Below are 56,102 nucleotides of genomic sequence, written 5' to 3'. Positions count from 1 at the left end.
GCGTCAGCGCCACCCGCCCATGCTGCCAGGCCTCTCCCAGTTCATCCGGGGTAAGGGCCACCGGCGCAAAAGCCGAGGCGGGTTTGGCGTGAATAAAACCAAACCCGGTCTGCATCTCGCGCGGCGCCAGCGCCCGCAGACTGATATCGTTGAGCAAGACGATCAGGCGGATATAGCTCAGTGCCTGCTGCGGCGAGCAGCCCTGCGGCACCTCGTCGATCACCACCGCGAATTCGCCCTCAAAGTCGAGGCCATCCTCGACCCGGCGGCAGCTTATCCCGGCGTGAGGGGGAAGAAAGTCGTCCCCGCTGCCCTGATACATCAGCGGCGTCTGGTCGGCGCCGGCAATCGGCGGCAGATGAAAGGCCCGCTGCATGCGCTCGCCATGGCTGAGGAAGGCCGAACCGTCCAGCCACTGCCAGGCGCGGGGCAGCGGCGCCAGCAGACGCCAGGGATCATAGGGTTGTGCCGCCGGGTAGCGGCGCGCATTGAGCGCCTGATAGCGCGCCTGCAGCGCAGGCCAGACGCGCGGGGCCAGCTCCAGCGCCTGCTGGAGCGTCGGAGCGATATCCGCCGCATCGGCCATCAGCGTCAAATCACGCGAGACCACCACCAGGCAGCCGTCGCGTTCACCGTTATCTCGTGTTGCCAGTTTCATGATCTGCCTCCTCCTGCAGACAGAGCCAGCCGTCGGCGTCAACGTCGCCAGCCAGCGGACTCAGACGTTGGCCGGCGCAGGCGCCCTGCACGCAAAGGCCGCTGTCCGGCATAAAAATCGCCCCGTGGGCGAAGCAGACCAGCCGGTCGCCCCGGGCGTTGAGAAAAGCGTCCTGCCGCCAGTTCATCGGGGTATCCAGATGCGGACAGCGGTTGCGCCACAGATAGAGTGTCCCCTGATAGCGGCAGGCAATCACCGTCGCCTGCCCGCTGCCCGTAGGGTCAAATCCCCGCGCCTGGCCCTCGGCCAGGCTGTCGGCACGGCACAGACGAACCATCAGCGGGCGTTATCCGGACCGGGGGCCCACTTCTCACGATACCCCAGCAGGAAATATTGCGAGTTATCGGCCCCCGGCAGTGCTTCGCGCGGCTGCCAGTGGTCGTCGTGCTGATCCATATCGGCGTCATATTCGATATGACACCCGAGCGGGCTGTTGAAGTACCAGAACCAGTTCGATCCCAGCTGATGGCGCCCCGGCCCCCAGAAGGTCTGATACCCCTTCTGCTGAAAGCGGCTACCGGCCATCATCAGCTCGGTTGGGCCGCCGAGATGGAAGGTAAAGTGTTCAATACCGGTCATAAACGGCGGAGCCTGGATCAGAAACAGGGTATGGTGATCCTGGGTGCCGGCGGGCCGCAGGAAGGGGCCGACGTGGGTGAAGCGATCGGTACAGACAAAGCCCAGCCGTTGATAGAAGGCTTCAGCGCGCGCGGCGTCCGGCACAAAATAGACCACATGGGAAAGCGAACGCGGCTCTGCCGCCATGTCAGCGCTGGCCCCGGTCTGGTTGACCGGCCGCCCGGCGTGATCCCCCGGGGCATTGATTTTCTCCCCTTCCCGCTGCAGCGGCTGGCGCTGGCTGACGCGAAAACCAAGGGCAAAGCCGGCATCATCGACGCAGCGCAGTACGCCGTCGGCGCCAAGCTTCACCTCACGATCGCGGCGCAGCGTCTCGGCAATCGCCTCCAGCGTGGCGCTATCCGCCACGCCATAGACGGTTTCCCGCAACTGACTGCCGCTGGGCAGCGCCGCGGGCAGCGACGGATCGTCACGCTCCCGCAGCAGCACGCCGGTACCATCCAGCGCGCTAAAAAAACCGTTCTCCTGCTCGCGTAAACCGTAGTCGAGAAGAAATTGCCGGCAACCCGCCAGGTCATCGACGCCAAATACCAGATAATCCGGACCAAGAATATTCATCGCGGTTGTTCCTTATGCGTGTTCAGGCCACCCGGCCGCCGAGGGTTTCCGCCACCCAGTCAGCGATGTAGTGCCCGGCGTTAATCGAGTTGTCGAAGCTGGAGTGCTGCACACCGCCCTCGCGGTCAGTGAAAATTTTCAGCTCGCGGCGCGGGCTGTTCACCAGTTGGTCGTAGGTGCGCTGCGCCCATTTCACCGGGATCTGCGAGTCCTTTTCACCATGGGTGACGAGGAAAGGCACCCGTATGCGGTCGAGGACGCCGTCGAGATGGACGTTCTCCGCAAGGCGCATAAAAGCGTCGATATCCTCGCCGCCCCAGACCCAGCGCACGTGCTGCCAGTAGTGCGGTACCGGAAAATCCCCTTCGCGTTCGCGGCGGCGCTGCTGCACCTCACGCCAGTCGTGATTCGCCCCCCACACCACGCCGCAGGCGAAGCGCGGCTCAAACGCCACCGCCCGCGGGCAGTAATAGCCGCCCAGCGAGACGCCTTCCATGCCGATGCGCCCGGCATCCACCTCCGGGTGCTGCTCCAGCCAGTCAACGATCCGGCTGGCCCAGTGCTCGCTGTCATAGCGGGCCTTCATGTCGTGAAGACGCAGCGCTTCGCCGGTTCCCGGCTGGTCGACCACCAGCGAGGAGACCCCGCGCTGCGCCAGCCACTGCGGTAATCCCACCAGATATTTCATCTCTTTGGTGGAGTCGAGACCGTTGACCTGCACCAGCAGCGGCGCGCGGCCGGTCACCCCTTCGGCGCGGACGTAGAGTGCCGACAGGGTTTTGCCCTCGTAGGGGATGGTTACCCGCTGACAGTTGGCATGGGTATGGTGCAGCCCGGCGGCAAAGACATCGAGAAAGCGGCGGTACAGCGCATCGCGGTCCGGTGCGCCATGCGCCTGCAGGCGTTCGCAGGTCAGGTAATAGTTGGCCGCCCGGAGATACTTCTCTCCCGCCGACAGCCGCCGTCCCCGCGCTTCATCTTCGCCCGCCAGCGCGCATAATTTATCGGCCATTCGGGACCAGGTTTCCCGGAACGCGCGGGTGCCTTCGGCGTCGGGATGCTCGGACGCAGCCAGCAGCGGCGCGCACATCTCTTCGATCTCACCGATGCGGGCGCCCATCTCGATGGAGAGATCCACCGACAGGTTCCAGACATAGTTTTTAGGGAAATAGCGAAACATAGGGTCATCCTTCAACATTCAGTCGCAGTCGCTTTAGCGCAGGCACTGTCACATAAAGCACCTGCGGGCGACCAATCATGTCTCAGGATGTCAGGTATCGACGGGAGCAATACCCGTGGGTTAGCGTGCGCTGGCGACGATTTTTGCCTTCAGCCAGCCGAAGATAGGATCGTTATCCAGCGAGCGGTGCCAGCCGATAAATTCGCGCATCATCGGCAGGGTCACCGGGACCGGGAAAAGACGCAGCGGCAGCATCGCCGCGTACTGCTCCGCCAACCGCCGGTGCAGCGTGGCGATCCGCGAAGTGCCGAGCAGCAGCTGCGGAACGCAATGGTAGCTGTGAGTCACCACCTCGATACGACGACTTAGCCCCGACTCGGCAAACAGATTGCCCTCCAGCCCCGGCTGCCGCTCACGGCCAAAGACCACCGACACATGCCCCAGCTGTTGCCAGGCGTCAAGGGTCAGCATCTCGCCGGTGTGGGGATTGTCCGCCCAGGCCAGGCAGACAAACTCTTCGTCAAACAGCGCTTCGGCAGGATGGTCGGCGGCCATAAAACGTTCCGGCGCCACGATGATATCCAGCTCGCCGCGGTTGAGCATGCCGGTGGACTGGGCGTCAGGCGAGAAAAACTCAAAGGTCATACTCGGCGCTTCCTGATGTACCGCCTGCAGCGCATCCTTCAACATCACGTTGATCACGTAATCCGAGGCCATAATGCGAAAATGGCGCTTGCTGGTTGCCGGCTCATCCACCGGCCGGCGGGCAATAGAGGTCTGAATTTTCATCAGCACGTCGCGAACCGGCTCCCGCAGCTCTTCCGCCAGCGGCGTGGGCCGCATCTTTCTGCCCACCTGGGTGAGCAGGTCGTCCTCAAAGTAGGTGCGCAGCCGGTTGAGTACCCCGCTGGTGGCAGACTGGGTCATATGCAACCGGCCCGCCGCGCGCGTAATGTTCTGTTCATCCAGTAACACATCCAGTGCCACCAGTAAGTTCAGGTCAAGATGTTGATAACGCATGGGTCCCCCGGCGAGAAATGGCGTGCTTATCCTGTGGCTTAATTTAACTTTTCTGCAACTTTTTGTTTTCAATTTCCACGGCGATATTGTTTTTTGCGATAGCGATCATTCTTTATCGCGATTAGTCAGCGTGCCGCTCCGTTGGTTAACGTCCTGCTCTCTGTCCCCTTGAGAAAACAGCTACGATGAATATCCATAACGCATTAATCGTTGGCGGCGGCATCGGCGGATTATGCACCGCCATCGCTCTCCGCCAGGCCGGTGTCGCCGTCGATGTGGTGGAGATCCAGCCGCAGTGGCGGGTCTACGGCGTCGGTATCATTCAGCAGAACAATGTTGTGCGCGAAATGCAGCGGCTTGGCGTGCTGGAACGCTATCTGGACGCCGCCTGGCCGTTTGACAGCGTCTCGGTGCATACCCTGAGCGGCCAGCAGTTAGCCAGCTTTCCCGGCGAGCGGCTGGCGGGCGAACAGTTCCCGGCCAACGTCGGTATCTCCCGCCAGGCCCTGCACCACGTACTCTGCTCCACCGCGCAGGAGCTGGGGGCCAGGCTGACCACTGGCGAGAGCATTGACGCCTTCCGTCAGCATGATGATGCCGTGGAGGTGAGCTTCAGCCGCGGCGGCGAGGGGCGCTACGATCTGCTGGTCGGCGCCGACGGGATCTACTCCCGGGTGCGCGGCATGCTCTACGGCGAGCGCTATCAACCTCGCTTTACCGGCCAGGGCGTGTGGCGCTACAACTTTCCGCGGTCGCCGGAGGTGGATCATCTGATGTGCTTTATGGGCGAGGGCTGCAATTGTGGGCTGGTGCCGCTGGGGGAAGATCTGATGTATCTGTTTATCACCTCCCATGAAGCGGATAACCCCCGCTACACCCGCGACCAGCTGGCGGCGGAGATGCGCCGCCGTCTGCCGCCCGGCGCGGGGTTACCGGGCAGCCTGCGCGAGCATATCGTTAACAACGACGAGGTCGTCTATAAGCCGCTGGAGGAGCTGTTCGTCGACGATCCCTGGTATCAGGGACGCGTCGTGCTGGTGGGCGACGCGGTTCACGCTACCACTCCGCATCTCGGTCAGGGGGCGGGCATGGCGATCGAGGATGCCATCGTGCTGCGCGAAGCGCTGCAGCAGACCGACAGCGTAGCAGCCGCGCTGGCGCACTTTGACGCCCGCCGCCGGCCGCGCTGTCAGCAGATCTGGGCCGCCTCGCTGCAGGTGGGCGAGAGTGAGATCCACCGCGATCGCCATTTTAACCGCCAGCAGGCGATCAGCGATATGATGGCCCTGACGGCGAGGCCGATATAAGCCCTGCCCGGCCCCCTCCGCCGGCCACGCTGGCGGATTTTTCCCCCTTTCCCCAGACGCTAATCTCTTATCACCGAAGATATTCTTCCCGCGCAGCGTGATATTTGACACCTCTCCGCTCACATGGCTAAGGTATATTTCAGTTTTCCCCTTCATCATGGAAAGGAATATACGGATATGAATATTCTCTCGGCAGAGTTTTTCAAATATGCGATAGCGATTATCACGTTGATTATTCAGATTGTCGCCGTGCGTTCAGGTTGGGTATTTCCCAAAGATAAAATATTCACCTCGCGCAAAAATATCAGTGAATTCGCCGCCGCACTGCACAAAAATAGTGACGACCCCGATCTGCAACGGATCGCATACGAATATGGTATCGCCGCGCTGACCAAAGATAAAAACCTGACCATGGCGCAAAGAAAGATATTGTTGAAATGCAAAAATCCGGTCAGCGATATTGATAACTACAGTAAATGCCAGCATCTGATTTCGGTCAATGATGAGAAACGCATATTCAAATGGAAAAAATGGGGTTACCGCTTCTGGTTATACCGTAAGGCTGTCGAAGTCATCAGTCTGGTGCTCTATTTTATTGGCGGCTTCTTAACGGCGCTGCCTTTCCTGTATGAAGGCCTCGCCAGCCCGGCGGTGATTGACAGAATTAATCATTTATCGCGTCTGCAAAAATTGAGTATGGCGAGTTATCTGTTTGCCTGCGGGATTTGTCTGGCGCTGATCTGCCTGCACAAACTCTCCACCATCGCGATTGCGGAAAAAACCATTAAAGCGAATCGCTAACGACTGCGCTGCCCGGCGACCTGTCCACACCAGCGGCGCCTAACCCTGTGGATAACCTGGAGGCAGTTGCCTGGCAGCCGCAGCCCGGGCGGGCTACCGGCTGCTGTTCGTTTTTTAAACAGGAGAAATGCCACCGCCAGGCTGCGCGCTGAGCGCCAGAGCCACCACCGCGGCGGAGGGAAGCCCCTACCCCACTCAGTAATTCCACTTCGGCCGCGCCACCGTGTTTTTCTTCAACAGGTCGCGGAACGCTTTCAGGTAGGGCTCATTGCTGCGCCCGCGCTTACAGATAGCCGAGAACGGCGACTGAAAGCCAAACTCGTTGGGCAGCAGCACCCGCAGGCGGTTCTCTTTGATCCACGGCCAGGCGTAATGCTCCGGCAGATAGCCAATATATTTCCCCGAGAGGATCAGCAACAGCTGGGCGTCGACGGTCTCGACGGTGGCGCTGCCTTTGCTGAAGCCCCGGCGGCGCAAATCGCTGGTGTTCCAGTAGCTGCGGGTCACCAGCGGGCACTGGCTGATCTGCTCTTTATCCAGCTGGCGGCTGAAGAACATCGGGTGCAGATCGCTGCAGTAGAGCCAGTGCTGTTCGCGGTACAGCGGCTCGCTGATGATGTTATGCACCTGCGAGTTGTAGCTGCCGATGGCCAGGTCGATATGGTTGTTCAGCACGCCGTTCAGTTGCTCCGCCGGGGTGCGAATAATCAGTTTGATATGCACATGGGGAAATTTGTCGCTGAAGCTGCGCAGAACCACCGGCAGCGAGAGCGCCGTTTCGGTCTCGATGGAGTCGAGCGTCGAGATGCACAAGGTGCCGCTGTGCTCCCCTTTGAGCAGCGCCGACTGCCGCTCCAGCTCATTGAGTTCACTCAGCACGCGGATCGCCTGCTGTAAAAACTGCTGACCTTTCTCAGTCAGGGAAAAACCGCCGCGCCCGCGCTGGCAGAGGGTGAAGCCAAGCTGTCCCTCCAGCTGCGACATGGCATTGCTGATGGCGGAGACCGAAATGCCCAGCTCCTGCTGGGCCCGGCTATAGCTCTCCAGGCGGGCCACCGCCTCGAAAACCTGCAGCTGTCGAATATTAAGGCTGGCGTCGTGATGCATCGTATTTAGTTCACCAATAAATGAACTGAGTATTTACGTCAGACGATGTAAAGTCCAGCGCGGGTTGCGCACTATCTCTCCTGTTACGTTTCATCCGTCAGATTCAGGAGCAGACATGGATAACCTCTTTCACCAACCGCAGGGTGGCAATGAGATGCCACGCTTCGCCGGTCGCGCCACAATGATGCGCCTGCCGTTTATCGAAGATTTACAGGGACTTGATGCGGCATTTGTCGGCATTCCGCTGGATATCGGCACCTCGCAGCGCTCGGGAACGCGCTACGGACCACGCTATATTCGCGCCGAATCGGTGATGATCCGTCCGTACAATATGGCAACCGGCGCCGCGCCGTTCGACTCGCTGTCGGTGGCCGACATCGGCGATGTGCCGATCAATACCTACAGCCTGCTCAAATCGGTGCAAATTATCGAAGATTACTACACCGGTTTGAATAGTTATCCGCTGATCCCGCTAACCCTCGGCGGGGACCACACCATTACCCTGCCGATCCTGCGGGCGCTGACCAAAAAACATGGTCCGGTGGGGCTCATCCACGTCGACGCCCATACCGATACCAATGATGAGATGTTCGGAGAGAAAATCGCCCACGGCACCACCTTCCGCCGCGCCGTTGAGGAGGGACTGCTCGACCTCAAACGGGTGGTGCAGATTGGCCAGCGCGCCCAGGGCTATGCCGCCGGCGACTTCCAGTGGGGCGTTGACCAGGGCTTTCGCCTGGTGCAAGCGGAGCAGTGCTGGCATACCTCGCTGGCGCCACTGATGGCCGAAGTCCGCCAGCAGATGGGCGACGGGCCGGTGTATCTCAGCTTTGATATCGACAGCCTCGATCCCATCTGGGCCCCGGGAACCGGGACGCCGGAAGTCGGCGGCCTGACCTCCATTCAGGCGCTGGAGATCGTCCGCGGCTGCCGCGGCCTGAACCTGATTGGCGCCGATCTGGTCGAGGTCTCGCCCCCCTACGACGTGAGCGGTAATACCTCCCAGTTGGCGGCCAACCTGCTGTACGAGATGCTCTGCGTCCTGCCCGGCGTGAAGTACGCCTGAGGAAGCCGCCATGGAGCTGAAATGCTTTCGCACACTCTGGGGAGTCACCACCCCCTGGTCGCAAACGCTGGATGAACTGCAGCGCGTCGGCTGCTGCGGTATCGAAGCCCGCGTGCCGTTAACGGTGGCCGAACGGCGGGAGCTCGCCGACCGCCTGCAGGCGTCGGGGCTGGAGTATATCGCCATTCTTTTCAGCGGCGGCGGAGTGCTCCCCGCCCAGCATGAAACGCCGGAGCAGCATCTGGCGCGCCTGCAGACCCGCTTCGCCGAGGCCAGCAGCCTCAACCCGCGCTTTGTCAATCTGCTGGCGGGCAACGATCGCTGGCCGCTGGCGCAGCAGGTCGATTTTCTCGGCAAGGCGCACGAGCTGGCCGCCGGGTTTGGTTTGACCTGCAGTTTTGAAACCCATCGCGCCACCTCGCTGTACAGCCCGTGGCTCACGCTGGAGATTATTCAGCAGCTCCCCCAGTTGCGCTTTACCGCCGACATCAGCCACTGGGTGGTGGTCAGCGAGCGCCTGCTGGATGACCCCAGCGATGACTTCAGCGCCTTTATCGACCGCGTGCATCACGTGCAGGCCCGGGTGGGCTACGACCAGGGGCCGCAGGTGCCGCACCCGGCGGCGCCGGAGTATCAGCCGGCGCTGGCTTTTGCCGAGCGCTTCTGGCAGCAGGTCTGGCATTCACAGCGCCAGCGCGGCTACCCGCAGACCACGCTGACCCCGGAGTTTGGCGCCGACGGCTATCTGCACCATCTGCCGTTCACCAACGTTCCGGTGGCCGACCTCTGGTCGCTCAACGCCTGGATGGCCGTGCGCCAGCAGGCCCACTTTCAGCAGTTTTTAACGCTCACTGAACAGGAACCGCAGCCATGACTGCCGTGAAGCACGCTTTTACTGAACTCCCGACCATCGATATCCGCGATCTGGCCGGCGACGATCTCGCCAGGCGCCAGGCGGTGGCCGACGCCATCGGCCGCGCGGCGCGCGAGGTGGGCTTTTTCTACATCACTGGCCACGGCATCGACCCGGCGCTGATCGCCGGCGTCCGCGAGGCGGCGAAGCAGATCTTCGCCCTGCCGATGGAGGAGAAGATGAACTATTACATCGGCCACTCCAAAAGCCATAAGGGCTACGTTCCGGAAGGAGAAGAGATCTACGGCTCCGGCAAGCCGGACCATAAAGAGGCTTTCGATATCGGCTTCCAGGCAGCGGATGACCATCCGCTGGTGCTCGCCGGCACGCCGCTGATCGGCGCCAATGAGTGGCCCGATCTGCCGGATTTCCGCGCGCGGGTGCAGGCCTACTACGACGCAGTCTTCGCCCTCGGCCACCGTCTGTTCGACGCTTTCGCCCTCGCGCTCGGCCTGCCGGAAGGGTATTTCAAACCGATGGTGACCTGCCCGCCGGCCAAGCTGCGGCTGATCCATTACCCGTTCGACGCCAGCGTCGAAGATGTTCCCGGAATTGGTGCACACACCGACTATGAGTGCTTCACCCTGCTGCTCGCCGACCAGCCCGGCCTTGAAGTCCTCAATGAAGAAAGCGTGTGGATCGATGCACCTCCCGTCAAGAACGCCGCCGGAGAAGAGGCGTTCGTGATCAATATCGGCGACATGCTGGAAGTGCTCAGCGCTGGCACATTTGTTGCTACAGCCCACCGGGTGCGCAAAGTGCCGCAGGAGCGGTACTCCTTCCCGCTGTTTTTCGCCTGCGATTACCACACGCTGATCCGCCCGCTGCCGACCTTCCTCGCCGCCGGCGAAGCCGGTGAATATCAGGAGCTCAGCATCGGGGAGCATATGTGGAGCCAGGCGCTGCAAACCTATCGCTACCTGCGCGAGAAGGTCAATCGCGGTGAACTTCAGCTACCGGAGCGCGCGCGCGGCACCAATACCTTTGGCCATTTGAAAAAACAGGCACAGCAAAAAAACCCTAACCACCCGTGAGGAACCATGATGACTAGCACCCTGAAAAAAATCTCGCGCCGTGTCGCGCTTACCCTCGCCGTCAGCGCCTGTTTTTCCCCTGTCACCCAGGCGGCGGAACTGCTGACCGAGGGCGTCTTTAAGGTGGGGATGGAGGTCACCTACCCGCCGTTTGAGTCCTATGACAGCAATAACAACATCGTCGGTCTCGACCCGGATTTTGCCGCGCTGATCGCCCAACATCTGCAGGCCAAACCGCAGCTGATCGACACCAAGTTCACCAGCCTGATCCTCGGCATCGGCAAGAAATATGATGCGGTGATCTCCGGGATGTACGTGACGCCGGAACGCCAGAAACAGGCCGACGCCATCCCTTACGCCCTCTCCGGCGCGTCGATCATCGCCCTGAAGGGCGGCGCGGTGCAGCCGAAAACCGAAGATGAGCTGTGCGGTGTGAAGGTCGGCCTGCAGGCAGGCACCACCTGGGTGACCAGCCTGAAAAAACACTCCGATGAGTGGTGCCTGAAAAACGGCAAACCGGCTATCACCATTCAGGAGTTCCCGACGGCGCCGGAAGCCTCGCAGGCGCTGCTGTCGAAGAACATCGGCGCCCAGCTTGAGATTGCCCCGGCGGCGCAGATCATCGTCGACAAGAGCCGCGGCCGCCTGGGGATAAGCTCTACGCGCCTGGTCTACCCGCTGCCGCTGGGGATCTACGTCGCCAAAGGCAACACCGAGCTGGCGGAGGCGATTAAGGCCACCCTGGCCACGCTGAAAGCCAACGGCCAATATGCCGCGCTGATCAAAAAATACAACTTAGAAAGCATCGATTAAGACAATAAGCACTGCGCAACAGGAGTCGGTATGGCGTTCGATTGGGGATACTTTTTTTCACTGTTTAGCATTGGAGCATTCTGGCAGGCGTGCGTGACCGTGATCGTGGTCAGCACCTTGTCCTGGGGGATCGGCCTGGTGGTCGGTTTTCTGTTAGCCTGCGCGAAGCTCTCCGCGCCGCGCTGGGTCAAGATCCCCGTCGAACTCTATATCTGGTTTTTTCGCAGCGTGCCGCTGATGGTGCTGCTGGTGTTTGTCTACAACCTGCCGCAGCTGTTTCCGGTGACCCAGCCGCTACTCGGGGTGCCGTTTATCGCCGGGCTGGTGTCGATGACCGTCACCGAAGCGGCCTATATGGCGGAGATCCACCGCGGCGGCCTGCTGTCGGTGGCCAAGGGGCAGAGCGAGGCGGGCCATGCGCTGAGCTTCAGCTTTATCGGCATCCAGCGGCTGATTGTTATTCCTCAGGCGTTTCGCATCTCGCTGCCGACGCTGATCAATGAATACATCACCATCATTAAGCTGAGCTCGATTCTGTCGGTGGTCTCCTTACCCGAGCTGCTGCTCACCGGCCAGCGCTTGTATGCGCAAAATTTCCTCGTGATGGAGACCCTGCTGGCGGTGGCGGTGTACTACGTGATGGTGGTTACCGTCTTCACCTGGCTGTTCCGGGCGCTGGAAAATCGTCTCGATATTCAGCGCAAGCGTCCGCAAACCCTCAGCGAGGCGGAATGCCAGGCGCTGCGCCAGAGCCTGCCGGCGCTGACGGAGGAGATCAAAACGCCGGCCGTCAACGGCGCGCCGCCAGCGCTCGATCTGCGGGGCATCCGCAAATCCTGGGGTCAGCATGAGGTGCTGAAAGGCATCGATCTGCAGGTGGAGAACGGGGAGGTGATCAGCATCATCGGCCCGTCCGGCTCCGGCAAAACCACCCTGATCCGCACCATCAACGCCCTCGAAAGCCTTGATGGCGGGGAGATCATTCTCTACGGCGAGGACTATCTGAAGGGCGGAGCCATCGTCGACAAACGCCAGATGCGCGCCGGGGTGCGGCGCATCGGCATGGTCTTCCAGAGCTTCAACCTGTTCCCCCACCGCACGGTGCTCGACAACGTGATGCTGGCCCCGCGCTATCACCAGCTGCTTGACCAGCCGGTCGCCCGCGAGCAGGCCCTGGCGCTGCTCGACCGCGTCGGCCTGCTGGCCCATGCCCGCAAATACCCCTGGCAGCTCTCAGGCGGCCAGCAGCAGCGCGTGGCGATCGCCCGGGCGCTGGCGCTGAAGCCGGACATTATGCTGTTTGACGAGCCAACCTCGGCGCTGGATCCGGAGCTGGTAGGCGAAGTGTTGAAGGTCATTCAGTCGCTGGCCCGCGAAGGCATGACCATGCTGATTGTCACTCACGAGATGGACTTCGCCCTGTCGATTTCCGACCGCGTGGTGCTGATGGAGAACGGCGTGGTGCAGGCCGATATCGCCCCGCAGGTGATCCGCAGCCCGCTGGAGGCCCCTTCTCTGCAACGAATCCGTGAATTTATGGGAGTACGCTAAATGGCAACTGAGCAACACCTGCGCCAGCAGTTGGCCGCCGCCTACCGGCTGGCGGCGCTGTTCGGCTGGGAGGATACCCTCTACACCCACTTCTCCGTGCGCCTGCCCGGCGACGGCGAGCCGCGTTTTTTAATTAACCCCTTCGGCATGATGTTTGACGAAGTCACCGCCAGCAACCTGATCGTGGTGGATATGCAGGGCAAGGTCGTAGAGGGCGACGCGCCAGCTAACTCGGCGGGCTTTACCATCCACAGCGCGGTGCATATGGCCCGGGAAGACGCCCACTGCGTGATCCACACCCATACGCTGCCGGGAATGGCGGTGGCCGCCTGCGAGGACGGCCTGCTGCAGCTTAACCAGATCAGCACCGAGTTTTACCAGCGCGTCGGCTACCATCCCTATGAAGGGGTGGCCTTTGACCTCGACGAACGGGCGCGCATCCAGCGCTCGCTGGGGAATAATATCGCCATGATCCTGCAGAGCCACGGCCTGCTGTCGGTGGGCCGCACCGTGGCCGATGCGTTTTACATCATGTACTACCTGAACCGCGCCTGCGAGATCCAAATGGCCACCGCCCAGCTGGCGGCCCTCAGCCCGATCCACACCATCGCTCCGCACCTCAGCCAGCACGCCTGCGAGCAGCTGATGGGCGTGGAGCATGAACGTCAACAGGTCTGGCAGGCGTGGCTGCGCCGTCTTGACCGTCTCGATACCTCTTACAAAGACTAACGCCTATGTCTGATATCACTATCGTTGTGGATTGTAACGACGCGGATTTCGCCCGCGATATTTGCGCCGCCCTGCAGCAGTTTCCCGACGTCACGGCGCTTCTGCCCCATCACCAGGCGGCGCGCGACGCCCAGTACGCCAGCTGCTGGTTCCCGGACCCGCAGCTGCTGAGCCGCTCGCCGGGGCTGAAGCTGATCCAGGCCGCGTCCGCCGGAGTCGATCATCTGCCGCCCGCGCTGTTCGCCAGCGAGATCCCGCTGTGCCGGGTGATCGATGAAGATTTTCGCCACGGCATGTTCGAATATGCTCTGTGGAGCGTCCTGTGGTTTCAGCGCCATTTCGACCGGGCGCTGGCCCACCAGCGAACCCAAACCTGGAAGCTCTATCCCCAGCGCGCCGCCGCCGACTTCCATATCGGCATTATGGGTCTGGGCGAAATTGGCGGCTATATCGCTGACCAGCTGGCCCGCCTCGGCTATCGGGTCTCCGGCTGGTCGCGCAGTGAAAAGCAGCTGGCTGGTGTCACCTGCTATCGCGGCGAGGAGGCGCTCGACCACTTTCTTGGGTCGCTTGACGGGCTGATTAACCTCCTGCCGCTCACCGCGCAGACCCGAGGTATCCTCGCCGCGCCGCTGTTCAACCGGCTACCCGCCGGGGCGGTGTTGATCAACTGCGGCCGCGGGGAGCATATGGTCAATGATGATGTGCTGGCGGCGCTGGAGAGCGGCCAGCTCGCCGGGGCGGTGCTCGACGTCTTCCCGCAGGAGCCATTGCCGGCGGACGATCCGCTGTGGCGCCATCCGCAGGTGGTCATCACCCCGCATATGGCCTCTGCGGCCCCTGCCGAGGTGATCGCCCGCCAGTTGCTGGAGAACATTCAGCGCCAGCGCCGCGGGCTGCCGCTGAAGAACCTGGTCAATAAGCACGCCGGTTACTGATCCCCAGCCATACTGCCGCTGCTACGCTTAATGGGAGATCCACAACCAGAAGGCAGGAACATGAAGATTGATTTAGCGGGGAAAGTCGCGCTGGTCACCGCCTCCACGGCGGGTATTGGCTTCGCCATCGCCAAAGGCCTGGCGGAGAGCGGCGCAGAGATCATCATTAACGGGCGCAGCGAGCAGAGCGTGAACGCCGCCATCGCTCGTCTGCAAAATGAGGTGTCGGGCGCGAAGGCGCGACCCGCCATCGCCGACCTCAGCGACGCCGACGGCGCAGCCCAGCTGCTGCGGGCGGTGACCGGCGTCGATATTCTGGTCAATAACGCCGGGATCTATGGCCCGCAGGATTTCTACGCCACCGACGACGCGACATGGGACAACTACTGGCAGACCAACGTCATGTCCGGCGTACGCCTGTCACGGGGGCTGCTCCCGGCGATGGTCAGTAAAGGCTGGGGGCGGGTGGTGTTTATCTCCTCAGAATCGGCGCGCAATATCCCGGCGGACATGATCCATTATGGCGTGACCAAGACCGCGCAGCTGTCGCTGGCCCGCGGCCTGGCGAAATATGTCGCCGGCAGCGGAGTGACCGTTAACAGCGTACTGCCGGGGCCGACGATTTCCGACGGCTTTGCCGAGATGCTGAAAGACGACGTGGCGAAAACCGGCAAGTCGCTGGAGGAACTGGCGAAAGCGTTTGTCATGACCCATCGTCCGAGCTCGGTGATCCAGCGGGCGGCCTCGGTGGAAGAGGTCGCCAATATGGTGGTCTACGTCTGCTCGCCGCAGGCATCGGCCACCTCCGGCGCCGCACTGCGCGTCGACGGCGGCGTGGTGGATGATATTCTCTGACGCCCACCTCATTCAGGGGAGTCACCCTCCCCTGTCGCCTTCGCCGGCGCTAAACCGCGCAAAATGTTAAAAAAACGCGGCAAAGTCGCACAAAGTGAACAGGAACATGCATTCCCAAAACTTATGATATTTCTTTTAAGTATAAGTTGTGGTGTTAATGTCTCTGTTACGAAGCTTGCTATTCTTTCTCGGCGCGGCGGTCGCAGCCGCCCTCGCGGTACTCTGTCTGTGGGTGGATATTCGGGTGTTTGGCAACGACATCCCGGAGGTGTCGCTGACCGAAGTGGTGCAGGAGAGCGTGCTGGCCGTCATCGTACTGGTTCACTTCCTGCTGGCGCGAAAATATACCCACCTGCGCTATAGCAATATCCTCATCGGCGGCTTCTTCCTCGCCATGCTGATCCGTGAACTGGATGGCCTGTTTGATTTGCTCTCCCACGGCAGCTGGGTGTGGTTTGCCCTGCTGACCACCGTAGGGTCGCTGCTGGCGCCGCTGCGCCATCTGCCTCAGACCCTGTCGCAGCTGGCGGAGTATACCCGCACGCCCTATTACGGGATGATGATCAGCGGCCTGCTGGCGATTCTGGTCTTCTCTCGGCTGTTTGGTATGCACGGCCTGTGGTACGCCGTGCTGGATGAGAACTACGCCCGGGTGGTGAAAAACACGGTCGAGGAAGGCAGCGAGTCGTTTGGCTATATGCTGTGCCTGACCGCCACCCTCGGCTACGCCTGCTACTTCCGCGGCCTCGCGCGACAGACCCTGTCGCCGCAGCGCTAACCGTGGACGATAACCACCGCCGGACGCGTCTGCCGGCGGTGGCGCGCCGCCGCGTTAACCGCGAATTTTCCACTTCCGTTTGAGAACCTCTTTGTCCTGGCTATCCAGCCACTGGTTCACTTTCTCCAGCAGCGCCGGGTTATCCTTATTCATCATATACACCTTGTCGCTGGCGGTGCCGGCGAACGGTGTTTCGTTAGCAACGCAGAACACGCCGGGCTCTTTGCTTTGGTAATAGTCGCCTTCGATCAGGTCTGTCACCATCATATCGGCTGTTTTCTGCCGCAGCGCCTCCAGATTGTCGACGTTGTTCTGTACGCGAATGATCTGCGCCTGCTTAATATGCTCATCGACAAAGCTCTGGTTTGTGCCGCCAGGGTTGACGACCACCTTCACCTCCGGGCGGTCAATCTTCGCCAGCGAGCCGAGCCGCGGGGCGGCCTGGCAGTTGGCTAAGGCGATTTTACCGTTCGCCACTACCGGATGGCTGAGGGCGAAGCCCTTCGCCCGCGCCGGAGTCTGCGTCACGCCGCCCATCGCAATATCAAACTTGTCCGCCCGCAGATCGGCGGCGAGCGCTGGCCAGCTGGTGTAGACGAAGCTCACCTTCAGCCCCAGCGTGCGCCCGAGATCGCGGGCCATGTCCACGTCATAGCCCTGCAGCTCGCCGGCGGCATTGCGAAACGCCAGCGGGGCGTAATCGCCCGGCACGCCCACTTTCAGCTCACCGCTGTGCTCGATGGTTTGCATATCGCGCGCCTGGGCGCCGCAGGTCATTATCGCCAGCGTCAGCGCCAGCCCCACCGTCAGTTTCATCTCGCCATCCTTATCGTTATCGATTTTTCGCGCCGGGGTGATCGGCCGCTTATCAGTCAACACCATCCGCAGCATACGCCAGGGCATTCATCCTATTTTTAATCATCGTGACATACAACCCGGCAGCACGGTTGCCGATCGCAAATCTGGCGATAAAAAACAGCCCCCCTCCGGTGAATGATCCCTCATCTGCCGGGCGTAGCCTTACGTGAACGATCGTATTTTCCACCATGAAGTGGGTTCGAACACCTGGCAAAAAAGAGCAATAAGCTATTTCTAATGCATTGAATTAAAATAGCAATTTATTTTATCGAGCGATATTTGGCATTCAACTCGCGTTAATAACCGTCTTATTTACGTCGCAATTCCCCCACGCTACTATCCCGACAAAAGCAGCCCCTAAATAACAAGCCAGTTTATTTCCTGGTATTAATAAATTTGTCAGTCAGATGAATTAATAAAAAACATACCTGGCGTAAATAAGACTCATCAAAATAACGGCCCTGGCGCCAGCTTTACGGGCAATAGAGAAGGAAAGAAAATGAAAATAATCACGCTGTGTCTGGCGACGGTCTTTGCCGGGCTGGCCGCTGTCCCTGCACTCGCGGCAGAGGGCAAGCTGAATTTCATCGGCAAGGTCGTGAACGCCTCCTGCAAGCTCGAAGGGGTGAGCGACAGCGGGGTCATCGACGTCAGTATGGGCGCTATTCCGCTGTCGAGACTGAAAAACAGTCAGTCTGGGACCGGGCCGGCAGTCGGCATCGACATTCGCGTTAAAGATTGTGAGAAAGGCACTTACTACATTGTGGTTGACGGCCCCTCGCCTGCCGGCACACCTGAAAATCGCGTGCTGGCGCTCGACGGCAGCGGTAAGCCGGCCAGCAAGGTAGGTATTCTGCTCACTGACCGCACGGGCACCCCGCTCAGCCTCGATGAACGCCTTGATCCGCAACACGATCCCCGCATAGAGATCCCGGTGGACGGCGGCTCCGGAACCTTCAGGCTGAACGCCTTCTATTACACCTGGGACAAAACCCACGCCGATCCCGGCGACGGCAATGCGACGGCCCGATTTACCATTATGCAGGAATAGCTTGCCGGTCAGGGATGAGACGTCAAGGGAGTGCTCATGAAAACACAGCTGGCGGTTCTGCTCTGCGCAGTGACCTTTCAGGCCTGCGCCGGGATCACCATTAATGCCACGCGGGTGGTCTATTCCGGGAAAGAAAAGGTCGCCAGCCTGAACATTCACAATCGCAGCAGCACGCCTTATAAAGTGCAGATCTGGCTGGACGCCGGACTCAATACCTCGCGCGTCGGCCTGCCGATAGTGGCGACGCCGCCGCAGGTCTATTTATCGCCGCAACAATCCGCCCAGCTGCGCTTTATCTATTTCGGCGGCGGGCTGCCCGGCGATCGGGAAAGCGTGTACTGGGTCAATATCCAGGAGACGCCTCCCGCAGCCGTCGGCACGCATACGCTGCAATTTGTCGTCCGTACCCGCCTGAAGCTCTTTTATCGTCCGCCCGCCATCACCACCACCCTCGCCAGAGAGGTGCAAAAGCTGCAGTGGCAGCAGAGCGGGAATCACCTGCGCTTTACCAACTCAGGCCCACTGCATATCACCCTGGTCAACGGGACGCTGATCGATAATAAAGGCCACCTCTCGCCGATGAGAAACGTGATGCTCCGGCCATACAGCAGCCATACCGTGATGACCACCGACAGCACTCGCCTGTACCAGCTGAACTATATCGACGACTACGGCGCGGTGGTGCCCATCCCTCTGCAGAATGCCCATGCGCCAGCGTCAGGCTAGTTATACTCCAGGGCGAAGGTCACCATGCTGTTGGCCGTGCCCGCCCCCACCGTGGCGTCAGTTTGCACATACTGGGCGTTAAAATTGATCGCCTCGGCGGTACCGGCGTTTGTGCCGGTCACCCTTTTCAGGATCGGCAAGTTGCTGGCCTCATTGATCTTAACGCTGGTGCCATCAGAGACCGCCGCGCCGGGGTTATTACCGTAGGTCAGCTTCACGCCGACGCCGCTGGCGCTGTTGCTGGCCTTGCTCAGGGCCAGGGTATCGCTCTCCACGCTGACGCCGAAAAAGCCGATGCGCACGTCGGTCGGCGACGGGCAGAACACCGGGATCGAAAAGCGCTTCGCCTGGCCGCCGGTGCTCCCTTTACCGTGAAACTCCGCCCGGTTTACCGTGCCCAGAGTGACCTGGATCGTCGACGTCGCTACCTGACAGCTGCCGCTGCTGCCGATGTCCACGTTCAGGGCCGCCATATCGATACTGACCGGCGCGCTGGCGACATAGCTGGCGCTCCCGCTGGCCTGCTGCTCAATGGTCATCTCCCCCACCTGCGGCAGCGACGGCGAGTTGGTGTGCGTCCCGTCCGCCAGCTGCACCGTCCCGGTTTTATAGAAGGTCACCGCGATCCTGACCGTGGTTTGCTGCTGCGTCATCAGCGCCGGAAGCATTGCGCTGTCGCACACCACCACCGACTCGCCGCCCGCGGAGTGGCTGCCGTCGATAGCGCGCATCGGGCCGCCCGCGCACTGAAAGCTGAGCGAGTAACCGATGCCGTCGATGGCGCTGGGGTAGACGTGCTGTCCGTTAATCACCACCGGCGAGCCGCCGGTTTTCAGTTGCTTATAGACGATGCGTTTGGCGCTCGCCGTCGGCAGCTGCAGGTCGCAGGAAAAGGGGATCCCGCTGCCGTTATCCGCCATCGCGCTGGTCATCTGGGTATTGACCGGCAGCGTGGGTAAGTATTTGATATTGGGAATATTGACCGTGGTCTGGCCGATATTCGCGCGGCAGGTTTCAGCCCGCACGCCGGGGAGGTAACCACTCAGCGCCAGCAGAAAGAGAACAGGAAGTAGACGAAAAACAGATTTCATAGCCGCCTCAGCGTGTCTGGCACAGTCCGGAGACGGTTTTCACCGTATTCAGACTCTGCTGTGGGTTATCCGGAAGTTGAAAATGCAGCGTGCAGCTCTGCGACTGGTTGTTAACGACCCAGCTCACCGCCAGGGTCCCCTCCTGCGGCACGCCGCTGAGGTACACCTGCCCACCGTCAGCCACCATGCCGCCCGGCGCATTGCCGCTCTCCTCCGCCGTGACCAGCCGCGCGCTGGCGCCAAACGGCAACGGCCCCTGGGCATTGCGCAGGGTAAACAGCACCCGGTTGCCAATGTGGGTCCGGTAGTTGGCCATCACCACCGCGCCGCCGCCGGGGATCACGGTCTGCCCCTCCTGATCGACGTCGGTATCGTCGGCCATCGACTCTGTGTCGAGGGTAATGACATTTTTTCGATAGGCGGTCAGGGATGGCACCACGGCATAGCCGCGCCAGTCGGTGTGCACATTGTTGCCGTTTTGTACCGCCACCCCAGCGGCCCCCGGCGCGCGGACGATGGCGAAGCTCTCGCCCACCGTCTGGCCGAAGGTGACGCCGTGCGGATGCGCGACCACCGAGCCGGCGCCTCCCCAGGTCAGCTGGTTGCTGGCGGCGTCATGACGATAGCCGAGCTGGGCGTTGCCGAAGCCGCCGTGGTAATCCAGCGCGACGCTGCTGTTGCTGCCTCGCCCCTGGTTGCCATAGCCCTGCTGGACCGAATAGAACAGATTTGGCCGCGTCGGCACCGCGCCATACAGCGAGACCTGCTGCGAGGTATAGCCATTGCTGTCCGAGGTGGTGTTATAGCTTACCGCGCTGTCGGACAGCGGGCCGCCCAGCGGGATGTTGATATTAAATGACCAGGAACGGTCATTTTTTTCCTGATTGCTGGCGCGGGTGTAGTAATAGCCCACGCCCCAGGAGATCCCCTTCCAGGCGCTGTAGAACCCGAGGTGTATCGTCTCATCCCGGCTCTGCCGGTGCCAGTAATCCTGCGACCAGGCGGAGATCGCCAGACTGCCGAGGCCGCCAAGGCTTTGAGTCACCGACAGCTCTTCCCGGCGACGCCGGTTGTCCACCTGCCCCTGCGCGCTTTCCAGCGCGCTGGCTTCGGCAAAATCGTAATAGCCGCTGGAGGAGTAGCGGTAGCTGGCGAGGCTGAATGAGGTCCCCGAGCTGACAAAATCTTTCTGATACTGGGCGCGCAGCGAATGGCCCGCGTAGCGCTTGCCCGACGGCGTGCGGGTGACGGCCTGGGTCACGTCGCCTCCCAGCGATCCGAACTCGCCGAAGCCGCGACCCAGGCCCAGCGCCCAGGACTGATAGTCCTGGGCCAGTTGCGTACCGCCGTAGAGAGTAAACCCCGCCGACAGACCGTAGAACAGGGTTCCCTGCAGGAATTCCGGCGAGCGGACGGTATCCGCCCCCGAATGGTAGCGCCCGGCGCTAAGGCTGAATTTGCCGCGCCCTTCGCGCAGCATAAAAGGAACTGCGGAATAGGGCTGAGTAAAGGTGCGCACCGAACCATTGCTCTCGGTCACCTTCACCTCCAGATCGCCGCTCTGCGAGGTGGGGTAAAGATCGCTGATGGCAAATGCCCCCGGCGACACGAAGGTTTCGTAGATCACATACCCGTGCTGAGAGACGGTCACTTTGGCATTGCTGTGCGCCACGCCGCGGATGGTGGGGGCAAAGCCGCGCTGGCTGTCCGGAAGCATCTCATCGTCAGACATCAGCTGGACGCCGCGAAAGGGGATGCTGTCAAACACATCGCCGGTGGTGTAGGTATCGCCGATCCGCAGCAAGCTCTTCAGCGAGCGGACGTCGCGCTGCAGCCAGGTGCTCTGGGTATCCCAGTGCCGGCGCTGCTGGTCGTACTGCATTGAGGAGACGTTGCGCAGCCGCCAGGCGCCCAGGTTCACGCCGCTGCGTAAATTGAGGTAGTTTGAGCGGCTGCTCTCCCCGTCATCGGCGTTCTTTATTTGCGCGCCGGAAAAATAGTAATCGACAAACGCGGCCGGCACGCCATCGTCCCAGCGCGAGGGATCGACATAGCCGCGGCTTTGCACGTTCATCGCCGCCTGGGGAATACTCAGCGTCAGGCGCTGGTTAGCAAAGGTGAACCGACTGCTGGCGTCGGGAATAAACTTCTCGATCCGGGTGAAGGTTTCTCCTTCATGCAGCGTTTGAAAGGCGGGAAAGGCGCTGACGTTGACCCCATAATCCGCCAGCTGACCGGGCGTCAGCACCGGCTGCAGCTTCCCGCCATCGTCAACAAACGTAATATCAGCCTGACCCAGCTCCTGATCGTTAACCACCACGGTGACAGAGTAAGTGCCCGGCTGCTGCCCGCCGGGTTTGGCGAAGTAGTGCAGGTCGGAGGTTTGCTGCTGCGGGTCGGCAAACTCCAGCGCCGCCGGGTCAAAATAGTCGTCGGCCAGCGCCCGGTTCAGCGGGCTGAGACAAAACATCATCGTCGGCACTGTCGCCAGCGCCAGCGCCCGTCCTGCGGTCACTGGCATTGCGGCATACTCCCGCACCTTCGCTGTTGTTGTTCTTTTCATGCTGGCGCCGTCCGGTCATGTCATCACAAAAGGGAATTACTGCTGGGCGAAATCGCTGACGCCACCGTAGTCGTTAATCGCCCGCCATTTGACGGCGCCGTGCCCGCTCACCGGCCACGTTTTCTGGCCGAACGGAGCCACCATGCCTGGCTCATCGATGCTCTGCCCGCCCACCGCGACGGAGTAAAAAGAGACAAAATAGGGAGTGGGGTTTGCCACCGTCAGATGACCGCCGGACTGGGTAAACTTCAGTTGCTGCCAGGCTTTTGCCGGGTCGCCTGCCAGACCGTTGGGGCGATAGAAAATTTTGAATTTCGACTTAATATTGACCTGCAGCTTATTCACCTCGCCCTGCGGCGTCGGAGAAATACTTTTGACGTTCAGCCAAAACACCGACTCACGATCGCCGGGCAGCGAGGCGCCAATAAAGTTAATACGCAGAACGTTATTCTGCTCCGGATCGAGACGGAACAGCGGTGGGGTCACAATAAAGGGCACCTTGCTCTTGTCATTTTCCGCGTAATTTTCCACCCACGACTGCACCAGATAGGGTGTGTGAGTATCGGCATTGGTGACTGAAATAGCGGCTTCACGCTTCCCTTCCTGATAAATCACACGGGTTCCCCCCATGACAATACCGGCCTGCGCTGCCGTGGAGCACAGCAGAAAAGCCGCAACGGCAATTATTTTCTTCATCATTAATAACCATCAGGTAAAGGTTGAACAGACAATAAAATAAAGCTGTGAATAACAGAGCCAGTAACCATTGAGATAATTAGCAGGAACAACAATACCGTCACGAATATATATCGCGACTGCTTCGCCATTAATATTTCAACAAACTGCTAGGGATCCAGACGCAATGGACTGGCTCTGAATAACGCGCAATAAGATTAGTTATAAATCATATTGAAATTAGCCGTACCGTTGGCATCGCCCGCCGCCACGGCCCCGGTAGAGACATAGTCGGCGTAAAACTCGAGGTCAGCAGAGCCGGTGCCGGCAGTGGCGCCCGCGACGACCGGGTGATCTTTGGACACTTTGCCGAGGCTGACCGCCGTGTTCTGGTCGTCTTCATACAGCTTGATCGCCACGCCGGTGGCGCCGCCATTGGTGGCCAGCAGAGTGGTATCAGACTGATCGCGCGCGCCGTCAAACAGCACCGCAACCTTGGCCACGCTGGCCGGGCAATCTTTGACTTTGATATGGAAGGGAGTTTTGGTGGTTTCGGAGCCGGTGCCGGTAAAATAGCTGCTGGCCCATTTGCCCAAATCCACGGTCTGGCCGGTTGAACCGCTGTCGACGTTGCAGGAGCTGTCGGTAATAGAGCCGTTAAAAATTACCTGCCCACCGGTACCCTGAGTGCCTGCGCTGGCGCCTGGGTTAACGGTCATTGTCGATCTTGCCGGTTGCGTATTGCCTGAAATTGCCGCGCCCGAAACCAGCGCGCCCATGAGAATTGCCATAATACGAAGTTGGGTTTTCATTATTTATCTCATCGTTAACGAATATATCACACAGTCATCGGCAATAGCGCTTGGCTATCGCGAAGCTGCTCATCAGTTCCTCCTTGTAAATGTTCATTGCGTTCCTTCCGCAGGATAGTAGGCACACGCCCTCTCGCTCTGCTTTATTCTGTCAAAAGGTGACCATTAATAAAAAACAGAAGCTAAAAAAGTTATTTTGGTGTGCGAAATAAATATATTACCGCACCTACCAAAAGGCAACCCGGCACAATGTTACGAATAAGTTAATGATTATCAGAGGCATAAAATTTATTTTTGAAATGCCTTTTCAATGTTAATTTACATATCTATACAAACGGCAATAAAACACTTTCAAACAACAACAGATCAAAACCATTAACAAATTTAAAGATAATTACTCAAAAAGTTGTCTTGTTTTATTGTGCTTCCGATCGACAGCACAGGAAAATTAGGAATTTTCCTGGTATTAATATTCATCATTTCTACATAAATGAAGCACAAGTGTCCGCCTCACTGCGCATAATTTCTTGTTGTGGAACCCTTTTTATTTTCAAGTGAAAGATATTACATCAGCCGTGTGAATGTGTTGGTCATGCCGCTCAATAAAACCGGCTAAATAGCAGGGTTATTTTGCAGTTAAAAAAAATCCGCAACCCGGACGGATTGCGGACAGAGGTTGGAACAGAAGCGCGGGGTTGTATTTAGAACAGACCCAGCGGGGCGGTGCCGTAGCTCACCAGCAGATTTTTGGTTTGCTGATAGGCATCCAGCGCCATCTTGTGCGTTTCCCGGCCAACGCCAGACTGTTTATAGCCACCGAACGCCGCATGCGCCGGGTAGACATGATAGCAGTTGGTCCATACGCGGCCGGCTTTAATCCCGCGGCCCATGCGATAGGCGAGGTTGGTATCCCGCGTCCAGACCCCGGCGCCAAGGCCAAACTGGGTCTCATTGGCGATGGTCAGCGCTTCCGCTTCGTCCTTAAAGGTGGTCACCCCGATCACGGGCCCAAAGATCTCCTCCTGGAAGCTGCGCATATCGTTGCGGCCTTTAATCAGCGTGGGCTGAATATAAAAACCGTTATCCAGCGCCGGCGCGATAGCCGCCCGCTCGCCGCCGGTCAGAATTTGCCCGCCCTCTTCCCGCGCAATCTGAATGTAGGAGAGGATCTTATCGAACTGCTGGCGGGAAGCCTGCGCGCCGATCATGGTGTCGGTATCTAACGGGTCACCACGGCGGATCTGCGCCACCTTCTCCATGACCCGCGCCATAAAGGGCTCATAGATGGATTCATGGATCAGCGCCCGTGACGGGCAGGTACATACCTCCCCCTGGTTGAAGAAGCCAAGCACCAGTCCCTCCACCGCCTTCTCAATAAACTCCTCTTCTCCCTCCATTACGTCGGCGAAGTAGATGTTGGGCGATTTGCCCCCCAGCTCGACAGTGCAGGGGATAATATTTTCCGCCGCGCAGGCGAGAATATGCCGCCCGACCGGCGTGGAGCCAGTGAACGCCAGCTTGGCGATACGCTTGCTGGTGGCCAGCGCCTCGCCCGCCTCTTTGCCGAATCCCTGTACCACGTTAAGCACCCCGGCCGGGAACAGATCGCCAATCAGCTCCAGCAGCAGGGTAATGCTCAGCGGCGTCTGTTCAGCCGGCTTGAGCACCACGCAGTTACCCGCCGCCAGGGCCGGGGCCAGCTTCCACGCGGCCATCAGCAGCGGAAAGTTCCACGGGATAATCTGCCCGACCACCCCCAGCGGTTCATGGAAATGATAGGCCACCGTCGTTTCGTCAATCTCGGCGGTGCTTCCCTCCTGGGCGCGCAGGCAGCCGGCGAAGTAGCGGAAATGGTCCACCGCCAGCGGCAGGTCGGCATTCAGGGTTTCGCGGATCGGTTTCCCGTTGTCCCAACTCTCCGCGACGGCCAGATACTCCAGGTGCTGTTCAATACGATCGGCGACCTGTAGCAGCAGCCTGGAGCGCTGCTGCACTGACGTTTTACCCCACGCCGGCGCCGCACGGTGAGCGGCATCCAGGGCGAACTCAATGTCTTTGGCGTCCGAGCGGGGAAATTGCGCAATGTTGCTGCCGTCGACCGGGGAGGTATTCATAAAGAATTCACCGCTCAGCGGCTCGACAAATTTACCGTCAATGAAGTTGCCGTAAGCGGATTTAAATGAAACCAGGGCGCCGGGCTGGCCAGGATGTGCATAACGCATCGCAAATCTCCTTCTGTAGGGTTGAGACGCAGCGGCATATTGATTTTTTAAACTTGCCGCCGAACGCTTCTCACTTTGCAGGGGTTATGCCAGTTTTTTATTGCCAACAATTTATATTATTTATTAATGAGTTAGGATTATTTATTTACCAGGATGGCAGGCGCTGTCGCACAGATGTCCACTTCTGTGTTGCAAATCGCAACACCAAATAAACCAAATGGCTACAATATTGCAACACAGCAACATCGACCCTGAGGTGCCCTGTGCCAGGTAATCCCTATCTTCTCGCACCAGAGGTTAACGCTAACCCCCTGCTCAGCGACTCGTGGTCTCGCTGCCAGCGCTATGGTCTGGATCCCGCTACCGAGGATTTTCCCCGTCTGCGCGCCGGGGAGCTGGCAGACCGGCTCGCCAGCCACCGCAGCCTGCAGCAGCTGGCGCAGCCGGTGGTGGATGCCCTGTCGCGCCAGGTGGCGGACCTGCAGTCGGTGGTGGTCCTCTCCGACCCCAGTGGCCTGGTGCTGCACACCGTCGGCGATACCCAGGCGATGCAGAAGGCTCAGCGCGTGGCGCTGGCCCCCGGCAATCTGTGGAGCGAAAGCGGGCGCGGGACCAACGCCATTGGCACCGCGCTGGTCATTGATGACGGCTGCGAAATCGATGGCCGCCAGCATTTTCTTACCCGCAATCAGAATCTGTACTGTGCGGCGATGCCGCTCCAGCGGCCGGACGGAAGTATTGCCGGGGTGCTGGATATCTCCGGCCCGGCGGATTTTCCCCACCAGCATACCTTCGGCTGGGTGAAGGCGGCGGCAAAGCAGATTGAGTATCTGTGGGTGAAACAGAGCCTGCATCCGGAGCAGTGGCTGATGAGCCTGCACCGGCAGGTGGACAAGCTCGACAGCGTCGAGGAGCTGCTGCTGGTCTTTTCTGACAACGTCCTCACCGCCGGCAACCGACTGGCGATGCGCGAGTTCGGCCTGAGCGCGGCGCAGTTTGGCCATCTCACCTTTGCGTCGCTTTTTCCGACGCTGGCGCAAAGGGCGGTCAGCGTCCCGCTGCCGCTGACCACCCCGCAGGGCCGCTATCACTATCGCCTGCGGGAGCCCACCCGCCGCCGGGTGGCGGTAAGCGCCCCGCCGGTCATGCATCTCCCTTTCACCAGCCCGCGCGAAGGCGAAAAGCTGCTGCGGCTGCTCAACGCCGGCATTGCGCTATGCATTGAGGGAGAAACCGGCAGCGGCAAGGAGTATGTCAGCCGTACGCTGCATCAGCACAGCCGCTGGCGCAGTGGCAAATTTGTCGCCATCAACTGCGCGGCCATCCCGGAATCGCTGATCGAATCCGAGCTCTTCGGCTACCAGCCGGGGGCATTTACCGGCGCCAGCAAAAACGGCTATATCGGTAAAATCCGCGAGGCTGAGGGCGGGGTACTGTTTCTCGATGAGATCGGCGATATGCCGCTGGCGCTGCAGACGCGGCTCCTGCGGGTGTTGCAGGAAAAAGAGGTGGCCCCGCTGGGCGCCAGCCGCAGCGTGCCGGTGAATTTCGCCTTGATCTGCGCCACCCACCGCAATCTGACGCAACGGGTCAGCGCCGGCGAATTCCGTGAAGATCTGCTGTGGCGCCTGCGGGAGTATGCCCTGGCGCTGCCCCCGCTGCGCGAGTGGCCGGCGCTGGAAACCTTTATCGCCACGCTGTGGCGCGACCTGGGCGGTGTTTCACGCCGGGTGACGCTTTCAAATGCACTGCTGGTCCACCTCAGCCAGCTGCCGTGGCCGGGAAACGTGCGCCAGCTGCAGAGCGTCCTGAAGGTGATGCTGGCTCTGGCCGATGAGGGCGACACGCTGACGCCCGACGCGCTGCCGGAGGCGTATCGCACCGCGCCTGCGCCGCTGCCGCGCGGAGGATTGCAGGCCCATGACGAGCAGTTGATTGTCGATACCCTGGCCAGCGTTAACGGCAACGTCAGCCGGGCGGCACAGATACTGGGTATCGCCCGCAGCACGCTATACCGCCGCGCCGCCCGTACCGGACGGCCTCGTCGCTGAGGCTATGGCGTAAAGCGCGCCGGCAGCCAGGAGAACATCCGCCGGCTGACGGCCTCGCACAGCAGCACCAGCCGTGGGCCGACCGCCTGCCAGACCCGCTTCGCCACGATGACCCCGCCAATGGAGACCAGGGCTGCGCCCACCATATCCAGCGGAAAATGCACCCCAAGATAGATCCGCGACCAGGCCACCGGCAGCGCAGCCAGCAGCATCAGCAGACCAGGCGCCCGCAGGCGCAGCGACAGCAGCGCAAACGCGGCGCTGAACATCACCGTAGCGTGATCGCTGGGGAAGCTGTTATCCGCCGGATGACTTATCCAGGTATGGCCGAGGGGGATCATAAACGGCCGCGGATGAAACCAGAGCGTCCCGCACACCATCCCCAGCCCGAGGGAAATCATCACGGCCAGGGTCATAAACAGCGCCTGGCGGTGTCCCTCACGACCACCGAGAAACCACAGGCCGAGCGCGATCGCCGGCATCATAAACACGATGCCGCTGGCGCAAAAACGGGCCAGCGACAGCAGGCCCTCCGCGGCGCCAGGCTGCGCGTTAAGCGCGAAAAAAACAGATTGATTCAGGGTTTCCAGGGCGTTCATGGCGATAGCTCTCAGTCGTCATCTTTCTGTCATTATCGCCCGGTCGCCTTAAGATACCCTTAACCGCTGGGCGGTGTGCTTTTAGCAAGGCGCAGTCCTTCCCGCAGGGCATCGATCGCCACCCGCGTTTTTTGCGGCAGCCACGGCCCCTCCGGCCACACCGCGTGGATAGCGAAACGCACCTGAGCGCTGGGCGCCAGCACCTGCTGCAGCGTCCCGTCGGCGAGCGCCTGCGCCACCAGCCAGTCCGGCAACCAGGCGATGCCCATCCCCTGCAGCACCGCCGCCGCGATGGCGGCAAAATCATCCTGTACCAGCCCCGTCTGCGGACTGAAGCGCACTTCGCCCTGCTGCGGGTCGTACAGTTGCCATTTTTGCAGTTGGCCGTTGTGCAGATAGCCGAGGGTGCGGTGCTCGCTCAGCCCGGCGATGGTCTGCGGCGGCGGCTGGCGGCGCAGGTACTCCACCGCCGCGCACAGCACCATGCCATGCTCCCCCAGCGCCCGCACCCGTAGCGACCCGGTATCGGCCAGGTTTCCGATACGCACCGCAAGATCAAACCCCTCCTCCAGCAGATTGACCTGCCGGTCGCTGTAGTGGAGCTCGAGCTTCAGTAACGGATAGCGCTGGCTCAGGCGGAATAGCACCGGCGCCACGCAGCGCTGGCCAAAGAGCACTGGTAGCGAGATCCGCAGCCGCCCCTGCACCTCGCCCTTCCCGCGCTGGAGCGCCTCTTCGGCCTCGCGGATGCGCGCCAGCGCTTCCCGGCACTGGTGGTAAAATTGCTCCCCCTCTTCCGTCAGCAGTTGCCGACGGGTAGTGCGCTGGAATAACGCCACGCCGAGGCGCGCTTCCAGCCGGGCAATGGTTTTACCCACCGCCGAACGCGTCACGTGGAGGATCGCCGCCGCGCTGGCAAAGTTACCGCTCTCGACCACGGTGACAAACACCGGGATCGCGTTCAGATCGTCACGCACAGATTGGTTCCTTACGGGATACAATAGAGGAAAATAATGTCACTCCAGAGAGAAAAAAGACAGTGTTAGTCTCTGCCTCTCCCCTTCACTTGAGGCACTCATCATGGCTAACGTTCTGGTATTAAAATCCAGCATTAATGGCGAAACATCCCTGACCAATCAGCTGATTAACGAATTTCTCGCGGCGCGCCGGGCAGCAGGACACCGCGATCGGCTCACGGAACACGATCTCAGCGCCATGGCGCTGCCAACGCTGGATCGCCCCCTGTTCGCCGCCCTGCGCGGGGCAGTGGATCCGCAGCCAGCCATCCGCGCGGCGGTTGCGCGCTCCGACCAGCTTATCGCCGAGTTAAAAGCCAGCGACCTGCTGGTGATCGGGGCGCCGATGTATAACCTCAACGTCCCGACCGACCTGAAGAAATGGTTCGACCTCGTGGCGCGGGCGCGGGAAACCTTTCGCTACACCAACAGCTGGCCGCAGGGGCTGGTCGAGGGCGTTCGGGCGGTGGTCGTCAGCAGCCGCGGCGGTATTCACCAGGGAGAGACCACCGACGCCATCACCCCCTATCTGCGCGCGGTACTGGGGCTGATGGGGATCCATGAGGTGGAATTTATCTATGCCGAAGGGCTGGACAATCGTCCGCATGGTCGCGACGCAGGGATCGCCAGCGCGCGAGCGCAGATTGCCCAGCTCGCCGTTCCGGCCTGAGTCACAGATAAAAAAATGCTGGCGCAGGGGATGTTTTTATTTTAGATTTATCTAAATTTAGAAAAAGCTAAAATACATGACCACACCTGAAGACCTGCAGGCCCGCGCCGGAGAAGCCGCCGCGCTGATGAAAGCCATGAGCAATCCTCACCGATTGCTGATCCTGTGCATGCTGTGCGATGCGCCGCGGGCCAGCGCCGGTGAACTATCGCGCGCTACCGGCCTGAGCCCTTCTGCCACCTCGCAGCACCTTGCGCGGATGCGTGACGAGGGGCTGATCGACAGCGAGCGCGATGCCCAGCGTATCCACTATTTCATCACCCACCCTGCGGTACAGCAGGTGATCAACACGCTGAAAACGCTCTATTGCCCGTGAGGATCCTATGACCATCGCCACCTTAAGCCCGGCCGAAGCCCGGGCGCTGATTGCCCAGGGCGCCAGACTGATTGATATCCGTGATGCGGATGAATACGCGCGCGAACATATTCCCGATGCCGAACTGGTGCCGCTGGCCAGCCTGACCAACGGTGCGACCCTCAATGCCCGGGCCGGAGAGACAGTCATCTTTCACTGCCAGGCGGGTTCCCGGACGCAGAATAACGCGATTCGCCTGGCCGCCGCCGCCGCACCGGCGCAGGCAAGCCTGCTGGCCGGGGGGATTCAGGGCTGGAGGGCCGCGGGGTTCCCGGTTGAGGAGGATAAATCCCAGCCGCTGCCGCTGATGCGCCAGGTACAAATTGCCGCTGGCGTCCTGATTTTACTCGGTGTACTGCTGGGCTATACCGTGAGCAGCGGCTTCTTCCTGCTCAGCGGCGCGGTCGGCGCCGGGCTCACCTTCGCCGGGGTGACCGGCTTTTGCGGCATGGCGCGTCTGCTGGCGATCATGCCCTGGAACCGGCGTCATGAGGGTTAAAACGCACTCCAGATAAGCCAGGCAATGCCGCCGAACAGCAGCCATTTAACGATGTAATAGACCGTCTTATTCCATTTTTTCAGCCGCTTGCCGACAATGCGGATCTGGTAGATATAGCGAAATGCCCGGTTAATCCCGCCAATGCGATCGCCGGTATCATTGGGCGCCGAGGCGGCGCTCATCAGATGACGTCCCAGCCAGTGGTTCACCTGCTGCGCCCAGCGGTAGCGCATGGGCCGTTCAATATCACAGAACAGAATCAGCCGATTCTCACCGCTGGTATTTTCCGCATAGTGAATATAGGTCTCATCAAACAGCACCCCTTCCCCATCGCGCCAGCTGTAGCGCTGGCCATCCACCTCGATAAAGCAGCGGTCATCGTTCGGCGTCGCCAGGCCGAGATGAAAGCGCAGCGAACCGGCGTAGGGATCGCGGTGGCGCGGCAGACGGCTGCCGTCTGGCAGGGTGGCGAACATGGCCGCTTTCACCGACGGGATATCGCGCAGTAGCGCGGTGGTGTGTGGGCAGAGCTGGCTGGCGGAGGGATGGGCCTCCTCATACCATTTCAGATAAAAACGTTTCCAGCCGGTTTTAAAAAATGAGTTAAATCCGGCATCGTTATATTTATCGGCCGCTTTAATCTGCTCCAGCTGCTGAAGGTGGAGACCTTCATCGCGAATTACCTGCCAGTTCTGCTGCAATATCGCCAGCTCGGGAAACATCTCCGGGCGCAGATATGGCGTATTCGGCACGCGGGAAAATAAATACATAAATCCATTCAGCGGAGCAGTAAATGTTGAATGATCGGAGAGCTGTCGCCAGAAACGATAGCGCACCCGCCCGCGATAATGGACATACAGAACAGCAATAACAATGATCAATAGAACGATATACTTCATGGTGTCTTTCCTGACCTGATTGATGGTAACCCTACCCTCGCCGTCCCCCCTTCTCAGCAGCGGTATGGCGCCAGCAAAACATTAACAACATTAATACATATACCCCCAAATTGTTTTAACAAAAAACAGCACAGCCAGTGTTCACTGGCCAGTCGTTGAGCTATGGTTGAGGTTCATCCAGGATGTTAACCGTGAGGAGTGAATGATGTTTTCTGTCGGCGATCTGGTACAACCGCGTGCGGGTGGACCAAAACTGAAAGTGGTTGAAGTACAGGGAGAACAGCTGGTGGTGGTTCAGGCCGCGCAAGAGCAGGGCGAGCGCTATACGCTGAACTCAGAAGAGGTGACGCCATACCAGGAAGAGGGCGACTTTGGCGTCTGCTAAAGCCCCTCTCCCGGAGAGTGATAAGGCCGGACGGAACGGCGGGTCTCCCCCACTGTCCTGATACCGGCCGGATCGGCTTTAAATGAGGAAACTGTCCAGCGATTTGCCCTGAGCAACCGCCTGAGCAATCGGCTTCGGCATTCTTCCCTGACCGGTCCAGGTTTTTTCTGCGCCAGTATGATCGGTATAACGATATTTTGCCGGGCGCGGTTGCCGCTTTTTCCCTACCGCCATCGACGGCTGAATATCGGCCACGAGGTCGTCAGGAGAAATACCGTCGGCGCGCATCAGCTCAAGCCAGGTATTCACTTTTTCCTGATATTCCGCCTGCTGCTGCGCCGCCAGCTGCTGTTGCGTACGTTTTTCTTCAGTGACGATCCTGAGCTTTTCCAGCATCTCTTCAAGCACGTCAATGGAGAATTCACGGGACAGGGTACGCAGTGAACGGATATTATTCAGTTTGTGTAACATTAAAGACATAAAATTAAGAAATCCCAGATAACCAATTAAAAGATACAACGCGGCAAGTGTAATGGAAACACTTATTTATTTCCAGCCTTCGGTTGTCCAGATAAATATATTATGCAAAGAGTAAACCTTTTCCGCCTGCCCTATATCGGCAAATCCCCGGTTCTTTTTCGCCAGCGCAGGCCAACAAGACCATGAATAAATAAAAGCGGCGGATGGTAAGATATGAAAATATATTCAGCAGGCGATATTACCTTTATGGTCAGCGGTTTATCCTCTTATCGTCGGCGGATGCGCAGGCCCTCTCCACACGGCCTAATGAATAGTTACCCAGCCAATCAGAATAAAACGCCACACGTCATTTTAGAATTTTTCACCACAAAAACCGGCATAATGGCATAAAAACATCTTAACGAGACCTTCATCACAGGCTCACGCGATTTTGCGCCACAGCGGGCGGTCAGACGCCGCCTCCCTGGTCAGATATCATGCAAAAACGTCAAGTAACCAACTGAAATTAAACACATTTAACAAAACCAGCAATAAAAGTAGCGTAACGGGCAGAAAACCAACTGTCGCAGAGTATTTTATCGACAAAAAGACAATAAATAAAAATTTATAGCTAGTTGCCACTTTTAATGCAGAGATATACTCTACGCACATCAAAACAGGCAGCCCAAAAACGCTATACCAACGCGCATTTTTCGGCGTTATTGACTTCATTTTCGAGGAGCACTCCGATGTTCTCTGCGCACTCCCGCTTGCGGCATGCGGTTGCAGACACCTTTGCGATGGTGGTTTACTGCACCGTCGTCAACATGATGATCGAAATTTTTCTCTCTGGTATGACGTTTGAGCAGTCGTTATCGTCGCGCCTGGTGGCGATCCCGGTCAACATTATTATTGCCGTGCCCTATGGTTTTTATCGCGACTTTGCGATGCGTCAGGCCCGGCGCATTAGCCCGGCAGGCTGGATGAAAAATATGGCCGACGTGCTGGCCTACGTCACTTTCCAGTCGCCAGTGTATGTCGCAATATTGTGGAGCGTAGGTGCAGACTGGCACCAGATTGTCGCTGCAGTGAGCTCAAACCTGGCGGTATCGATGATGATGGGCGCTGCTTACGGCTACTTCCTCGACTATTGCCGCCGCCTGTTCCGTGTGGCCCCCTACCAGCAGGCGAAAGCCTGACCGACGCTATTCCAGCGACTGGCCCTGCCAGTCGCTCTCTCGCCAGCCTGCTCCGCCCCGGTCTTAACCGTCGTATTAATTTGTCGACATCGCCGGCTGGGCTTCGCCAAATAGTCCATTCAGAAAACGCTCAAGCGCCATCCGTGAGCTAAATCCGTGCGGAATACCATAATGCTGCTGCGCATCTCCGGCTAAATACAGCGGAAATTGTTCATAATGGTCGCAGGTTTTGATATCTGAGGCCGGTTCGGCCAACATATTGCTACGCTCTTTTAGCGCTGGATGAATAATTAACGCTGTCCGCCCCATGCGCGCTTCGCGGTTCACATAAACATAATTATCGCCTCGGCGATAGCCGTACGCTTTTTGCGTCACAACATCCATGGTGAAGCCGGCTTTTTCAAGAACACGCGCCACCTCATCGGGTCTTAAATACATACTGATTCCTCGTTATCTTTTACCGCACATTGACCTTACCTTATTCGTTAAGCGCAGTGCTTTCGGAATATTCCAGAAACCACAGCAGTAAGCATAATTCAAAATCTTGTCCTACACTTACTCACTCGATGGAATTAAGGGAGATAACGATGGCTAACCATGTGAACCGCAACAATTTTGACGAGAATGCTGAGGATATCCATAACGATGTCAGTCAATTAGCGGATACGCTGGAAGAGGTGCTGAAATCGTGGGGCAGTGACGCGAAAGAGGAAGCCGAAGCGGCGCGCGTTAAAGCTCAGTCGCTGCTGAAAGAGACCCGTGCCCGCCTCAATGGTCACAACCGGGTGCAGCAGGCGGCGCTGGATGCCCGTCAGGCAGCCTGTGATGCGCTGGGCTGCGCCGATACCTATGTGCGCAATAAACCCTGGCACAGCGTCGGCGCCGCAGCCGCCGTCGGGGTATTTATTGGCGTATTGCTCAATTTACGTCGATAATAGAGACAGCGTCAGCTTCCGCGCGCGCCTGGCGAGCGGAAGCCCGCGAGCTTCACGGAATCTAATGAAGATAACAAATACGCGTCAGCCCCTGCGCGCCTCTGGCCGCAGGGGTTTTTTATGCGCCATCGTTCGCGATCGCCTCTCTGAGCCGCCGGGCCAGCGCATCGGCCATCGCCGCTGAGCGAATATTGGTAAAACTCATCAGTAATCCCCCCTCGCCTGCATGGCGAAGACGCCAGTCGCTCAGCGCCTGCACCGCCAGCCCGGCCTCAACCGCCTGCCGGGCCAGCAGGCGATCGTTGCCGCTGACCGGCATGACCAGCTGAATGCCCCCCTGCTGCGGCGTGACCTGAAAGCCCTGCGCCTGCAGGGCCGACTCCAGCCACTGTCGGCGCTGGCTATAGCTGGCGCGCATTTTTTTCAGATGACGCCAGAAATGTCCCTGCTGGATAAAATCCGCCAGCGTCTGCTGCCACAGAGTAGGAACGGTGCAGGGCTGGCGCTCCGCCGTCTGATGAAAACGCGCCGCCAGCGGGGTCGGCACCACAAGCCAGGCGGTGCGCAGCGCCGGAAACATCGACTTACTGAAAGTGCCGGCGTAGATAACCCGCTGCGGCGCATCGAGGCTTTTCACTGGCGGCAGCGGTTTGCCGTGATAGCGAAACTCACTATCGTAATCGTCCTCAATAATCCACGCGTCGCGCGCTGTCGCCCACGCCAGCAGCTGGCGACGCCGGGGCAGCGACAGCGCGACCCCCAGCGGGCTCTGGTGTGCCGGGGTGAGCAGGGCAAACCGCGCTTGAGGGTGATGCCGCAAGCCCCAGCCAACATCCATTCCTTCGTCGTCCACCGGGATCGCATCCACCACCAGCTGCCTGGCCTCAACGACCGGGCGGATAAAGGGATACCCCGGATCCTCCATCCACATATGCTGCCCCGGCTGCGCCAGCGTACGCAGGATAAGATCCATGGAGGTAGCATAGTTGCCGGTAATCAGCACCTGCTCCGGCTGGCAGTCAATACTGCGCGACAGGCGCAGATACTCCACGATCGCCTGGCGCAGAAGCGGGTCGCCGCCGGGATCGCCGGGGGCAAGGTCGAACCGCGACTGCGTCCGCAGCCGACGACCCATCACTCGCGCCCACAGCCCGCGCGGAAAGAGATCCAGCGCCGGCAGCCCCATCTGAAAGGGCAACGGGTCCGTCGAGGCGGCTGATTGCGCTGGCGTTACCGGCGCCAGCTGGCGCGGACTGAGCCGCTCGCTGACAAAGGTCCCCGCCTGCCCACGCCGCTCAAGCCACCCCTGGGCGACCAGTTCACCCCAGGCGTTTTCGATAGTCGCCCGGGAGACGCCCTGCTCCTGGGCAAACACCCGGCTGGCGGGCAGACGGCTGCCCGGGGTCAGTTCGCCCCGTTCAATTGCCGATTTCAGCTGGCGGGCAATACGCTGATAAAGAGGGAGGTGGATCGCTTCCATTATGGTCTGCTTTTTTCATCACAATATGGCTATCTTTTGCAGTCCATTATAGTGCTATTTTGGCTGCCGTCTTAGAGAGGAGAACACCATGAGCCAATTACGTCAGCCATTCAGTGAACTGAGCCCGGAAGTCTATAAAGGGCTGGTACAGGCCAGCATCGCGCTGGAGAAAAGCGAGCTGGGCAGCGCCCTGGTAGAGCTGGTTTATTTACGCGTCTCGCAGATCAACGGCTGCGCCTTCTGCCTTGAGAAGCACAGCCAGGCGCTGCGCAAGGGCGGTATGGCGCAAAGCAAACTGGATGCCCTGGCGGGCTGGCGGGTAAGCGCCCACTTCACACCTGGCGAACGCGCAGCGCTGGCGTGGGCCGAGTCGGTCACCGACATTGCCGCCAGCCATGCGGAAGATGACGTTTACCTGCCGCTGCGCGAACATTTTACCCCGCGTCAGATAAGCGATCTGACCTTAGCCATCAGCCTGATGAACGCTTTCAACCGACTCGCCGTCGCCATGCGTCTGTAGTTCCGCACAGCCTTCCCCCTCCTCCGCCGAATTGTCCCGGCGGGGGATTTCCTTGCTAAAAACGCTATATATTGAGTGGTTGAACTTTCAAACAACTACATCTAGTATTTCCTTATCGAATGACCCACAACGTTCGACGCTGCGTTTAGCGCCGTGCTGTTATCTTAAATGGAAATACGAATCATGCGCATTATTATTTACACTCGAAATGACTGCGTGCAGTGCCATGCCACACGGCGAGCCATGGAGAGCCGAGGACTGGCCTTTGAAATGGTGAACGTCGACCAGCAGCCGGATGCAGCTGACACCCTGCGCGAGCAGGGATTTCGCCAGCTGCCGGTGGTGATCGCCGGTGAGCTACGCTGGAGCGGCTTCCGCCCGGATATGATCAATCGCCTGCGCCCCTCCGTCACGGCGGCCAGCGCATGAGCCTCATCGTCTACTTCTCCAGCCGTTCGGAGAATACCCATCGCTTTGTGCAGCGCCTGGGGCTGCCGGCGGTGCGCATTCCGCTGAACGAGCGCGAACATCTCCAGGTAGACGAACCCTATATTCTCATCGTTCCCAGCTATGGCGGCGGCGGTACGGCCGGCGCGGTACCGCGTCAGGCGATCCGCTTTTTAAACGACGTGCATAACCGCCAGCTGATCCGCGGGGTGATTGCCGCTGGCAATCGCAACTTTGGCGACGCTTGGGGGCGTGCCGGGGAGGTCATCGCGCAAAAATGCGCCGTGCCCTATCTCTACCGCTTCGAGCTGATGGGAACCCCCGACGATATCGACAACGTGCGTAAAGGAGTCAGCGAATTTTGGCAACGACAACCGCAGAACGTATAACCGCCGCGGCGGATTTTCACGCCCTCAACGCGATGCTGAATTTGTACGACAGCGAGGGTCGCATCCCGTTTGAGAAAGATCGCCAGGCGGTGGAGGTCTTTATGACCGCCCAGATACAGCCCAACACCCTGAGTTTTGTCAGCCAGGAGGATAAACTCACCTGGCTCGTTCGTGAGGGCTATTACGATCCGCAGGTGCTGGCCGGCTATGACCGCGCGTTTGTGCTGGCATTGTTCGCCCATGCCCGGCGCGCCGCGTTTCGCTTTCAGACCTTCCTCGGCGCCTGGAAGTTCTATACCAGCTACGCGCTGAAGACCTTTGACGGCAAGCACTACCTCGAGGATTTTGCCGATCGCTGCGTAATGGTGGCGCTGACGCTGGCCCAGGGGGATGACCAGCAGGCGCGGCAGCTAATGGAAGAGATGCTCAGCGGCCGCTTCCAGCCCGCGACCCCCACCTTCCTCAACGCCGGCAAGCAGCAGCGCGGGGAGCTGATCTCCTGCTTCCTGCTGCGCATTGAAGATAATATGGAATCCATAGGCCGGGCGGTTAACTCGGCGCTGCAGCTGTCGAAGCGCGGCGGCGGCGTGGCCTTTTTACTCTCCAACCTGCGCGAGGCCGGGGCGCCGATCAAGCGCATCGAAAATCAGTCCTCCGGGGTGGTGCCGGTGATGAAGATGCTGGAGGACGCCTTCTCCTATGCCAACCAGCTTGGCGCCCGCCAGGGGGCGGGAGCGGTCTGGCTGCATGCGCACCATCCCGATATTTTGCGCTTCCTCGATACCCGGCGTGAGAATGCCGATGAGAAAATCCGCATCAAAACCTTGTCGCTGGGAGTGGTGATCCCCGATATCACCTTCCAGCTGGCAAAAGAAGACGCGCAGATGGCCCTGTTCTCGCCGTATGACGTCGAGCGGCTGTACGGTAACCCCTTCGCCGACTGCGCCATCGGCGATCTCTATCCGCAGCTGGTGGCCGACGAACGGGTCCGCAAGCGCTGGATCCGCGCCCGCGACCTTTTCCAGCGCCTGGCGGAGATCCAGTTTGAGTCCGGCTATCCGTACATCATGTTTGAAGATACCGTCAATCGCGCCAATCCGGTGGCCGGACGGATCACCATGAGCAATCTGTGTTCGGAAATTCTGCAGGTCAGTACGCCATCCACCTATGATGAGAACCTCAGTTACGCCCATATCGGCGAGGATATCTCCTGCAACCTCGGCTCGCTGAACATCGCCCATACCATGGACTCGCCGGATTTTGCCCGCACTATCGCCACCGCGGTGCGCGCCCTGACCGCGGTATCCGATATGAGCGACATACAGTCGGTTCCCTCGGTGGCGGCCGGCAATGCGGCCTCCCACGCCATCGGCCTGGGGCAGATGAATCTGCACGGCTACCTGGCGCGAGAAGGGATTGCCTACGGCAGTCCGGAGGGGCTGGACTTCACCAATATCTATTTTTACACCGTGACCTGGCATGCCCTGCACACCTCGATGCTGCTGGCCCGCGAGCGCGGCCAGCGCTTCGCTGGCTTCGAACAGTCACGCTACGCCAGCGGGGCGTACTTCGACAAATATCTGCAGGAGGAGTGGCAGCCGAAAACCGAACGGGTGCGCGCACTGTTCGCCCGCGCCGGTATCCCCCTGCCCGACCGGGAAAGCTGGCGCCAGCTGCGCGACGATGTCATGCGCTATGGCATCTATAACCGTTATCTGCAGGCGGTGCCGCCCACCGGGTCGATCTCGTACATCAACCATGCCACCTCCAGCATTCATCCGATCGTCTCGAAGATTGAGATCCGCAAAGAGGGGAAGACCGGGCGGGTGTACTACCCCGCGCCGTTTATGAATAACGCCAATCTGGCCCTTTATCAGGATGCGTACGAGATAGGGCCCCAGAAGATCATTGACACCTACGCCGAGGCGACGCGCCACGTCGATCAAGGGCTGTCGTTGACGCTGTTCTTCCCGGATACCGCCACCACCCGCGATATCAACAAGGCGCAAATCTACGCCTGGAAGAAAGGCATTAAGACCCTCTACTACATCCGTCTGCGCCAGCTGGCGCTGGAAGGCACTGAAATTGAAGGCTGCGTGTCCTGCGCACTGTAAGGAGAACAGGATGACCCATTTAACGCGCATCAGCGCTATCAACTGGAACCGCATTGATGACGACAAAGATCTTGAGGTCTGGAATCGTCTCACCAGCAACTTCTGGCTACCGGAGAAAGTGCCGCTATCGAACGACATTCCCGCCTGGCAAACCCTCAGCGCGGCGGAGCAGCAGTTGACCATTCGCGTCTTCACCGGGCTGACGCTGCTCGACACCATTCAGAACACGGTCGGCGCGCCGGCGCTGATGGCGGACGCGCTGACCCCGCATGAGGAGGCGGTGCTGTCGAACATCAGCTTTATGGAAGCGGTTCATGCCCGCTCTTACAGCTCCATTTTTTCCACGCTGTGCCACAGCAAAGAGGTGGATGCCGCCTTCGCCTGGAGTGAAAGCTGCGAACCCCTGCAGCGCAAGGCGCAACTGATGCTGGGCTACTATCAGGCCGACGAGCCGCTGAAGAAAAAAATCGCCAGCGTGTTCCTCGAATCCTTTCTCTTCTACTCCGGCTTCTGGCTGCCAATGCACTTCTCCAGCCGGGGAAAACTGACCAATACCGCGGATCTGATCCGTCTGATCATTCGCGATGAAGCGGTACATGGCTATTACATTGGCTACAAGTATCAGAAAGGACTGGAGATCGTCAGCCCCGGAAAGCGCGAAGAACTGAAAAATTTCGCCCTCGATCTGCTGATGGATCTTTACGACAACGAGCTGGCCTACAGTCGGGAACTGTACGGCGAGAGCGGCTGGTTTGACGACGTCAGCGCTTTCCTGTGCTACAACGCCAACAAAGCGCTGATGAACCTCGGTTATGAAGCGCTGTTTCCGGCGGAGATGGCAGCGGTTAACCCGGCGATCCTCGCCGCGCTGTCGCCTAACGCCGATGAAAACCACGACTTTTTCTCCGGCTCCGGCTCCTCGTACGTGATAGGCAAAACGGAAGAAACCGCCGACGACGATTGGGACTTTTAACCATACTTTCACCAGGAATATGGCGGGCTGGTTCCTGGTGATCTATTTCGCAGAAAAGTGGGTTCATCTGCCAAATATTCTCTCCATCGCATAACCGTCATCACTCCGTCATATTTAACAGAAAACTGGTCCATTTCAGTCGAATTATCCAGAGATAATCAAAAAATATTACCCACAACAAATTGACGCTCAGCCCTTATATCACGGGGGCTGCGCCACCCTATCCCTCACGCCATTTTGCCGAGAGTTTGCCATTGAGGGTTGTCACAGAATCTGAGTATGTTAGGGTGTAAAAAGATCATAATCACCATCGGGTATCGTATCGCAATAAACAAATAACAGGAACTTCTCTATTGCATGGCAATTAAATTAGAAATCAAAAATCTTTATAAGATATTTGGCGAGCACCCAAACCGGGCTTTCAAATATATTGAGAAAGGACTCAACAAAGCGCAAATACTGGAAAAAACGGGGCTGTCGCTTGGCGTCAAAGACGCCAGTCTGGCCATTGAAGAAGGCGAGATATTCGTCATCATGGGGCTCTCCGGCTCGGGGAAATCCACCATGGTTCGCCTTCTCAATCGCCTGATTGAACCCACCCGCGGCCAGGTGCTGATTGACGGGGTCGACATCGCCAAAATGTCGGATGCCGAGCTGCGCGAGGTGCGTCGCAAGAAAATTGCGATGGTATTTCAGTCCTTTGCGCTGATGCCACACATGAGCGTGCTCGACAACACGGCGTTTGGCATGGCGCTGGCCGGCGTCCCGACCGCCGAACGAGAACAAAAAGCGCGGGAGGCGCTGCGGCAGGTGGGGCTGGAGAATTATGCCCACGCCTGGCCGGATGAACTCTCCGGCGGGATGCGTCAGCGCGTCGGTTTAGCTCGCGCGCTGGCGATTAATCCCGATATTCTGTTAATGGATGAAGCCTTCTCCGCGCTCGACCCGCTCATTCGCACCGAAATGCAGGATGAGCTCATCAAATTACAGGCTAAGCATCAACGCACTATCGTCTTTATTTCCCATGACCTTGATGAAGCCATGCGAATTGGCGATCGCATTGCCATTATGCAAAATGGCGAAGTGGTCCAGGTCGGTACGCCGGATGAAATACTGAATAATCCGGCCAATGATTATGTGCGCACCTTCTTCCGCGGCGTGGATATTAGCCAGGTCTTCAGCGCCAAAGATATTGCCCGCCGCAGCCCGGTTGGATTGATTCGTAAAACCCCAGGTTTTGGCCCCCGCTCCGCGCTGAAATTATTACAGGATGAAGACCGGGAATATGGCTATGTCATCGAACGCGGAAATCGCTTTGTCGGGATTGTCTCGATCGATTCTCTGAAAACCGCGCTCAGCGTCGGCCAGGGGATCGAGGCGGCGCTGATTGACGCCCCGCTGGCGGTGGAGGCGCAAACGCCGCTCAGCGATCTGCTCTCCCACGTCGGCCACGCCCCGTGCGCCGTCCCGGTGGTGGATGAAGAACAACAATACATTGGCATCATTTCCAAACGAATGCTGCTCCAGGCTTTAGATCGCGAGGGGGTGAATCATGGCTGATCAAACTAATCCGTGGGACAGCGCCCCGGCAACCGACAGCGCTGCGCAGGCCGCCGATGCCTGGGGTGGCGCCTCTACTGCCGCGCCGGCCAACGGCGGCGGCGCCGACTGGCTGCACAGCGCGCCCGCGCCGCAGCCGGAATCGTTCAACATCATGGACCCGTTCCATAAAACGCTGATCCCGCTCGACAGCTGGGTCACCCACGCTATCGACTGGATCGTGCTGCACTTCCGTCCGCTATTCCAGGGGATCCGCGTGCCGATCGACTACATCCTCAGCGCCTTCCAGCAGCTGTTGTTGGGGATGCCAGCGCCGGTGGCGATTATCGTCTTCGCGCTGATCGCCTGGCAGATCTCCAGCCTCGGCATGGGGGTCGCCACCCTGGTTTCGCTGATTGCCATCGGCGCTATCGGCGCCTGGTCGCAGGCGATGGTCACCCTGGCGCTGGTCCTCACCGCCCTGCTGTTCTGCATGGTTATCGGCCTGCCGCTGGGTATTTGGCTGGCGCGCAGCCCGCGGGCGGCAAAAATTATCCGCCCGCTGCTCGATGCCATGCAGACCACGCCGGCCTTCGTCTACCTGGTGCCGATCGTGATGCTGTTCGGCATCGGCAACGTGCCCGGCGTGGTAGTGACGATTATCTTCGCCTTGCCGCCGATCGTCCGCCTGACCATTCTCGGGATAAACCAGGTGCCCGCGGATCTGATCGAAGCGTCGCGCTCGTTTGGCGCCAGCCCGCGCCAGCTGTTGTTTAAGGTTCAGCTGCCGCTGGCGATGCCCACCATCATGGCCGGGGTAAACCAGACGCTGATGCTGGCCCTGTCGATGGTGGTGATCGCCTCGATGATCGCCGTCGGCGGTCTTGGCCAGATGGTGCTGCGCGGCATCGGCCGCCTGGATATGGGTCTCGCCACCGTCGGCGGAGTGGGGATCGTGATCCTCGCGATTATTCTTGACCGCCTCACCCAGGCCGTCGGTCGCGACGCCCGCAGTCGCGGCAACCGCCGCTGGTACACCACCGGCCCACTGGGGCTTATCACTCGCCCTTTCTGTCGATAAGTCGATAACAGCGCCGCTCCCCGGCACCAGCCGAGGCCGGGGGGTCGCTCTTCCCGTTAAACAATAAGAGGAACCACCATGCGACATCGTACGATGATGGCCACCGCCGCCTTTGCCACCCTGATCGCCACCAGCACCTTCGCCGCCGACCTGCCGGGCAAAGGGATTACCGTGAAGCCTGCCCAGAGCACTATTTCGGAAGAGACCTTCCAGACCCTGCTGGTCAGTCGCGCGCTGGAGAAGCTTGGCTACACCGTCGAGAAACCGAGCGAAGTGGACTATAACGTTGCCTATACCTCGATTGCCGCCGGGGATACCACCTTTATCGCCACCAACTGGCAGCCGCTGCACGATGACATGTACGCCGCGGCGGGCGGTGATAACAAATTCTATCGTAAAGGGGTGTATGTCTCAGGCGCCGCCCAGGGCTATCTGATCGACAAAAAAACCGCCGAGCAGTACCACATCACCTCCATCGATCAGCTTAAAGATCCGCAGATCGCCAAACTGTTTGATACCAATAACGACGGTAAAGCGGATCTCACCGGCTGTACGCCAGGCTGGGGCTGCGAAGCGGTGATTAACCACCAGATTGACGCCTATGGCCTGAGCAAAACCGTCACCCATAACCAGGGCAACTACGCGGCGATGATGGCTGACACCATCGCCCGCTATAAAGAGGGTAAACCGGTGCTCTACTACACCTGGACGCCGTACTGGGTCAGCGACGTGCTGAAACCTGGCAAAGACGTCGTCTGGCTGCAGGTGCCGTTCTCCTCCCTGCCGGGCGAGCAGAAAAACATCGACACCAAACTGGCCAACGGCGCCAACTATGGCTTCCCGGTGAACACGATGCACATCGTCGCCAACAAAACCTGGGCCGAGAAAAATCCGGCCGCCGCCACCCTGTTTAGCGTCATGAAGCTGCCGATCGCCGACATCAACGCCGAGAATGCGATGATGCACGAAGGCCATGCTTCCGAAGCCGACATTAACGGTCATGTCGATGGCTGGATCAAAGCCCACCAGCCGCTGTTCGACAGCTGGGTGAAAGCGGCGCTCGCCGCGCAGCAGTAACCCTGCCTCCCGGATAAGGCGCTCCGTCTTATCCGGGCTCCCTTTCCCTCGTTGCTCGCAGCACAGAGTATGGAAAAGCGGATTCCAGGAATTTCCATAGTGTTAAGGCGCGTCGCGCTCTGTTAAGGTGGACCCATCGGTCAATTTGTCACCTTCACATGGATCCAGCGATAAGTTATTCATATGGAAAACCCCGCGCCCTTAACCTGTGCCTTACCTGAACGTGTCGCCACCGTCGGCGAAGGCATCAAAGACAGTCTCCCCATCGTTATCAGCTACCTGCCGGTGGCTTTCGCCTTCGGACTGAACGCCACCCGGCTGGGATTCACCCCGCTGGAAAGCCTGTTTTTCTCCTGCATTATTTACGCCGGCGCCAGCCAGTTTGTGATCACCGCCATGCTGGCCGCCGGCAGTTCGCTGTGGGTCGCCGCCCTGACGGTGATGGCGATGGATGTCCGCCACGTGCTGTATGGTCCCTCATTGCGCAGCCGCATTCGCTCAGCGCTGGATAAAAAGAAAACCGCCCTCTGGGCCTTCGGCCTGACCGATGAGGTTTTCGCCGCGGCCACCGCCAGGCTGGTTCGCGATAACCGCCGCTGGAGCGAAAACTGGATGCTCGGTCTCGCTTTTACTTCCTGGGCATCGTGGGTGTGCGGCACGCTGGCCGGCGCCTGGTCCGGTAACGGCCTGCTGGTGGATTATCCCGCGGTGGAGGCCGCGCTCGGCTTTATGCTGCCGGCGCTGTTTATGAGCTTCCTGCTGGCCTCATTCCAGCGCCAGCAGTCACTCTGCGTCACGGCAGCCCTGGCGGGCGCGCTGGGTGGCATTTTGTTATTTTCCATTCCGGCGGCCATCCTCGCCGGGATTGTCTGCGGGTGTCTGACGGCGCTGGTCCAGGCCATGCTTAAGGGGATGCCGGATGAACAGTGAAGTCCTTCTGCTCGGGGTGATAGTCGGCAGCGTGAATTATCTGTTTCGCTATCTTCCCCTGCGCCTGCGCGCCGGCCATGCCCGGCCTGCCCGCCGTGGCCCGGTCAGCGTGCTGCTGGATACCATCGGCATCGCCTCGATTTGCGCGCTGCTGGTGGTCTCCAGCGTGCCGGAGATCCTCGCCGATGCCCATCGCCTGGCGCCGACGCTGATCGGCTTCCTGGTGCTGGGGGCCGCCTTCTGGAAAACCCGCAGCATTATTGTCCCGACGCTGCTGTCGGCGTTGGCCTACGGTCTGGCATGGAAAATCACCAGCGGACTCTAAGCTTTACGTATCAATTTTAGTCAATAATTCATTTGATTTATTTGTCACAATAGTTATTATATCGGCTGTAATTAATGAGGTCATACCCAAATGGATAGTTCGTTTACTCCCATTGAGCAAATGCTCAAATTCCGCGCCAGCCGCCATGAAGATTTCCCGTTCCAGGAGATCCTGTTAACTCGTCTTTGCATGCATATGCAAGGTAAGCTGCTGGAAAATCGCAATAAAATGCTCAAAGCGCAGGGAATTAACGAGACATTATTTATGGCGCTGATTACGCTGGAGTCACAGGAAAACCACAGCATCCAGCCGTCCGAGCTGAGTTGCGCGCTGGGCTCGTCGCGTACCAACGCCACCCGTATCGCTGATGAACTGGAAAAACGCGGCTGGATTGAACGTCGCGAGAGCGATAACGATCGCCGCTGTCTGCATCTGCAACTGACCGAAAAGGGTCATCAGTTTTTGCGTGAAGTCCTGCCACCGCAGCATAACTGCCTGCATCAGCTGTGGTCTTCACTCAGCACCAGCGAAAAAGATCAGCTCGAACATATCACCCGCAAACTCCTGAGCCGCCTTGACCAGATGGAAGAAGAAGGCGTGCTGGCGGACTCTCTACGCTAAGGGCGGCGTCGCTCAGCCCATTTTTACGTTGCAAGGAAAACAGCCAGGCCAGCAGATCTCTGCTGGCCTTTCTGATAAACAGGTCGGCTCAGCCGATGTGAAATAATAAGATCGTGGAGAATAACATGAGCGCAAATGCGGAGAGCCAAACCCCGCAGCAACCAGGCAGCAAAAAAGGAAAGCGCAAAGGCGCACTCCTGTTGCTGACATTGCTCTTTATTATTATTGCCGTGGCATATGGGATTTACTGGTTTCTGGTACTGCGTCATTACGAAGAGACCGACGATGCCTACGTGGCAGGGAACCAGGTACAAATTATGGCCCAGGTCTCAGGCAGCGTGACCAAAGTCTGGGCTGACAACACGGACTACGTGCAGAAAGGCGATCCGCTGGTGACGCTCGATCAGACCGATGCCCAGCAGGCGTTTGAGAAAGCCAAAACGCAGCTGGCCGCCAGCGTGCGTCAAACCCGTCAGCAGATGATCAACAGCAAGCAGTTGCAGGCGAATATTGACGTCAAAAAGACCGCCCTCGCCCAGGCGCAGGCTGACCTGAATCGCCGCATCCCGCTGGGCGCCGCGAACCTGATCGGCCGCGAAGAGTTGCAGCACGCCCGCGATACCGTCGCCAGCGCGCAGGCCGAACTCGACGTGGCAATCCAGCAATACAACGCCAACCAGGCGATCGTGCTGGGCACCAAACTGGAACAGCAGCCGGCGGTGCTGCAGGCGGCCACCGAAGTGCGTAACGCCTGGCTGGCCCTGCAGCGTACGCAAATCGTCAGCCCGATTAGCGGCTACGTTTCCCGTCGCTCGGTACAGCCTGGGGCGCAGATCGGCACCACCACGCCGCTGATGGCGGTGGTCCCGGCGACCAACCTGTGGATCGACGCCAACTTTAAAGAGACCCAGCTGGCGCACATGCGCATCGGCCAGCCGGCCACCGTGATCAGCGACATCTATGGCGATGACGTGAAATACACCGGCAAAGTGGTCGGCCTCGATATGGGCACCGGCAGCGCCTTCTCCCTGCTGCCGGCGCAGAACGCCACCGGTAACTGGATCAAAGTGGTACAGCGCCTGCCGGTCCGTATTGAGCTGGATGAAAAACAGCTGGCGGAACACCCGCTGCGCATCGGCCTCTCCACGCTGGTGGAGGTCAACACCACCGATCGCGATGGCGAAATGCTGGCCAGCCAGGTGCGAAGCTCCCCGGTTTACGAGAGCAATGCCCGCGAAATCGCGCTTGAGCCGGTTAATAAACTGATCGACGAGATCATTCAGGCCAACGCCGGATAATTCGGGGTGAGCGTAATGCAACAGCAAAAACCGCTCGAAGGCGCGCAACTGGTCATTATGACCATTGCGTTGTCGCTGGCGACGTTCATGCAGGTGCTGGACTCCACGATCGCCAACGTGGCGATCCCAACCATTGCCGGTAACCTTGGCTCGTCGCTGAGCCAGGGGACGTGGGTCATCACCTCGTTCGGGGTGGCCAACGCCATCTCCATCCCCATTACCGGCTGGCTGGCGAAGCGCGTCGGCGAGGTGAAGCTCTTCGTCTGGTCGACGGTGGCATTCGCTATCGCCTCCTGGGCCTGTGGGGTGTCGAACAGCCTGACGATGCTGATCTTCTTCCGCGTCATTCAGGGGATCGTCGCCGGTCCGCTGATCCCGCTGTCGCAGAGCCTGTTGCTCAGCAACTACCCACCGGCGAAGCGGTCGATTGCGCTGGCCCTGTGGTCAATGACCGTGATCGTCGCTCCGATCTGTGGCCCGATTCTCGGCGGCTATATCAGCGATAACTACCACTGGGGCTGGATCTTCTTCATCAACGTGCCGATTGGTATCGCAGTGGTGATCATGACGCTGCAAACCCTGCGCGGGCGCGAAACCCGTACCGAACAGCGACGTATCGACGGCGTCGGGCTGGCGTTGCTGATTATCGGTATCGGTAGCCTGCAGGTGATGCTCGACCGCGGTAAAGAGCTCGACTGGTTCGCTTCCAACGAGATTATCATCCTGACCATCGTGGCGGTGGTGGCGATAAGCTTCCTGATTGTCTGGGAGCTGACTGACGATAACCCGATAGTCGACCTGTCGCTGTTTAAGTCGCGCAACTTCACCATCGGCTGTTTGTGTATCAGCCTGGCCTATATGCTCTACTTCGGCGCTATCGTACTGCTGCCGCAGCTGTTGCAGGAGGTCTACGGCTACACCGCTACCTGGGCCGGTTTGGCGTCGGCGCCGGTGGGGGTGATCCCGGTCATTCTGTCGCCGATTATTGGCCGCTTTGCCCATAAGCTCGATATGCGTCGGCTGGTCACCTTCAGCTTTATTATGTATGCCGTCTGCTTCTACTGGCGTGCGTGGACCTTTGAACCGGGTATGGACTTTGGTGCATCGGCGTGGCCGCAGTTTATCCAGGGCTTCGCGGTGGCTTGTTTCTTCATGCCATTGACCACCATCACCCTCTCCGGCCTGCCGCCGGAGCGGCTGGCGGCGGCGTCGAGCTTGTCAAACTTTACCCGAACTCTGGCCGGCTCCATCGGGACCTCGATCACCACCACCATGTGGACCAACCGTGAGGCGCTGCACCATGCGCAGCTCACCGAGTCGGTGACGCCGTTCAACCCCAACGCCCAGCAGATGTACGATCAGCTGCAGGGCATGGGAATGACCCAGCAGCAGGCTTCCGGCTGGATAGCGCAGCAGATAACCAACCAGGGGTTGATTATCTCCGCCAACGAAATCTTCTGGGTTTCGGCGGGGATCTTTATTCTTCTGCTCAGCCTGGTGTGGTTCGCCAGGCCGCCATTCAGTGCCGGCGGCGGCGGCGGGGGCGCACACTAAGCATCAGACTAAGGGACCTGCGGGTCCCTTTTTTATGGCGTCAGATTGTCCAATTCTCGCTAGTTTCTGTCTCGTTTGCGAAAGCTCGCCACCCGGTGCTCGGGCAGGATAAAGGCTGACCATTAAGGAGAACACTATGCTGAGCCATCCTGCTGAAAAGTACCGTCCCTATCCGCCGATTGCCCTGCCCGACCGCCGCTGGCCCGACCGGCAAATCAGCCACGCCCCGCGCTGGCTGTCGACCGACCTGCGCGACGGCAACCAGGCGCTGGCGGAGCCCATGGACAGCGCCCGCAAACTGCAGTTCTGGGATCTGCTGCTGGAGTGCGGTTTTAAAGAGATTGAGGTCGCCTTCCCTTCCGCTTCGCAAACCGATTTCAACTTCGTCCGCCAGCTGATCGACGAGCAGCGCATCCCGGAAGATGTCACCATCCAGGTGCTGACCCAGGCGCGGGATCCGCTGATCCTGCGCACCTTTGAGGCACTGCGCGGCGCCCGCCAGGCCACCGTCCACCTCTACAATGCCACCGCGCCGCTGTTTCGCGAGCTGGTCTTCGGGATGGATAAAGCCGAAGTGATCGCCCTGGCGACCCGCGCCACCCGACTTATCCGCCAGCAGTGCGAACAACAGCCGGAGACCCGCTGGCAATACGAATACTCACCAGAGACCTTCTGCTTTACCGAACCCGAGTTTGCCCTTGAGATTTGCGAGGCGGTGGCGGACGTCTGGCAGTCCTGCGCCGAACGGCCGATGATCGTCAATCTGCCGGCGACGGTGGAAGTGAACACCCCCAACGTCTATGCCGATCAGATCGAGTATTTTTGCCGCCACTTCTCCCGCCGCGGCGAGGTCTGCATCAGCGTGCACCCGCACAACGACCGCGGGACCGGTGTCGCCAGCGCCGAGCTGGCGGTGATGGCCGGCGCCGATCGGGTGGAAGGCTGCCTGTTTGGCAATGGCGAACGCACCGGCAACGTCTGCCTGGTGACGCTGGCCATGAATCTCTACAGCCAGGGCATCGACCCTGAGCTTCGCTTCGAGCAGATGAACCGGGTGGTGGAGGTGGTGGAAAACTGCAACCAGATCCCCGTTCACCCACGCCACCCGTGGGCGGGAAGTCTGGCTTATACCGCCTTCTCCGGCTCCCATCAGGATGCCATCAAAAAAGGGTTTGATGCCCGTCAGCCAGGCGATCCGTGGCAGATGCCCTACCTGCCCATTGATCCACAGGATATTGGCTGTAGCTATGAGGCGGTGATCCGCGTCAACAGCCAGTCGGGAAAAAGCGGCAGCGCCTGGCTTATCGAACAAAACCATGGTCTCAAGCTGCCCCGCGGGCTGCAGCAGGACTTCAGTCAGCATGTACAGCAGGTGACCGATAGCGACGGCAAAGAGATGACCCACCACGCGCTGTGGCAGCTGTTCCGCACGCGCTACGGCCTGCTGGCGCAGCCTGCGCTGACGCTGCTTGATTATCAGAGCGCCAGCCAACAGGATGGCCAGCTTTCGCTGCAGGCGACGCTGCGACACCACGGCGAAACCCGACGCCTGCAGGGCCAGGGCAACGGCCTGCTGTCGGCCGCCGCCAGCGGCCTCAGCGCGCTGCTCAGACAACCGTTTATGATCAAGGACTACCATGAGCATACCCTTGGCGCGCGCAGCGACAGTCGGTCGGTCGCCTATATCCGCTGCGTTTTTCCACAAGGTGAAAGCTACTGGGGAGTGGGTATTGATAATGACGTGGCGCGCGCTTCGCTGCAGGCATTGTGCAATGCGATCAGCGTCGCCGATCAGGTCGAAGGGCGAAAATAGTCGCTGGGGGCGACGCCCATCACCCGACGAAACATGGCGCTGAAGGCGCTGTGGCTGCCGTAGCCCAGCTCCAGCGCCACCCGCAGCACGGAGTGACCCTGCGCCAGGCGAATCAGCGCTTCCATTAGCTTCGCCCGGCGCACCCACTCGCTCCACGTCAGGCTAGTCTGCTGCTGAAAATGGCGGTTAAGGGTTCGCTCACTCATGCTGCACACCTTTGCCGCCTGGCCGCTGCTCCAGGCTTCGCCCGGCGCCTCGCGTACCTGCTGGCACAGCCGACGCAGCGTGTCACTTTGCGGTTCCGGCAGGCCAAACGGCAGGATCGCCATCCCGCGGATCTCATCGAGGATCAGCTCATAAATCCGTTCGTCACGGCTGGCGGGGGCATAGCACTCGGCCAGTCCCAGGGATGAGACGATCAGTTCCCGCAGCAGCGGCGTGATCTGTACGATCTGGCAACCCGCCGGAAGATCGGCGCGCGCCAGCGGATCGATAAACAGGGTGCGCGCCGCCACGTTGCCGGTCATACGCAGCGCGTGCGGCGTTCCCGCCGGCAGCCAGACGCCGCGCCCGGGAGGCACCACCCAGTAACCTGCCGGTGTCGCGACCCGCACCACGCCGCTTAAAATATGCAGCAGCTGGGCGCAGTCATGCTGATGCCAGTCTTCCTGGTCACCGTGGGCATAATCATGGGCAAAAGGCACCAGCGGGCGGTGCTGAAAGGAGAAAGTCGTGGTGGTCGTCATGGCGGCGTCAGGAGAGCGGCCCGGCGACAGGCGTCGGGCCGTGGCGGAAGCACTAGATGTGCAGTTCCTGCAGTTTTTCTTTCGGCAGCGCCAGTTCGTCGTTGCTGTTGATGCGTACATCGCGCTCAATGATATGACGAGCGATGTCCTGGGCCTCTTCCAGCGAGTGCATGGTATAGGTTCCGCACTGGTAGACGTTGAGCTCCGGGATCTGGTTCTGATCTTTCACCTTCAGCACATCGGCCATCGCCGCTTTCCAGGCGTCAGCGACGCGCTGCTCGTCCGGTGTACCAATCAGGCTCATATAGAACCCGGTGCGGCAGCCCATTGGCGAAATGTCGATAATTTCCACGCCATTCCCGTTCAGGTGATCGCGCATAAAGCCCGCGAACAGGTGCTCCAGGGTGTGGATACCGCGTTCCGGCATCACTTCCTGGTTCGGCACGCAGAAGCGCAGATCGAAAACGGTGATTTCATCGCCATGCGGCGTGTTCATTTTCTTCGCGACACGCACCGCTGGGGCTTCCATTCGGGTATGGTCGACTGTGAAACTATCTAACAACGGCATTCGTCACCTCCGGGAGTGATTTTTTTTAAAATAAAATGAACTCTTTGTTCAGCCGCGAGTCTCAGTATATGAAAGACGCGCATTTATTATCATCATCATCCCTGAATCAGAGATGAAAGTTTGGCCACATTGATGTGGCCTTTTTCTTTTGTATCGTCAGCGGCTACGCGTGTCGTGCCAGCAGCGCTTCGAACGGCTCACTGTCTTCCGCTTCCACTTTCTTCTGCCGTGCCACCGATGCCTCGCGCTCGGCGATGAAATCGGCTTCGCTCAGGATCTCCAGCGGCTCTTCCCGCAGCTGCGTCCGATAGCGATCCGCCAATGCACGGCCAGTGCCGCCAATCCCTTCTTCAATCATAGAACGCAGAATGCGGGCTGAGAAGGTTAATTCCGGATCGTCAAAGCAGGCCAGCAGCTCGTCGCAGACCTGCTGATATGCCTGGCCACCGTGGATACTGTCAAGGGTCTGCGCCACGCGGCGTAAATCGCGGAACAGATCTTTGCCCACCTGAGCCAGCGGGAACTGCGCGCTTTCGCAGCCAATCCCCAGCGTTAAGCCCGGCTTACGCCCTTCCAGAATCACCCGATTCCAGTTGGTGCGAGTGCACAGCAGCTCATCGCTGCTCATCTCCGGCGCGTCGGCCAGCGCGCACCAGACCATAAACAGATCGAGGAAACGCACCTGCTGGGCGTCAACGCCGATCGGCGAGAACGGGTTGATATCCAGCGAACGCACTTCAATGTACTCAATGCCGCCGCGGAGCAGCGCATCGGACGGGGTTTCGCCCCGACGGGTCACGCGTTTCGGACGGATCGGCGCATAGAGTTCGTTTTCAATCTGCAGGATATTGCTGTTGATCTGCAGATACTTGCCGTCTTTCTGCAGCCCGATTTTAGCGTACTCTTCCGACGGCGTTTTAATCGCCCGCTTCAATCCTGCCACATACTCATGCAGATCGTTAAACGTAATTCCGAGATTGCTTTGCGACTTATTGGTATAACCGAGGTCGCTGAGGCGCAGCGAGGTGGCGTACGGCAGGTAGTACATACCGTTACCCGCCTCCTCAAAAGGCAGCGTCGTCGGTTTCCCTTGCAGGAACGAGGAGCAAATCGCCGGCGAGGCGCCGAACAGATAAGGGATCACCCAGCCAAAACGATAGTAGTTACGAATCGAGCGGAAATAGCCCGCCGAGATAGCTTCTTTACCGCTTTCGACGTCTTCCACGCCACACTTCGCCTGCCAGAACGCCATCGGCAGCGAGAAATTATAGTGCACGCCGGAGATAGTCTGCATCAGCGCGCCATAGCGGTTCTTCAGCCCCTCGCGATACAGCGTTTTCAGACGCCCCACGTTTGAGGTGCCGTACTGCGCCAGCTCAATATCCTGACCGGGAGCGATATAGCATGGCATACTCAGCGGCCACATTCGCTCGTCGCCCAGCTGACGCGCGGTATAGCGATGGACATCGCGCATAAAGGTCAGCATATGCTCAATATCGCCATCCACCGGCGTAATGAACTCGAGTAAAGCTTCGGCAAAATCGGTGGTAATCCATTTATGCGTCAGCGCTGAGCCTAACGCCAGAGGGTGACCGGTCGTTGCAAGGGTGCCGTCTGCGTTCACGCGCAGCGTTTCCCGCTCCAGACCACGTTGAATACCCTGCAGAGCCTGCGGATGTTTTTCCAGCCAGGCCAGCGCCTGTGATACGTCCGGGATCAATTTGACCTCCCGCCTGTCGAAATCGTTTGAATAAGCATAATTGTAATGGATGAACTATCAGTCCAATTAGTGCCACCACGTCATACCCTGAAGCGTCGCTGCTGCAATAACGATATAGCGCAGCGCCTTACCAAGGCATAAGAAAAAGAGTACCGGTCCCCAGGAAATGCGCATCCATCCCGCCAGCAAACACAGTAAATCGCCGACAACCGGCGCCCAGCTCAGTAAGAGCGTGACCGCGCCGTAGCGCTTAAGCCAGCCAGCCGCCCGCTCCTGCCAGCGCGAGGTTTTGCGCAGCGGAAACAAGCGCCCCAGAATAACGTTAGTTACCCCTCCAAGGCTATTGCCGATTGTTGCTATTAATACTAACCACCATGGATGACTGACCCCTGCAAGTAGCATAGCCACCAGCACAACCTCCGAATTACCGGGAAGCAGCGTGGCGCTTAAAAAGCTACTGGCAAACAGCGAGGTGAGTGACAGCGCGTCACTCACAGCAAACGCACGTCAACAGCGTCCATGCCTGCACGCTTGGCCGCCTGCAGACCAAAGTCGGCATCTTCGAAGACCACGCATTTTTCCGGCGCGACGCCCATGCGCTCGGCGCACAGCAGGAAGGTATCGGGCGCGGGTTTATGGTTGACTACATGATCGGCCGCCACCACCGCAGAGAAGTAATGACGCAGGCCCAGGTGCGCCAGTAGCGCCTCGGCGACGGCGCTTTCGCTGCCGGTACCCACCGACATCGGGCGACGACCATGCCACGCTTTGACCACCTCAATTAGCGGCAACGGGCGTACGCTGTCCAGCAGCATCGCCTTAACCGCCTGGGTTTTTTCCTGCGCCAGGCGATGTGGATCGAGATCCGCCTGGTTGAGTTCAATAATCGCCTGGGCAATCCGCCAGGTTGGTGAGCCATTGAGCGCGACCATCGCCTGTTCGTCGAAACGCATACCGTAGCGGCCCAACACCTCGTTCCATGCCTGCCGATGGGTCGGCTCGGTATCGAGAATGGTGCCATCCATATCAAAGATCAGTCCTGCGTAACCTTCGTACATTGTCTTCTCACCAACCGGTTAATGAATAGTTACTCTATCGCAAAAGCCCGTCGTTGTCGCGGCCAGCGGCTCAAACGACAAAGGCGCCCTCAGGCGCCTTCAGGCATAAACCGGGTAGTGGGTCTTATTTAATACGCAGATCGTTCTCGACCATACGCACGCCCTGCACCCGACGGGTGACTTCCACCGCACGTTTAGCGCTTTCCGCAGAGGAGACAAACCCGCTCAACTGCACGCGGCCTTTAAAGGTCTGGACGCTGATTTCTGAGGACTTGATATCTTTATCGTTAAAGAGCGCCGTTTTCACCTTAGTGGTCACCACGGTATCGTCAATGTAACCGCCGGTGCTTTCTTTGGTGGACGAACCGGCACAGCCAGTAAGGGCCGTCGCCACCAGCAGCGTCGCGCAAAAAGCAGGTATTGCTTTGAACCATTTCATGGATTTCTCTCCTTGCATTTAACTCAGCCTGATAACGCTGATATACAAGGATAAATTATAGTGGAAAGCGCGGCTTGCCAATAAAAAAAGTCAGTATGAAACCGGTGATGGAAAACGAGGTTATCGGGATGGTGAGGGGAGAGTAAAGAGTGAAGATGGTGCATCCGGGAGGATGACTCGGCTAAGCCTCGCCCTTCGGGCCGTTGCTTACGCAACGTTATCCTCCCTGGTGCTGGCGCTGATTTCGCAGACCATACAACAACGTCGTCGCTGTTACT

57 protein-coding genes and 1 pseudogene (1 of these 58 cut by a window edge) are annotated in these 56,102 nt (G+C 59.4%); 34 read left to right on the top strand and 24 right to left on the bottom strand.

The genetic code is table 11. From position 1 onward, the window contains the following. The 5 genes from FHW76_RS17985 to FHW76_RS17965 all read right to left on the bottom strand — a co-directional run. Positions 1-658, bottom strand: partial view of a fumarylacetoacetate hydrolase family protein gene (locus FHW76_RS17985; protein ID WP_183476877.1) — the 5' portion only. It extends 326 nt beyond the left edge of the window; the window shows 658 of its 984 coding nt (coding positions 1-658); it begins with the start codon at positions 656-658; the stop codon falls past the left edge of the window. Beyond that, entirely contained in the window at positions 636-995 is a 360-nt protein-coding gene (locus FHW76_RS17980; RefSeq protein WP_012967397.1) for a Rieske 2Fe-2S domain-containing protein, read from the bottom strand. The genes FHW76_RS17985 and FHW76_RS17980 overlap by 23 nt, the downstream gene beginning before the upstream one ends. Further along, positions 995-1,915, bottom strand: coding sequence for a VOC family protein (locus FHW76_RS17975; RefSeq protein ID WP_012967396.1), 921 nt, complete (start codon positions 1,913-1,915; stop codon positions 995-997). The genes FHW76_RS17980 and FHW76_RS17975 overlap by 1 nt, the downstream gene beginning before the upstream one ends. A gap of 22 nt (positions 1,916-1,937) precedes the next feature. Beyond that, on the bottom strand, positions 1,938-3,095 hold the full coding sequence (locus tag FHW76_RS17970; protein WP_012967395.1) for a S9 family peptidase: 1,158 nt from the start codon (positions 3,093-3,095) through the stop codon (positions 1,938-1,940). A 120-nt stretch (positions 3,096-3,215) separates the two neighbouring features. Beyond that, positions 3,216-4,115 carry a LysR family transcriptional regulator gene (locus FHW76_RS17965; protein WP_032731117.1) on the bottom strand — a complete coding sequence of 300 codons (900 nt, stop codon included), beginning with the start codon at positions 4,113-4,115 and terminating at the stop codon, positions 3,216-3,218. A 185-nt stretch (positions 4,116-4,300) separates the two neighbouring features. On the opposite strand from FHW76_RS17965, the gene FHW76_RS17960 reads away from it, so the two are divergent. Both FHW76_RS17960 and FHW76_RS17955 read left to right on the top strand, forming a co-directional pair. After that, positions 4,301-5,422 (top strand): FAD-dependent oxidoreductase, encoded by a 1,122-nt coding sequence (locus FHW76_RS17960; RefSeq protein ID WP_183476874.1) that lies wholly within the window; start codon positions 4,301-4,303, stop codon positions 5,420-5,422. Positions 5,423-5,599: 177 nt separating this feature from the next. Next, positions 5,600-6,223 carry a hypothetical protein gene (locus FHW76_RS17955; protein ID WP_012967392.1) on the top strand — a complete coding sequence of 208 codons (624 nt, stop codon included), beginning with the start codon at positions 5,600-5,602 and terminating at the stop codon, positions 6,221-6,223. A 195-nt stretch (positions 6,224-6,418) separates the two neighbouring features. Here FHW76_RS17955 and FHW76_RS17950 read toward each other — a convergent pair whose 3' ends face one another. Beyond that, entirely contained in the window at positions 6,419-7,330 is a 912-nt protein-coding gene (locus FHW76_RS17950; protein ID WP_002914199.1) for a LysR family transcriptional regulator, read from the bottom strand. A 115-nt stretch (positions 7,331-7,445) separates the two neighbouring features. On the opposite strand from FHW76_RS17950, the gene speB reads away from it, so the two are divergent. From speB to FHW76_RS17905, 9 genes are all read left to right on the top strand, one after another. After that, on the top strand, positions 7,446-8,396 hold the full coding sequence (speB, locus tag FHW76_RS17945; RefSeq protein WP_004145693.1) for an agmatinase: 951 nt from the start codon (positions 7,446-7,448) through the stop codon (positions 8,394-8,396). A gap of 10 nt (positions 8,397-8,406) precedes the next feature. Next, complete coding sequence (locus FHW76_RS17940; RefSeq protein WP_122533523.1) at positions 8,407-9,270, top strand: sugar phosphate isomerase/epimerase; 864 nt, start codon at positions 8,407-8,409, stop codon at positions 9,268-9,270. Continuing rightward, complete coding sequence (locus tag FHW76_RS17935; protein WP_183476872.1) at positions 9,267-10,343, top strand: isopenicillin N synthase family oxygenase; 1,077 nt, start codon at positions 9,267-9,269, stop codon at positions 10,341-10,343. The genes FHW76_RS17940 and FHW76_RS17935 overlap by 4 nt, the downstream gene beginning before the upstream one ends. Positions 10,344-10,352: 9 nt before the next feature. Continuing rightward, a complete protein-coding gene (locus FHW76_RS17930; RefSeq protein WP_016161662.1) occupies positions 10,353-11,156 on the top strand; it encodes an ABC transporter substrate-binding protein in 804 nt (267 codons plus the stop codon). A gap of 30 nt (positions 11,157-11,186) precedes the next feature. Further along, positions 11,187-12,707: an amino acid ABC transporter permease/ATP-binding protein gene (locus tag FHW76_RS17925; protein ID WP_016161663.1), complete on the top strand. Its 1,521-nt coding sequence runs from the start codon at positions 11,187-11,189 to the stop codon at positions 12,705-12,707. Continuing rightward, entirely contained in the window at positions 12,708-13,436 is a 729-nt protein-coding gene (locus FHW76_RS17920; protein WP_004899997.1) for a class II aldolase/adducin family protein, read from the top strand. A 5-nt stretch (positions 13,437-13,441) separates the two neighbouring features. Beyond that, a complete protein-coding gene (locus FHW76_RS17915; protein WP_008806113.1) occupies positions 13,442-14,374 on the top strand; it encodes a glyoxylate/hydroxypyruvate reductase A in 933 nt (310 codons plus the stop codon). A 60-nt stretch (positions 14,375-14,434) separates the two neighbouring features. Continuing rightward, entirely contained in the window at positions 14,435-15,229 is a 795-nt protein-coding gene (locus FHW76_RS17910; protein ID WP_032731122.1) for an SDR family NAD(P)-dependent oxidoreductase, read from the top strand. 157 nt (positions 15,230-15,386) lie between these two features. Beyond that, positions 15,387-16,007: a hypothetical protein gene (locus tag FHW76_RS17905; RefSeq protein ID WP_046622092.1), complete on the top strand. Its 621-nt coding sequence runs from the start codon at positions 15,387-15,389 to the stop codon at positions 16,005-16,007. Between the two features lie 54 nt (positions 16,008-16,061). On the opposite strand, the gene FHW76_RS17900 is transcribed toward FHW76_RS17905, so the two are convergent. Then, the gene (locus tag FHW76_RS17900) at positions 16,062-16,898 is read right to left on the bottom strand and encodes a transporter substrate-binding domain-containing protein (protein WP_260182322.1); all 837 of its coding nucleotides are present in this window, start codon (positions 16,896-16,898) and stop codon (positions 16,062-16,064) included. Between the two features lie 466 nt (positions 16,899-17,364). On the opposite strand from FHW76_RS17900, the gene FHW76_RS17895 reads away from it, so the two are divergent. Together FHW76_RS17895 and FHW76_RS17890 are read left to right on the top strand one after the other, a co-directional pair. Further along, on the top strand, positions 17,365-17,916 hold the full coding sequence (locus tag FHW76_RS17895; RefSeq protein WP_023298103.1) for a fimbrial protein: 552 nt from the start codon (positions 17,365-17,367) through the stop codon (positions 17,914-17,916). A 36-nt stretch (positions 17,917-17,952) separates the two neighbouring features. After that, positions 17,953-18,642: a molecular chaperone gene (locus tag FHW76_RS17890; RefSeq protein ID WP_008806118.1), complete on the top strand. Its 690-nt coding sequence runs from the start codon at positions 17,953-17,955 to the stop codon at positions 18,640-18,642. Here FHW76_RS17890 and FHW76_RS17885 read toward each other — a convergent pair. From FHW76_RS17885 to FHW76_RS17865, 5 genes are all read right to left on the bottom strand, one after another. Beyond that, positions 18,639-19,733 carry a fimbrial protein gene (locus tag FHW76_RS17885; RefSeq protein ID WP_008806119.1) on the bottom strand — a complete coding sequence of 365 codons (1,095 nt, stop codon included), beginning with the start codon at positions 19,731-19,733 and terminating at the stop codon, positions 18,639-18,641. The two genes, FHW76_RS17890 and FHW76_RS17885, sit on opposite strands and share 4 nt — an antisense overlap. Before the next feature lie 7 nt (positions 19,734-19,740). Beyond that, positions 19,741-22,254, bottom strand: coding sequence for a fimbria/pilus outer membrane usher protein (locus FHW76_RS17880; RefSeq protein WP_183476889.1), 2,514 nt, complete (start codon positions 22,252-22,254; stop codon positions 19,741-19,743). Positions 22,255-22,332: 78 nt separating this feature from the next. Further along, positions 22,333-22,995 (bottom strand): molecular chaperone, encoded by a 663-nt coding sequence (locus tag FHW76_RS17875; RefSeq protein WP_008806121.1) that lies wholly within the window; start codon positions 22,993-22,995, stop codon positions 22,333-22,335. 194 nt (positions 22,996-23,189) lie between these two features. Continuing rightward, a complete protein-coding gene (locus FHW76_RS17870; RefSeq protein ID WP_008806122.1) occupies positions 23,190-23,783 on the bottom strand; it encodes a fimbrial protein in 594 nt (197 codons plus the stop codon). 701 nt (positions 23,784-24,484) lie between these two features. Next, positions 24,485-26,005, bottom strand: a complete 1,521-nt coding sequence (locus FHW76_RS17865) for an aldehyde dehydrogenase family protein (protein WP_008806123.1) — start codon at positions 26,003-26,005, stop codon at positions 24,485-24,487. 263 nt (positions 26,006-26,268) lie between these two features. On the opposite strand from FHW76_RS17865, the gene FHW76_RS17860 reads away from it, so the two are divergent. Beyond that, positions 26,269-28,056 carry a sigma-54-dependent Fis family transcriptional regulator gene (locus FHW76_RS17860; RefSeq protein ID WP_183476870.1) on the top strand — a complete coding sequence of 596 codons (1,788 nt, stop codon included), beginning with the start codon at positions 26,269-26,271 and terminating at the stop codon, positions 28,054-28,056. A 2-nt stretch (positions 28,057-28,058) separates the two neighbouring features. Here the strand turns inward: FHW76_RS17860 and FHW76_RS17855 are convergent, their stop codons facing one another. Then, complete coding sequence (locus FHW76_RS17855) at positions 28,059-28,655, bottom strand: undecaprenyl-diphosphatase (protein ID WP_008806125.1); 597 nt, start codon at positions 28,653-28,655, stop codon at positions 28,059-28,061. 59 nt (positions 28,656-28,714) lie between these two features. Then, positions 28,715-29,632, bottom strand: coding sequence for a LysR family transcriptional regulator (locus FHW76_RS17850; RefSeq protein WP_183476868.1), 918 nt, complete (start codon positions 29,630-29,632; stop codon positions 28,715-28,717). Between the two features lie 103 nt (positions 29,633-29,735). On the opposite strand from FHW76_RS17850, the gene FHW76_RS17845 reads away from it, so the two are divergent. The 3 genes and pseudogenes from FHW76_RS17845 to FHW76_RS17835 all read left to right on the top strand — a co-directional run bounded on the left by FHW76_RS17845 (position 29,736) and on the right by FHW76_RS17835 (position 31,271). After that, a complete protein-coding gene (locus FHW76_RS17845; protein ID WP_063105679.1) occupies positions 29,736-30,341 on the top strand; it encodes an FMN-dependent NADH-azoreductase in 606 nt (201 codons plus the stop codon). A gap of 76 nt (positions 30,342-30,417) precedes the next feature. Further along, positions 30,418-30,717, top strand: a complete 300-nt coding sequence (locus tag FHW76_RS17840; protein ID WP_042947060.1) for a helix-turn-helix transcriptional regulator — start codon at positions 30,418-30,420, stop codon at positions 30,715-30,717. Between the two features lie 7 nt (positions 30,718-30,724). Further along, positions 30,725-31,271: pseudogene (locus FHW76_RS17835) on the top strand (rhodanese family protein). On the opposite strand, the gene lpxO reads toward FHW76_RS17835, so the two are convergent. Then, positions 31,252-32,154, bottom strand: a complete 903-nt coding sequence (lpxO, locus tag FHW76_RS17830) for a lipid A hydroxylase LpxO (protein ID WP_012540802.1) — start codon at positions 32,152-32,154, stop codon at positions 31,252-31,254. The pseudogene FHW76_RS17835 and the gene lpxO sit on opposite strands and share 20 nt — an antisense overlap. Positions 32,155-32,359: 205 nt before the next feature. On the opposite strand from lpxO, the gene FHW76_RS17825 reads away from it, so the two are divergent. Continuing rightward, a complete protein-coding gene (locus tag FHW76_RS17825; protein ID WP_012540801.1) occupies positions 32,360-32,539 on the top strand; it encodes a hypothetical protein in 180 nt (59 codons plus the stop codon). A 78-nt stretch (positions 32,540-32,617) separates the two neighbouring features. On the opposite strand, the gene stpA is transcribed toward FHW76_RS17825, so the two are convergent. Then, positions 32,618-33,019 carry a DNA-binding protein StpA gene (stpA, locus tag FHW76_RS17820; protein ID WP_008806130.1) on the bottom strand — a complete coding sequence of 134 codons (402 nt, stop codon included), beginning with the start codon at positions 33,017-33,019 and terminating at the stop codon, positions 32,618-32,620. Between the two features lie 728 nt (positions 33,020-33,747). Between stpA and alaE the strand changes: the two genes are divergently transcribed. Next, positions 33,748-34,197, top strand: a complete 450-nt coding sequence (gene alaE / locus FHW76_RS17815; RefSeq protein WP_008806131.1) for an L-alanine exporter AlaE — start codon at positions 33,748-33,750, stop codon at positions 34,195-34,197. A gap of 75 nt (positions 34,198-34,272) precedes the next feature. Here the strand turns inward: alaE and FHW76_RS17810 are convergent, their stop codons facing one another. Further along, the gene (locus FHW76_RS17810; protein ID WP_008806132.1) at positions 34,273-34,635 is read right to left on the bottom strand and encodes a DUF2002 family protein; all 363 of its coding nucleotides are present in this window, start codon (positions 34,633-34,635) and stop codon (positions 34,273-34,275) included. Positions 34,636-34,784: 149 nt separating this feature from the next. Here FHW76_RS17810 and FHW76_RS17805 point away from each other — a divergent pair, with 149 nt between their 5' ends. After that, on the top strand, positions 34,785-35,132 hold the full coding sequence (locus FHW76_RS17805) for a DUF883 domain-containing protein (protein ID WP_002914293.1): 348 nt from the start codon (positions 34,785-34,787) through the stop codon (positions 35,130-35,132). A 118-nt stretch (positions 35,133-35,250) separates the two neighbouring features. Here FHW76_RS17805 and FHW76_RS17800 read toward each other — a convergent pair whose 3' ends face one another. Further along, complete coding sequence (locus FHW76_RS17800) at positions 35,251-36,612, bottom strand: PLP-dependent aminotransferase family protein (RefSeq protein ID WP_022065773.1); 1,362 nt, start codon at positions 36,610-36,612, stop codon at positions 35,251-35,253. An 88-nt stretch (positions 36,613-36,700) separates the two neighbouring features. Here FHW76_RS17800 and FHW76_RS17795 point away from each other — a divergent pair, with 88 nt between their 5' ends. From FHW76_RS17795 to leuA, 14 genes are all read left to right on the top strand, one after another. Continuing rightward, complete coding sequence (locus tag FHW76_RS17795) at positions 36,701-37,132, top strand: carboxymuconolactone decarboxylase family protein (protein ID WP_012540797.1); 432 nt, start codon at positions 36,701-36,703, stop codon at positions 37,130-37,132. Positions 37,133-37,315: 183 nt separating this feature from the next. Further along, positions 37,316-37,561, top strand: coding sequence for a glutaredoxin-like protein NrdH (nrdH, locus tag FHW76_RS17790; RefSeq protein ID WP_012540796.1), 246 nt, complete (start codon positions 37,316-37,318; stop codon positions 37,559-37,561). Continuing rightward, positions 37,558-37,968, top strand: coding sequence for a class Ib ribonucleoside-diphosphate reductase assembly flavoprotein NrdI (gene nrdI / locus FHW76_RS17785; protein ID WP_008806136.1), 411 nt, complete (start codon positions 37,558-37,560; stop codon positions 37,966-37,968). Before nrdH ends, nrdI begins: the two co-directional genes overlap by 4 nt. Further along, positions 37,941-40,082: a class 1b ribonucleoside-diphosphate reductase subunit alpha gene (nrdE, locus tag FHW76_RS17780; RefSeq protein ID WP_094285049.1), complete on the top strand. Its 2,142-nt coding sequence runs from the start codon at positions 37,941-37,943 to the stop codon at positions 40,080-40,082. The genes nrdI and nrdE overlap by 28 nt, the downstream gene beginning before the upstream one ends. Before the next feature lie 10 nt (positions 40,083-40,092). Beyond that, on the top strand, positions 40,093-41,055 hold the full coding sequence (gene nrdF, locus FHW76_RS17775) for a class 1b ribonucleoside-diphosphate reductase subunit beta (RefSeq protein ID WP_008806138.1): 963 nt from the start codon (positions 40,093-40,095) through the stop codon (positions 41,053-41,055). 357 nt (positions 41,056-41,412) lie between these two features. Further along, a complete protein-coding gene (gene proV, locus FHW76_RS17770) occupies positions 41,413-42,615 on the top strand; it encodes a glycine betaine/L-proline ABC transporter ATP-binding protein ProV (RefSeq protein ID WP_008806139.1) in 1,203 nt (400 codons plus the stop codon). Then, positions 42,608-43,675, top strand: a complete 1,068-nt coding sequence (gene proW / locus FHW76_RS17765; protein ID WP_008806140.1) for a glycine betaine/L-proline ABC transporter permease ProW — start codon at positions 42,608-42,610, stop codon at positions 43,673-43,675. Before proV ends, proW begins: the two co-directional genes overlap by 8 nt. 78 nt (positions 43,676-43,753) lie before the next feature. Continuing rightward, positions 43,754-44,752 carry a glycine betaine/L-proline ABC transporter substrate-binding protein ProX gene (gene proX / locus FHW76_RS17760; RefSeq protein ID WP_044613575.1) on the top strand — a complete coding sequence of 333 codons (999 nt, stop codon included), beginning with the start codon at positions 43,754-43,756 and terminating at the stop codon, positions 44,750-44,752. 183 nt (positions 44,753-44,935) lie between these two features. Beyond that, a complete protein-coding gene (locus FHW76_RS17755; RefSeq protein WP_008806142.1) occupies positions 44,936-45,682 on the top strand; it encodes an AzlC family ABC transporter permease in 747 nt (248 codons plus the stop codon). Further along, the gene (gene ygaH / locus FHW76_RS17750; protein ID WP_008806143.1) at positions 45,672-46,007 is read left to right on the top strand and encodes an L-valine transporter subunit YgaH; all 336 of its coding nucleotides are present in this window, start codon (positions 45,672-45,674) and stop codon (positions 46,005-46,007) included. The genes FHW76_RS17755 and ygaH overlap by 11 nt, the downstream gene beginning before the upstream one ends. A gap of 90 nt (positions 46,008-46,097) precedes the next feature. Then, positions 46,098-46,628, top strand: a complete 531-nt coding sequence (gene mprA, locus FHW76_RS17745; RefSeq protein ID WP_002914337.1) for a transcriptional repressor MprA — start codon at positions 46,098-46,100, stop codon at positions 46,626-46,628. A gap of 125 nt (positions 46,629-46,753) precedes the next feature. Continuing rightward, on the top strand, positions 46,754-47,926 hold the full coding sequence (gene emrA, locus FHW76_RS17740) for a multidrug efflux MFS transporter periplasmic adaptor subunit EmrA (RefSeq protein ID WP_008806144.1): 1,173 nt from the start codon (positions 46,754-46,756) through the stop codon (positions 47,924-47,926). Between the two features lie 15 nt (positions 47,927-47,941). Then, positions 47,942-49,480 (top strand): multidrug efflux MFS transporter permease subunit EmrB, encoded by a 1,539-nt coding sequence (emrB, locus tag FHW76_RS17735; protein ID WP_008806145.1) that lies wholly within the window; start codon positions 47,942-47,944, stop codon positions 49,478-49,480. Positions 49,481-49,616: 136 nt separating this feature from the next. Beyond that, the gene (gene leuA, locus FHW76_RS17730) at positions 49,617-51,293 is read left to right on the top strand and encodes a 2-isopropylmalate synthase (RefSeq protein ID WP_183476866.1); all 1,677 of its coding nucleotides are present in this window, start codon (positions 49,617-49,619) and stop codon (positions 51,291-51,293) included. On the opposite strand, the gene FHW76_RS17725 is transcribed toward leuA, so the two are convergent. The 6 genes from FHW76_RS17725 to FHW76_RS17700 form a co-directional block, all read right to left on the bottom strand. Beyond that, on the bottom strand, positions 51,272-52,039 hold the full coding sequence (locus FHW76_RS17725; protein WP_008806147.1) for a helix-turn-helix domain-containing protein: 768 nt from the start codon (positions 52,037-52,039) through the stop codon (positions 51,272-51,274). The two genes, leuA and FHW76_RS17725, sit on opposite strands and share 22 nt — an antisense overlap. Positions 52,040-52,091: 52 nt before the next feature. Further along, positions 52,092-52,607: an S-ribosylhomocysteine lyase gene (luxS, locus tag FHW76_RS17720; RefSeq protein ID WP_002914351.1), complete on the bottom strand. Its 516-nt coding sequence runs from the start codon at positions 52,605-52,607 to the stop codon at positions 52,092-52,094. Between the two features lie 163 nt (positions 52,608-52,770). Beyond that, positions 52,771-54,327, bottom strand: a complete 1,557-nt coding sequence (gene gshA / locus FHW76_RS17715; RefSeq protein WP_008806148.1) for a glutamate--cysteine ligase — start codon at positions 54,325-54,327, stop codon at positions 52,771-52,773. 66 nt (positions 54,328-54,393) lie between these two features. Beyond that, the gene (locus tag FHW76_RS17710) at positions 54,394-54,822 is read right to left on the bottom strand and encodes a YqaA family protein (protein WP_008806149.1); all 429 of its coding nucleotides are present in this window, start codon (positions 54,820-54,822) and stop codon (positions 54,394-54,396) included. Next, positions 54,819-55,385, bottom strand: coding sequence for a fructose-1-phosphate/6-phosphogluconate phosphatase (gene yqaB, locus FHW76_RS17705; RefSeq protein ID WP_004174701.1), 567 nt, complete (start codon positions 55,383-55,385; stop codon positions 54,819-54,821). Before yqaB ends, FHW76_RS17710 begins: the two co-directional genes overlap by 4 nt. A 124-nt stretch (positions 55,386-55,509) precedes the next feature. Continuing rightward, positions 55,510-55,824 carry a BON domain-containing protein gene (locus tag FHW76_RS17700; RefSeq protein ID WP_008806150.1) on the bottom strand — a complete coding sequence of 105 codons (315 nt, stop codon included), beginning with the start codon at positions 55,822-55,824 and terminating at the stop codon, positions 55,510-55,512. Positions 55,825-56,102: the final 278 nt, after the last annotated feature.

It is taken from the genome of Klebsiella sp. RC2 (assembly GCF_014192815.1).
In the GTDB taxonomy this organism is placed as follows: domain Bacteria; phylum Pseudomonadota; class Gammaproteobacteria; order Enterobacterales; family Enterobacteriaceae; genus Klebsiella; species Klebsiella variicola.
Note: the sequence above shows the minus strand (reverse complement) of the source record. Positions and strands in the feature narration are given on the sequence as shown.

Bases quoted from the DNA above. Each gene is read 5' to 3' on its own strand.
- FHW76_RS17805 (WP_002914293.1), top strand. From the start codon at position 34,785: ATGGCTAACCATGTGAACCGCAACAATTTTGACGAGAATGCTGAGGAT.
- FHW76_RS17855 (WP_008806125.1), bottom strand. From the start codon at position 28,655: ATGAACGCCCTGGAAACCCTGAATCAATCTGTTTTTTTCGCGCTTAAC.
- lpxO (WP_012540802.1), bottom strand. From the start codon at position 32,154: ATGAAGTATATCGTTCTATTGATCATTGTTATTGCTGTTCTGTATGTC.
- FHW76_RS17800 (WP_022065773.1), bottom strand. From the start codon at position 36,612: ATGGAAGCGATCCACCTCCCTCTTTATCAGCGTATTGCCCGCCAGCTG.
- FHW76_RS17935 (WP_183476872.1), top strand. From the start codon at position 9,267: ATGACTGCCGTGAAGCACGCTTTTACTGAACTCCCGACCATCGATATC.
- FHW76_RS17950 (WP_002914199.1), bottom strand. From the start codon at position 7,330: ATGCATCACGACGCCAGCCTTAATATTCGACAGCTGCAGGTTTTCGAG.
- speB (WP_004145693.1), top strand. From the start codon at position 7,446: ATGGATAACCTCTTTCACCAACCGCAGGGTGGCAATGAGATGCCACGC.
- FHW76_RS17825 (WP_012540801.1), top strand. From the start codon at position 32,360: ATGTTTTCTGTCGGCGATCTGGTACAACCGCGTGCGGGTGGACCAAAA.
- FHW76_RS17970 (WP_012967395.1), bottom strand. From the start codon at position 3,095: ATGTTTCGCTATTTCCCTAAAAACTATGTCTGGAACCTGTCGGTGGAT.
- nrdH (WP_012540796.1), top strand. From the start codon at position 37,316: ATGCGCATTATTATTTACACTCGAAATGACTGCGTGCAGTGCCATGCC.
- FHW76_RS17755 (WP_008806142.1), top strand. From the start codon at position 44,936: ATGGAAAACCCCGCGCCCTTAACCTGTGCCTTACCTGAACGTGTCGCC.
- proV (WP_008806139.1), top strand. From the start codon at position 41,413: ATGGCAATTAAATTAGAAATCAAAAATCTTTATAAGATATTTGGCGAG.
- FHW76_RS17870 (WP_008806122.1), bottom strand. From the start codon at position 23,783: ATGAAAACCCAACTTCGTATTATGGCAATTCTCATGGGCGCGCTGGTT.
- FHW76_RS17930 (WP_016161662.1), top strand. From the start codon at position 10,353: ATGACTAGCACCCTGAAAAAAATCTCGCGCCGTGTCGCGCTTACCCTC.
- proX (WP_044613575.1), top strand. From the start codon at position 43,754: ATGCGACATCGTACGATGATGGCCACCGCCGCCTTTGCCACCCTGATC.
- FHW76_RS17965 (WP_032731117.1), bottom strand. From the start codon at position 4,115: ATGCGTTATCAACATCTTGACCTGAACTTACTGGTGGCACTGGATGTG.
- FHW76_RS17700 (WP_008806150.1), bottom strand. From the start codon at position 55,824: ATGAAATGGTTCAAAGCAATACCTGCTTTTTGCGCGACGCTGCTGGTG.
- FHW76_RS17920 (WP_004899997.1), top strand. From the start codon at position 12,708: ATGGCAACTGAGCAACACCTGCGCCAGCAGTTGGCCGCCGCCTACCGG.
- yqaB (WP_004174701.1), bottom strand. From the start codon at position 55,385: ATGTACGAAGGTTACGCAGGACTGATCTTTGATATGGATGGCACCATT.
- FHW76_RS17880 (WP_183476889.1), bottom strand. From the start codon at position 22,254: ATGCCAGTGACCGCAGGACGGGCGCTGGCGCTGGCGACAGTGCCGACG.
- FHW76_RS17885 (WP_008806119.1), bottom strand. From the start codon at position 19,733: ATGAAATCTGTTTTTCGTCTACTTCCTGTTCTCTTTCTGCTGGCGCTG.
- FHW76_RS17840 (WP_042947060.1), top strand. From the start codon at position 30,418: ATGACCACACCTGAAGACCTGCAGGCCCGCGCCGGAGAAGCCGCCGCG.
- alaE (WP_008806131.1), top strand. From the start codon at position 33,748: ATGTTCTCTGCGCACTCCCGCTTGCGGCATGCGGTTGCAGACACCTTT.
- ygaH (WP_008806143.1), top strand. From the start codon at position 45,672: ATGAACAGTGAAGTCCTTCTGCTCGGGGTGATAGTCGGCAGCGTGAAT.
- FHW76_RS17810 (WP_008806132.1), bottom strand. From the start codon at position 34,635: ATGTATTTAAGACCCGATGAGGTGGCGCGTGTTCTTGAAAAAGCCGGC.
- FHW76_RS17905 (WP_046622092.1), top strand. From the start codon at position 15,387: ATGTCTCTGTTACGAAGCTTGCTATTCTTTCTCGGCGCGGCGGTCGCA.
- FHW76_RS17895 (WP_023298103.1), top strand. From the start codon at position 17,365: ATGAAAATAATCACGCTGTGTCTGGCGACGGTCTTTGCCGGGCTGGCC.
- FHW76_RS17910 (WP_032731122.1), top strand. From the start codon at position 14,435: ATGAAGATTGATTTAGCGGGGAAAGTCGCGCTGGTCACCGCCTCCACG.
- FHW76_RS17915 (WP_008806113.1), top strand. From the start codon at position 13,442: ATGTCTGATATCACTATCGTTGTGGATTGTAACGACGCGGATTTCGCC.
- nrdI (WP_008806136.1), top strand. From the start codon at position 37,558: ATGAGCCTCATCGTCTACTTCTCCAGCCGTTCGGAGAATACCCATCGC.
- FHW76_RS17975 (WP_012967396.1), bottom strand. From the start codon at position 1,915: ATGAATATTCTTGGTCCGGATTATCTGGTATTTGGCGTCGATGACCTG.
- emrA (WP_008806144.1), top strand. From the start codon at position 46,754: ATGAGCGCAAATGCGGAGAGCCAAACCCCGCAGCAACCAGGCAGCAAA.
- luxS (WP_002914351.1), bottom strand. From the start codon at position 52,607: ATGCCGTTGTTAGATAGTTTCACAGTCGACCATACCCGAATGGAAGCC.
- FHW76_RS17960 (WP_183476874.1), top strand. From the start codon at position 4,301: ATGAATATCCATAACGCATTAATCGTTGGCGGCGGCATCGGCGGATTA.
- stpA (WP_008806130.1), bottom strand. From the start codon at position 33,019: ATGTCTTTAATGTTACACAAACTGAATAATATCCGTTCACTGCGTACC.
- emrB (WP_008806145.1), top strand. From the start codon at position 47,942: ATGCAACAGCAAAAACCGCTCGAAGGCGCGCAACTGGTCATTATGACC.
- FHW76_RS17845 (WP_063105679.1), top strand. From the start codon at position 29,736: ATGGCTAACGTTCTGGTATTAAAATCCAGCATTAATGGCGAAACATCC.
- mprA (WP_002914337.1), top strand. From the start codon at position 46,098: ATGGATAGTTCGTTTACTCCCATTGAGCAAATGCTCAAATTCCGCGCC.
- leuA (WP_183476866.1), top strand. From the start codon at position 49,617: ATGCTGAGCCATCCTGCTGAAAAGTACCGTCCCTATCCGCCGATTGCC.
- FHW76_RS17955 (WP_012967392.1), top strand. From the start codon at position 5,600: ATGAATATTCTCTCGGCAGAGTTTTTCAAATATGCGATAGCGATTATC.
- FHW76_RS17940 (WP_122533523.1), top strand. From the start codon at position 8,407: ATGGAGCTGAAATGCTTTCGCACACTCTGGGGAGTCACCACCCCCTGG.
- FHW76_RS17900 (WP_260182322.1), bottom strand. From the start codon at position 16,898: ATGCTGCGGATGGTGTTGACTGATAAGCGGCCGATCACCCCGGCGCGA.
- nrdF (WP_008806138.1), top strand. From the start codon at position 40,093: ATGACCCATTTAACGCGCATCAGCGCTATCAACTGGAACCGCATTGAT.
- FHW76_RS17865 (WP_008806123.1), bottom strand. From the start codon at position 26,005: ATGCGTTATGCACATCCTGGCCAGCCCGGCGCCCTGGTTTCATTTAAA.
- FHW76_RS17980 (WP_012967397.1), bottom strand. From the start codon at position 995: ATGGTTCGTCTGTGCCGTGCCGACAGCCTGGCCGAGGGCCAGGCGCGG.
- FHW76_RS17725 (WP_008806147.1), bottom strand. From the start codon at position 52,039: ATGACGACCACCACGACTTTCTCCTTTCAGCACCGCCCGCTGGTGCCT.
- FHW76_RS17795 (WP_012540797.1), top strand. From the start codon at position 36,701: ATGAGCCAATTACGTCAGCCATTCAGTGAACTGAGCCCGGAAGTCTAT.
- proW (WP_008806140.1), top strand. From the start codon at position 42,608: ATGGCTGATCAAACTAATCCGTGGGACAGCGCCCCGGCAACCGACAGC.
- FHW76_RS17925 (WP_016161663.1), top strand. From the start codon at position 11,187: ATGGCGTTCGATTGGGGATACTTTTTTTCACTGTTTAGCATTGGAGCA.
- FHW76_RS17890 (WP_008806118.1), top strand. From the start codon at position 17,953: ATGAAAACACAGCTGGCGGTTCTGCTCTGCGCAGTGACCTTTCAGGCC.
- FHW76_RS17875 (WP_008806121.1), bottom strand. From the start codon at position 22,995: ATGATGAAGAAAATAATTGCCGTTGCGGCTTTTCTGCTGTGCTCCACG.